Origin of the sequence: Cardinium endosymbiont of Dermatophagoides farinae, from assembly GCF_007559345.1 — a bacterium.
Classification (GTDB): Bacteria; Bacteroidota; Bacteroidia; order Cytophagales; family Amoebophilaceae; genus Cardinium.
Genome location: NZ_VMBH01000003.1, coordinates 1 through 54,705 on the forward strand (window position 1 = coordinate 1; position 54,705 = coordinate 54,705).

Below are 54,705 nucleotides of genomic sequence, written 5' to 3' on the forward strand. Positions count from 1 at the left end.
ATCTTATGTTTAAAAAAGGAATATTTACGTTTTATTATTCATATGCGTAACACATTTAGGATGTACATCATACTATCGTAATCAAATGAATAAGGGAATGGGAGACGAGCTAAGTTGTCAGTCTACGTCTAAAGAGGAGAATATATGTAGTGTACCTGAAGATGACAGTGATATCTATCTTATTCGTGAAAAGGTGAAAGAGTTCTTGAACTTAGGAAGGCTTGTGCAAGGATCTTGTATATCTAGTGAGGAATTAAATTTAGTATTTAATGAACTAGAATGGGATAGCAAGTTTTGATCTAGATGAACTAAAAGGGTATAAAAACTTTTTAAAACGAATATGGGTCTATATATGGTAGAAGCTTATTTATATTCGGGCCTACCAAGGCAGCTGATGATAAACAGAAAAAAGTTAAGTGTATGATATCAATGCAACGTTCATTTAATAATAGAATGAATGAAACTGTGAAAGAACTGGAAGGAAAAAAAATATGTTAATAGCTGAAGATGAAGATAACCAGTATTATATAGATTTTTCAAATCATGGATATATATAGTTATTGGGATTGATGGTATACCTAAATATTTCTCTAAAAGTTTTTTAATATTTTTGGCTAGGTTGCTTGAAGATTATATGATGAAATCTGGAGAAGTTGATTCTTATAAAGAAAAAAGCCTTCTGAAGAAAGTCTTGATGACAGAGTAAATAAGTTTTTGAGCAAAAATAGACTTGAATTAGGGTTTGCTATAACTAATGATATATTTAGTTCGTCAATTAAAAAACTAGGCATGAATATCAATAGTTTTGATCAATATGAATTGAAAGGGTATAAGGAGTTTTTAAATAAATATGGATCTATATGTCGTACATCTTTCGATATATATAAATGTGAACTTAGTGAATATGAATATCTAGATGATAAGATTAAGGAAAGTAATATAGACAAGAAAGTTAATGTCATAACATCAACTCAAATTTTATTTCATCGTTCTATTAAGAAACTAGGAAGAAATGAGAAAAATTATTGGTTAATATCTAAAGATCAAGATATTCAATATTGTATAAATTTAGAAAAAAATTCTAATTTAGGCCATGTATTTTGTGTAGATAGTTCTGGTAATCTCGTACATTTTGCTAAAGATTTTTCAGAGTTTTTGGATAAATTTTTAATAAGTTTGAAAAATGTGTTCAAAAATAAACATTTCTGTTCATATTACACCAAATGTATGGGTGTACCTGGCCCTGTCCCATTAAGTGTGTAAATCAATTTTTGTATTTTTTGTGGAGGCACCTATCCTTTAATTTAAAGTATAGGAAATAAAAAATTAGATTCTCTATTAAAAAAAGGGATCTTGACTAGAAGAGCAATGTACTTATATTTGTTTTTCTAGTCAAGATCCCTTAAAATTTTTATTGAAATCAGCTCTTTAAATGTAGTAGTTAAGATTTAGTCTTACAATTGTTAAATTGTATGGATATAAATTATAACTATTATGAACTTACATCAAAAAATCATTAAACCGAAATTAGGCTTATTAGAACTAGCTAAAACGTTAGGTAACATATCCTCTGCGTGTAAAAATATGGGTTATAGCCGAGATAGCTATTACCGATTTAAATCCTTGTATGAGACAGTTGGTCAAGAAGCATTGTATGAAATAAGCCGTAAGAAACCTATTCTAGCTAATAGAGTAGACCCTAATATAGAAAAAGCAGTAGTAGATATGGCCATAGACTATCCGGCTTATGGTCAACTTAGGGTATCTAACGAATTAAAGCAACAAGGTATACTTGTCTCTCCTGGTGGCGTAAGATCTATCTGGTTACGTAATGACTTGAACAACATAAAGAAACGGTTTAAAGCTTTGGAAGCTAAGATGGCGCAAGATGGTTTTGTTTTAACTGACTCTCAGCTAGCAGCATTAGAAAAACGTAGAAACGAACAAGAGGCATGTGGAGAATAGATACCGAACATCCTGGTTACTTAGGCTGTCAAGACACCTATTATGTGGGTAACTTTAAAGGTATAGGTAAAGTTTATACGCAAGTCTTTATAGATAGCTATTCTAGAGTAGCTAATGCAAAACTCTATACTGATAAGACAGCTCTAACAGCAGCTGATATGTTAAATGATAGAGTATTACCTTGGTATCAAGAGCAAAGCGTACCAATCTTGCGCATTCTAACAGATCGTGGTACTGAGTATAAAGGTAAAATAGAACATCATGCTTTTGAGTTATTTTTAAGCATTGAAGGCATAGAACATACTGTCACTAAAGCTTATTCACCACAAACCAATGGATTTTGTGAACGTTTTAATAAAACAATGAAGCAGGAATTTTTTGATACAGCAATGCGTAAAAAAATCTATACTAATCTAGATGATTTGCAAGAGGATTTAGATAGATGGTTGCATTACTATAATCATGAGCGACCCCATTCTGGAAAGTATTGTTACGGTAAAACACCTATACAAACTTGGGAAGACAGTAAAAAATTAGTCTTTGAAAAAATAATCAAATCGCCTATATTGAAGAAATGTCTGACAAACTAGACTTAACTGACAAGTTTAAACTATAATTTTTTACTGCCTGTAAGATTAAATCTTAACTACACTTTAGATATATGTTTTAACAAAATCTTTTTCAAAATTTTCCCAAATATGCGTGCATCCCATTTTATCTCTTTTATCGTACAATCTTTCATTTACACTTTTAATATATTTATTTACTTTACCGGACCATAACTGTAATGTATTGCACTTAGAACGCAGATCACTATTAACCTTGCTTAACTCGTTCATCAACGAGTTTAATCTAGAAATACTACATCATGGGTTCTTATTTTAGACTCTAGTTCATCCCTACTGTTACATAGCTCTTCTATCTCTCTTCCTAAACGTTGTCTTCAGATTTTAAAATACTAACTTCAGCCTCTCTAGTTTCTCTCTCATTTTTTATATCACTCCTGGTTGTTCTTTGGAAATTTTTGTATTCTGATTCTTTCTCATATTTTTTTAGTATTACTTCTGTTTCTACTTTTAATCCTAATTTTTTCAAGCATATCATCTAAAGATTGTACTACATCTTCCATACCTAGAGTATCTCTACATGATCGAAATATATCAGAAAAAGCACTAACTCTTTTTCTAGTATTTCTGTATGTATTTTACGACCATCTGGTTCTTGATTAACGTTAATATGATTCATTTCTTTATGCCAATCATTTAATAACCTTGTGGTCAATACCCTAGTCTTTACTTTATCTTTAGTATCACTTTTAGTGTCTGTAGGCTAGCAAGTGCATCTGTAGCTTGAGGGGAATAGCGTATCATGCTGCATATAAACCAGTATATTATGTAGGTTAGATTGCCTATTATACCAATCTGGTTCTATAGCTTGTAAATTTTGAAAGGCTGATTCTGGATTTAAACTATAATCCTGAACAATAGGTTTATAAAGCGATTTACTATCTTCAGATAATGACTCTACTTAGAGGCCAATGTTTCAAATAAGAAAATAGAAAGATCTACAGCTTCTGTTTCATGATGTGTGCCATCTGGATAGGTAATCAAAATAAATCTTGGGCACCATCAATCTTATCTATAACTGATCTAGTTCACCTAACCTAAATTTAAATGCACTATCGCCTACTGAAAGCATACCACCTGGTTCAACAGTTCTCCTGTTATTTTTAGCAAATCACCTTCTATACCGCCTGATAGACGATAATCTGACAAAATAAATTTGTCACTTGTAGTATTAAAAGGCGCAATAACTTTAAGTTGATATGTCTGTTATCCATACCATTCTCAACACTACCTTCTAAACTACCCACTACTTTAAAAGATGGATCTTTAACAATAAATGATGTTTAAGCGTTACTTCACGTTCATCTCCCTTATCATTTACTATGGTGATAGAGGCGTTAAATCACCAACATAACCACATGGATTTAACATTAGTGTATTGACCCCTACTGTTAGGGGTGTTCCTTCTTTTATGGAATCCTTACTTAAAATGAACTTACCTCCATTCAGCTTAATGGCCTTAATATGGTATTGAAGCACTTTACCTGCATCGCTTAATGGCCTGATCTTAAGTTTACATACCCTATCTTTAAACGGTAACAAAGGTATTTCTCCTGAGACTATAGAAAGTTCTGCTGTAAAGTTTTCAATTCTATGATCTTGAACTTTAACAGAAAAAGAATAGTCTTGTGTGGTATCACTTTAGTATTGCCTACTGTTAAATGAATGAATGGTATGGGTGCCATCACTACCAGGTTTTGGAGCGTAAAGAGTGTATTGCTACCAAATTAAGTGGTTCATTGCTACATATTGGTTTTTTGCATGTCCTGTATCTACATACATGGATCCTCCATCTGTTACACACATTTAACCAATCGTATTTTTGACACGATGCTAATACGTTGGATGAACTGATATTAATGTTAATAGGTGTACCTCTTTGTCTTCTACATAAATAACCTTAACATTGGCACTTGCTTTTAAATCATAGGTAGGCTCATCTAGCCTTAACGAACAGGTTATAGGATCTCCTCCCTCCCTATTAAAGTCACAAGTCAATATGATGGCATCAATACTGACCTTATGTGTATGACAAGTGTCTTTCTCATTAGGAACATAGTATAGGGTATCGCCATGTTGGACTATACTACCTACTTTAAATGGCTCACCTATAGAATATTTTCCATCTATTTCAACACGCTTGAACAGTTTTCCTTCGCCACCTTCAACCCTAATACCCTTAATACGAAACTGAATAACCTCTGGATTAACATCCCATTTTTCATATATGTGGAGCTTTGGGTTGTTAGACCTATCGTTATTCCATGTGTCGTCAAACTTAATACTCAAGATTACAGGAACTTTTCAGCTAAAACAGGTGCTACACCTTTTTCTGGCAACAAGGCATATTCATGCTTGGGTATCCAAGTAATATCGTCTGCAAATTGCTGTCTAAAGGCCACTGTACAAGACCAAAAAAATAAAGAAGCAGCAATAAATATGGAGATGCTATTTTTCTCATTTTAGTTCTCATTTTCATTAATTAACCATATATTCATTATATTGGGTTAATAGTACATAGTAAAAACTATTTGCTACATTATTGCTTCGACTAGATCAATAGCTATCTTTAAAAGGTAATACGTAATCCTGCCGAAAATCGATAATTAAAACATCATTTTTATCCAAAAGGAAATAGGCGTTTCTGCTAGTAATATCAACAGCAAGTAATCCGTGATATATTTTTCCACTCTAAACCTAATTGGGCGCCTATATTGAAACGTTTAGCACAATGCTCCCAACAAGCATGATGAATTATAGCTACCTTGACATCCTACTAAAAATTCAGAAAGATAGATTCGTAATGATTAAACAAATTATAGTGGTAAGTATTGTATACGGTAATAGGTTTTTGTTAGAAAAACCACCAGATAATTTCATATGCCATATTTCATTAATGTGATATGCATAGCCTGCAGAAACCCCATGCATTTATGCGAAACCCCATAATTGACTTCTATTCCAGGTGTATGAATAGGTCTTTGCAAGATATAAACCCTATTCGGTTTACCAAATACACTAAAAGTCAAACTAAAAAAATGAAAGCTTGTTATTATTTTTTGATTAACATAATTATAGTTTTGCATGATAGTGTCCTGTTTTGGATCTCGTCCAAACAAAATTTTGTATATATTTTATCACCTGACAAGCCAAAGGCAGGTTGAATATCAGTAAATAACCTGAACGAATTCGCCAGCTTCTGTTAAAACAAATAGAGGATCATCATACGTACACACACAATCTCTAGGTGTTTCACGGTTTTTCACATTCGTTGCATATTTACTATAGCACCATGTTTATAAGGGCTATGAATATCTTGTTAGATACATCTGACTAGTTCTTTCAAAAAACATATTATCTGCTGCATAATGCAAAGGCGTATTATTTGTCCTAGGGTCTTGGTATGTAGGATCAGCACCATAGTCCAATAACAAGAGACCATCTCATAATTAGACTGACGAACTGCTTCTTCTAAAGCCGAAAAGTAACGGTTGACTCATTGGATTGCCACCTTTTGCTAATAAAATTCAACTTTTTCATATCTTTTTGTCTAACTGCATTTAACGTACTAAATGCACTCATGGTTGGGTTAGTAGCACTAGAAACTATTTTTTGAATCATATCTGCTGATAGATTACCACGGCAAAGGACAGTTAATGGTTTGATCATTGTCACGCTGGTTCAACACATGCATAGTAATACACCTGAAGTGGAACTTATGACCACAATCTAACGGGATAAAGGAAATATTTTATCTAGAATCTTGTACGCCTTCTATACAATACTACACTGCCAATCTTTGTCTACCAATTTTGAATGCTTGAAAAACCATCTGGAGAAAGGATACATTTAAAGCTTCATGCTTATTAGCTATAGCCAACATCAAAGATGTAAAGCCACTCTTGCTTTTAGCAGTTTTACTGACACCTTAGCAATAAGCAGTTCAACGATTTCTTTAAACCCTCTTCTGGCAGCCCAATGAAGTGGCGTGAATTTGTAAGGATTATCTGTATTGTGAACCAGAAAAGGTGATTTATCTAAAATATGTTTTACTACATTTAGGTGTCCATCCCTACAAGCCCAATGAATAGGAGTTAAACCCACTGAATCTTTCTTACCGATATCAGCAAAATGACAAAGAACTACATCAAGGATTTCTTGATTGTTATTACCTCTAAAGAATTAAAAACGCTTGAAATCACCATCTTTATCAAATCTTACCTCCGCTCCATAAGAGAGTAATAAGAAACCATTTCTTTATTCTTATTACGTACAGCTACTCAAGGGTTACTATGCACGTTAGTATATTTGGATTAGCGCCTAAGCTTAGAAGTTCTTTCACCTTAGGTAAATCATTATCTATAACAGCCCATAATAGAGGCGTACTTTCATTTTAACCTCATTTATATCTTGTTCTTTTTTTCTTGAACATTCAGTCTAGCAACTTCCTCAGGAGAAAGTTTAGAGACCAAAAGATTATATATCCTTTTAGATGCATCATTTTTTTTATATCGTACAGCGTCTAAAATATTTGATTTGCCATCTCCTTGAAAGATAACTTTAGCACCATGAGAGAGTAATAAGGCAACCGTATCTTCGTTTTCATTACATACAGCACTATAAAGAGGACAGTTGTCTTTATAGATAGCATTATCTTCATTACTGACCTTTGTAACATCTGGTAAATCTTCTAATAACTCATTTTTAAAGTTTTTGTCATAGACGATACTTCTTTGAACTGTTCCTGAAAAAATACATTATCACTTTCTACTACTTTCCCCGCAAAAAATCCCACACCAAAACTTGAAAACTCATTAGGTTTGATCAACTCTTGTTCATGTATAGTGATATTTTCACCATGCGTAGTGTGATGACCTTGAGTATTACTGTGACAGGTTTCTGAGGAACTTGTAGATTGATCGTATGTTCTTCCTTTCCAAATATGGAACTGGCATATTAGAAGACTCCACACCACAGTTGCCCATAAATTGATTGCTTAGGGTACCTTGTATCTTTTTAGCACTATATTTCCATAGGTATCTTCTAGTTGGGCATTCGATTGTATGCAAGAAATGGTACTAATACCGTACTTTCTTGCCGTAGCTGGGACTTCTGAAAGACCTGGGATGTATAAGGTAGGTAGTTCATCTATGGCCACAAAACTCTTCGTTCTATTGTGGCCATACATAGATTTAAAACATATGGTAATTAGTAAGGATATAACTGGACTGAAAGCTGATTTGGCAGGTGGAAAATTGCCTATACAGAGTATGGTTGGAGTAATATTATCGTTGATAGTTAAATCTATTTCATTTTTACCAATACCCAAAATAAGTTCTTATCAATTAAAGGTTGTAAGCTTGTTTTAAAACTTGCTATGATACCTACTAACTGACCTGATGATTTATCACCTTTATAAGCATCAAATATGGAACTAGCATAGGAATAGGCTTCTGAGTCTTGTTCTATTAAATTAATATTTTATCAAAAGGCTTAGTAATAATGTTACACATGCGGCAGCGTACAACAACTTTTTGCCTGATTGGATAAGTAAGCATAATGCCTTTTAGAAGGGATTTAGTACTTAAATACCAAAAATCATCTTTCCCCCAGATTAAGATTTTTTAATAATACGGTTACATATTCTTCTAAATAGGCTCTATTTGATATGTATATAGGGATCAATAGGATTGATGCGACTACTTTTATTCAGATCCGTAAAATTAATCGTCTTAAAAAAATATTTTCCCTATTTTTTCTGGTAATTTTAAATAGCAATTATATACAAATTTAGATAGCAATAGCTGCTTTTTGGATCTATTGGTACCTTCAAAATCATAATCATATACAAGTCCACAATAACCTTTTTGGATCATTGCATATAATATGGGTTCTAAAATATATCTAGTTTTACCACTTCCAGGACCCCTAGTATATAAATTCCTCTCTGAGGATTATTGATGGGTAATAGACCATTTTTAGTAGGTAAAGCAATGCTAAAAGGTGACTTTTTATCGTAAAATTTAGGACTAATAATTGAACTTTTATCTTTTTTTATGGAAGGTTTTATACCTATATAAAAAAAATGGAAGTGCAAAAGCAGTAAAAAACAGTATAAAGATAAGGTGTTAACCATTCACGTGATTTTATAAAATCATACCTGGATAAATAAATACATATCCTTTGAAAGGATATAAAACAACAGGTAAATATTAACCATAAAAAGAGTAATGCTGTAGACGTAAACCCATTTTTTTTACCGAAAGATTTTAATAAAATAGCTTTAATCTATCCATGCTAGAAAACAAATAGACCCTACTAAAACCAGTCGGGTATAGCACCCAAACCCTGAATAGAATACTAAATCAACTGCCCATTTCAAGTATCGGTCATTTATACAAAATCTACTTATTTTCATCCAGTAAAGTAACTGAAATAGAAATAAGGCTAGAAAAAAATAAAAAGTTAACATGGGTAATGTCCATTAGTATTTTGCCATTTTTCTTTTATGCTTTGGTTTTTTTACTCGATCAGTATATAATTGACTTATCTCTGCTATTTTTTCCTGTATAGACGACCAGATGCTTTTAGAAAGGTATTCATATCCACCTGCTTTAATCAGTTTTTCGACTATTATTTTAATTTTATCTGCCATAATTAGCAATAATTTAAGCGACGACTCATGGTGTAAATATAGGATAATATTCCAGGATCATACGCTTGAATGGAGCAACTTTTCCCCCATTAGCTTGCTGTGTTCAAGGCCTTATGATAGTAAGGTTAGCTATTAATCCTTGCTTTGCAAGGACCATTCGTTTCTAGATTATCGTTATATTACGCTTGGTATTTTAGGTCAAGCAAATGGGAAAGAAGATTGGTTGTTTAGCATGGTGATTTATAGTTATGGCATTCGCAACATTTAACATCAAGGGCTACAAAAGGTTTAATAGGAATTGGTAAACATATAGATCGTCTTGTCAGGAAGCTAAAAAAACAGGTGTATTTGAAGATGAAAGAAGAAAGATTTTTCAGAACTAGGCTTACATATAGATCCCTCTAGAACATATTAAACGAAGAGTGGGTCGATACAGGTGGTAAATCATTATCTGAACTTGTTGAACAAAGGATATCAGAGGTTATAAATATCTAAATCTATTCGATCAGATGCTGTTAAAGCTTTGGTTTGTTATGACTGGTAGTCGTGACGAATGAAAGAAATAGAGGCTAATGAAAAATTATTTGAGGGTTGGAAAAAGCTAATTGGGATTTCGCTTGTAAGGATTTTTGGTGGAGAAAAAAATATTGTTCGATTTTCTATACATAGGATGAAAGGACACCACATATTCATTGTGTAGTAGTTCCAATTACTCCAGATGGAAGGTTAAGTGCTAAGCATTATCGACATGGTACGATTAAGTTGCAAGGCTATCAAAATAGATATGCAGAAGCTATGTCCTTTTGGCTTAGCGTGGATAGAAGTTTCATTAACTGGGAGAAAACACATACATCAAAGGAATACTACAAAAGTATCAATAAAATTGAAAGGAGTATAGCAGAAACTAAGTATATAAACACTTTAAATCCTTTCACGTGAACAAGCCAAAGAGGAGTTAGAAAAAGTACAGGATAAGCTCGTTCCTTAGAAGAAGAAAATAGAGGCTTAAACAAGAAGTTATCTATTCTAGAAATACGCATAAAACGCTTATAGAGAATCGAATTAAAATGATCTAGAAAAAGTCAAAGAGAAGTTAATGATCAACATGCTGCTTCTATGGGTTATGTTTTAGATAAAGAAAAAAGTTCCAAAAACTGGGCCGTTATGGAAAAAGAAAGTGATAAAATTTTGATTAAAAATGGACCTAATCAAATGGTCACTGGATGTATAAATCTTTGTAGACGAACAAGAAAAAGGAACTATTGTGGATTTTATGCAAAAACGTGGGTTTAGTTATCAGAGTATTTGTGGGTTGTCTAGGCATTTAGATGATCGGATTGTTAAGGATCAAAAATCTTTATCTGTAGAAATAGGGATGTTTTTTCAAGTCATATCGCTCGAGAGGTGTTTGACAGGGTTGTTGAGCATCAAAAAGGTAATTATCTGTCTTGTAGAGGTATTGATCAGGTTACTTATGGGTGTTATACAGGTGTTAAAGTAGGTAACAAGCTGTATTTGCTTTATACAGGGAATATAGATAGCAGCGGAAAGGTACTATATGCAGCACTATTAGCTACAGTTTGATGCTAAAGGTACCATGTCAGATGATGGATGTTTTAATAGCACTAAATACTTCCAAAAAGGGCTGCCTCGTGGGTTGTCTGTCTTGGTTGAGTCTGGTCTACCCGTAAAGCATATTGTGGTCTCAGAAAGTCCTATAGATGCTTTAAGTTATAAGCAGATGAGTAGTTCTTTGAAGGGCACTATGTATGTGTCTACTTGTGGTAGTTTATCTGAAGGGGTTAAAAGAGAGCTCTCAAATGTGTTGTCTAATGCTAGGGAGAATGGGTGGTCTGTAACGTTGGCTTTTGATAGTGATAAAGCGGGTAGGAAGATGGATGAAGAGGTCCGTAGGTTGGCTGATGCGTGTCTGGTAGACTGTAGATCGTCTATACCCTATCAGTTTAAAGATTGGAATGAAGAATTGGTATCTGGTTTAGGAAGGCAAGAAATGCTTAGAAAACTCCAAAAGGAGTTGGTAACTAGGGGCAGGAGCACGAGTTGCGTAAGAAACGCGAAAGGGGGCCGACCGTGATGGGTATGGAAATTACTTGCGATTAAGAGAGAGGGTATTCCTGGTATGTGTCTATATGTGTTTATTTTATAAAAAAACAGAATAATATACTTGTTTTATATTTATAAGTCTGAATATCATGTATTTATATTTTTATGAAGTGTTTTTTTGTGTAAAATGGCACTTCGTATACATATAAAAAATTGATAACCAATAATATAAAGTATGTTTTTACATATATTTTAGTTGGAGTAGTAAAATGATACTTTATAGCGAATATTATTCTATCATAATGAATAATATAACTGTTTATTATGTATTTAGTGAAGTATTATTGATATAGAAAGACACTTCATATATATATAAACTAATATTCTGTTCCATAAAATATTTAATTATTTTATATTGATTTGTAGTGTTTTATAAAAATATGATTCCATTATAAAGATGATGAAATTCCTTATTATGAGTTATAATAGAATTTTTGTATTGAAAATCAATTATAAATTTATAAATTTTTATATTATTCTCATAACCAATGTTAAACTTGTTGTAGAATTTTAGTATAAAGTATTTATAACTGATTTGACATGATATTTCAAATCTATTCTTTACCTGTTTTTTCTGAAGTAGATTTTCTGAGCATAAAAATATTTAAATATCTGATTACCAATTAATATTTTTATACCTATATAGAAGGATAGTAAGATATTATATAAATGTTACTATAGATGTTACTATATCACTTATAGTATTTATAATATTGATAATCAATATTATATATATTTGTATTACACTAACATAGTAAGATAGTAAGATACTAGTATTATTTTATTTATGTAATATATAATAATAACATACATACATATGTGTATATATTTTATTATATATACACAATAATCTTACTATCTTACTATTATTATTATAAAAATCTGTATTTCAGCGTAATATGATTTTTTGTAATCTTACTAAGATCTTACTAAGATCTTACTAATAGTTACTATTTCCATATTAAAATGTTCGGTTTTTAGCCTAAAACATTGGTTAGTTAGACTATGTTAAGTTTATGTAAATCATCTAAATACGTATTAATCGTATGTTACGCATTGCAAAACGTATGATATTTTAGTTTTTTATTGATCTATAGCACTTTATACAAATAACAGTTGGTATAGATACTTGGTTATCTATACTATACTATATGATAATTACATCTGTAAACTGTGTGGCTCGTTTTCTTATTAATAATGCATATTTATAGGCTAAATATGTTGAAACGACATATTATGAGTTCTGAGTTTTTCTCCAAAAGTTGAACGATAAGCAGCTTAAAAGAAAAATTAGTAATTTAGCTTCCGCATAATAATTTAAATCCTCAATAAGAAAATATGATTTTATATAAGAATGTATTATATTGGAACCATGTATAATAAAGGCATAAAAACATTCGAGGAATTTTTAGAAAATCCTTTTTTAGGTGAGAATATTGGAAATGCTATAGATATAGAATTTATGCTAAGTCTTTCTAAACCAGCTCAAAATATTATAAGATATATGGTGAAAAAAAAAACGTGTTTAGAAGATAAATTTTTATTTGACGTAGATGATTTTAATAAATTTTCAGGGTATAAATCTAGAGCGGTTTATCTTAAGGGTGTTATTGATCTAATCATGAAAAACGTTTTAGCAAAAACGAAATTGCCTCATTTATATTGGGTCAATAAAGGTATCCTAGATAAGTCATCTTTGATAAGTGTAATGTAACAAGAATCATCAAAGTATAAAAAACCCTCCGAAGAAGGCTTTTTCTTACTTTAATTTTGGTAGGGAACCGAAATGAGTGTAAGAACCAGTTTCCAAACGGATTAAAATTCCAGCTTATGATAACAAAAGAACAAATCCTGGAAAAGGTAGGGGGAGAGGAATATCTCATCCGCTACTTGTTCCTACATTTAATTCAAATGTAAGAAAAAAAAATTACAAATCTATATTTTCTGAGAAAGATGATAGACCAAGTATGTCTATTTATAAGGAAAAAAGGACAGGTACGTTAAAATTTAAATCTTTTAATACGGGTCATCAGGGAGATGCCTTTAGGATGTGGGCGGATTATTATGGATTAGACTGTAAAACACAGTTTAAGGAACTTTTAGAACTCATTAACCAAGAGATGTGCTTGGTTTGAATACTGAAAAGAAATCAAGAGTTGTTCCAAAATCAATTTTTCCTAATTTACCAACTGTTAAAGACATTGGAGTATCTTCACCTTCTCAAACACTTCGTATTGAATACATGTCTGATTCAGAATCTTTTATTTCTAGATTATATCTAAAATACTGGCTACAGTATGGTATTGACCAATCTGTTTTAGGAAAGTTTGATGTTAAACAAGTAAGTTTTTTATCTTATACCGCTAACTCAGGTCGTTATTTGTCTTTTAAATACTTTGAAAAGCATCAGGTTGTATCGGCCTATCATGTATCAGGTAGAGTTAAAGTATATATTCCAGAGATATCACCTTCATTTTCTAGTGATCCTTTTTTTAAAGGTCAGAAAAAATCATTTTCGTATAAGAATCAAAATAAAGATGATGTTTTTGGTTGGTTCAGTTACCTGAAGGAAATTTAGACTATGTACTGTTTACAGCAGGGGAAAAAGATTGCATGAGTGCTTATGCACATGGGTTTAGCAATGTTATTTCTTTACAGTCTGAGCACCAGATGCCTAGTGATGATCTGTTGAGAATTTTACGTAGTAAGACTTCCGTACTATTATGTTGTTATGATAATGATGAGGCAGGAAAGAATGCTTCTAAGAAGTTACAAGATTCTTTGGTATTGTATCGTTGAATTACCAGGAGATGTAAAGGATATAGCAGAATACTTTAAAAAGCATACTACTGCTGATTTCCAGTTACTTATAGATTATGGTATACAACAGGTAAAATCTATTTCTGTAAATTCTATTGATATCCATAGGGTTAGGAAGTTAAGTAATACTAAACGCAGTAAAGTGAAAGCCTATTTAAGTAATAAGTTCAATTTTCGATTGAATGTAGTTACTCAAGAGCGTGAAATGAGTACTAAGCGTAATCCTGATTTATGGGAAAAAGTTAACGTAAATGAACTAAGAGATAATTTAGATAGACATGGTTTTGAGTGTAATTTGGACTTAATTAATGTATATTAAATCGTTTTTTGTAGGCGTTTAATCCTATAGAGTCATATTTTTTAGCTTTCGAAGGAAATGAATCTTCTGGTAATGAAGACTATATTCATAAATTAGCAGTTATGTTAATTTAAAGGATTCTACGTTTAATAATAATCAATATTGGTATACGCATCTTAAGAAATGGATGATTAGGGCGGTACGTACGGTTTTTGAGGATGGAGAAATCAATAAACATGCTTTAATCTATGCTCATCTAAAGAAAATATAGGTAAAAGTTATTTTTGTAGATTTTGTGTCCTCCTACTCTTAGGAGATATTACAATGGTAATCCGATTATAAGCAATGAAAAAGATGCTCAAAGGCTCTTATAAGAAACTTTATTATAGACTTGGATGAGCTACATCAGCTCCGTTCTAACTCAGAGTAATTAAGACTTGGCTGTCTCAGCCTTATATTAATGTACGTTTGCCTTATCAGGAAGATGAAATAACAGCATCACGTATAGCTTCTTTTTGTAGGTAGTACCAATAATATTGAATTTTTAAGGTCAGGTTTGGGTAATAGTAGATGGATTAGTTTTGAAATAGATTCCATTAACTATTTAGATGATGAGGCTATATATATATTAGAGAAAGCCTGGGAACAAGCCTATAGTTTGTATAAATTAGATCACGGTAGTGGGGAACTACGTGAAGAAGAATTTTTAGAGTTAAAAACTCGTTCTAATCAATTTAATACTAAGTCTACAGAGTCTGAATTGATAGTCCAGTATCTTTATCCCTCTACTAAGGAAGAAGGTGAGTTTATGACTACTACTGATATATTGAGATATATACAGAATATTGTTGGTACTACTATTAGATTGAATACTAGATTGGTAGGCAGTGCTCTAAGAGAATCAGGGTTTATTAGGGTTATGTATGGTAATTTAGATAGGGGACCTTTGTATGGCTATTTTGTTCAAAAGTTAAATGTTTAGTTTTTGTAGAGTGGTATATGTCTGTAATTATTTGCGGATTTTGTGTTTTTTTTGTAAAATTAGGCTTTAATATTGCTTGAATGATAAAGCCGTAGTAATAACAGTTAGTTTTGATTTAAACTAAAATAAACCAACATGAATACAAATAAATTTAAAATTATATTGTTCTTATGCGTAATAGGAGTAGTTGGGTGTAACAAAATAGAGAATCCAAGTTATATGGATGGCGGAGGTGATAAACCTAAAGAAGTACCAGCGTTGAAATCTTCTATATCCGTTGCGCAAGGTAGTTCTACTACAGCTATTGTTAAGGGATTCAGTAAAAGTTATGATGAGGCACTGCAATCTTCCCTCAGTTCTATGAAATGTGTAGCTGATACTGCAAAGCAGGTTTCTATTAATAAGCAAGAGGCTGCTGAACGTGCGATTAAGGCTGCTTCGATGCTAAAATTGCAGCAGAGATGACACGTAAGGCTGCTGATGATGCAGAAAGAAACACACCAGAATTAGGTGGAGATAATACTTTGTATAATAAGGCGTTTCAGGATACTCTTAGTTCTATGAAATGTGTAGCTGATACTGCAAAGCAGGTTTCTATTAATAAGCAAGAGGCTGCTGAACGTGCGATTAAGGCTGCTTCCGATGCTAAAATTGCAGCAGAGATGACACGTAAGGCTGCCGATGATGCAGAAAGAAACACACCAGAATTAGGTGGAGTGATGCTTCTACCTCAACAGGGAGTAAGACGTAAAACTGAATATGGTAGAGAGAAGAGACATAGTGGAATATGCCCTTGTAAGTTTTAACTCATTAAAGTTTATAACTATGGCTTTATATAATGTTATGTTATTTTAAAAATAAAACCACTAATCACTAATCGATTAACTTTAATTGCAATGTCTAGAAGTATTAATATAAAGAGGTTAACATCGCTATTACCAACGTATTTATTTTACGTTATTGTACCAATTTCTTTGATGGGAATGATGCCAGGTGGTGGTCCTCCAGGTGATCCGTATATTCAAACATATAATACTCTCACAGCACGTTATGCTGCTACTAATCAAAACACTAATCAATTATTAAATAATTACAATGATCAGTTGAGAAATTCCATGATTGCCATGAGGGATAGTGCTCAAGATGCCCTTTTGTGGGCTCAACACCAGTTTGCACTTGCTCAAATTGATTTTAATACGGTGGAAATTATACGTCGGAGAATTGCTATTATGTTTAGTCATATCGGTCAGCATGCTACAGATGCTCAAGGTAGAGAAGCAGCTGTTCTAAATAATGTTCCTGGTGTTGCGCTTTTACAAGGTGATCAGGATATTTTAGATGCCTTTGAAGAAGCTAGGGCTATTGATGAACGGGCTCAACTTTCTCTTAATGAAGCCCAAATTGCTGTTGATGAAATACAAAATAATGTTATAAATGGTAATAATGGCATTAATAATAGATTGAATATAATTCAGCAAAGAATAATGAATTTACCAATTCTTGGTATTAATTATACTAATGCTGATGTTTTAGCCTATAATCAGGCTCTTACAGCCATTAAGAACGCTTCTAATCATATTAATCAACGTACTTTCCCTGCTACATTATCTGCTTTGACGGCCCATAATTCACTTAATGATATTAGGCAGAGTATGAACGATATCGTCCTATTGGGCAATAATCTTGGTATTCAATTACCTCCATATTAATCGCTATACTCGATCTAAAAATATCTTATAAAATCAGGTTTTTGACTATTTATTAAAGTAATTGTAAAGTTATTACTTTAATAGTCAAGAACCTGAAAAATTACTTTTTTGTTTAAATTTTAGTTCGTAAAGGAATTTTTGGTGTCTCTCGTGATCAGTTTTTTTTCCTCGATATCTACCCTGTTCATGCGCTTTTTTGATTCCCTGCTTCTGTCGTATCTATTCACCGCAGTGGTTTTTAAGCGACTATATTTTTTAATTGTGTGAAAGGATTTAGTTTTTGTTGCTTAGCGGTTAGATATAAAGTGATAAGACGTTCTAAGAATCTATCACCCCTTTCTGATTGGGTAAAGTAAGCGTTTTTACGATAGACCACGTAATGTTTGATTTGTCTTTCAGCTAAGTTATTGGTCAAAGGAATGTTTACTGGATCTTCATAAAATCTCCATAGCATAGGTTCTGCTCGCATTATATTTCTGGCCACGAGACTAGCTTGTTCAGCAAGTGGCAGCCTAGTAATAGCTTTTAAGCCATACCAGGTTTCGCAGTTTTCTAATATGCCTTAAAAAGACAATTAGCTCAATAGAACGATTCAAAAAAGATTGATGCAAGACAAAAAGCTCACTAGCTATCTCTTTTAAATAATAGCCTAATGCTTTAACACCACTGTTCCAACTATGTGCAAACTGAGGCCGTTGTCATAGGTATATAGTATAGTTTTGGTATAGTTTTTGGTGTTATTTTTTCTATTAAGGAGCCATGTATTTTATTTTTTATTGATTTTCAATGTTATTTTTTATATTTTTGTTCATTTTAGATAGACCATCCCCCTAAAGACCTCTTAATATGATATTTGGGGCTCTATATAAGTTATAGGCTATTGCTTCCATAACATGTTTCGTATGCGTTTTATCAAGTCTTATATAACGGGCTTTTCCGCTTCTGAACCAGCTTTGTTAGGTAGGAGGAGGGTATTACTATCCTCCTCCCCTTAGAAACGCAGCTTGCGAGTTTCCCGCACTACGCTTGGGCCCTTATCTAAGTCCTGTTGTTCTAGAACCGGCTTGTCCGTCATGGTTTAACTTCTTTTGTGGTGACACTAGCAGTAGTGAATTTTCTTTTGAGAATGAGCTCCTCAATATCTTTGTACGAGTTGCTCTTTCTTCAAAATACTTTTTCCATCTTATATCTAGCGGATTTGCATCTGCTCTGATTTTAACATGTCGTCTTATAGGTATATCGCTTAGTTTTAATAAGCGCATTTCCTTTGATTGGTTTCCTGCTATAGATGAGGCAAAGACCCATTGGCGCGAACCTCTTATCTTAAAATAACGGTTCTTTATCCAACGTAATCCTTTGCATGGATGTCTTCTCTTTGCCCATCTCCATAGTGACTGCATAACTTCATGGTCTATTTTACTAAAAGCTTGCTTAGCGCATACATGGCGATAATAGTTTCCCCAACCTCTTAATATTGGATTGAGTAATTTAATGATTATTGCCTGTGTATTTGCTCTGTTTGCTTTTATTAATGTACGCGCTTTCTTAAGAATGTTCTTGATACCTTCTTTTGAAGGTTTTATGATCAGTTTCTTATTGTATTTGCGTACATTACAACCAAGAAAATCAAACCCTGCATTAACGTGGGTAATTTTTGTCTTTTCTTCTGATAAGGTAAGCCCTCTTTCAGAGAGAAAGGAAGATATTAATGGCTTAACTTCATCTTCCAGTATTTCACGCGTGTTTCCTGAAATAATGAAGTCGTCCGCATAACGGATTATGATTACTCCACTTCTGAGTCTTGCTCTTTTTGTACTGCCAATTTTTCCAAAGCGTTCTTCTAATAATCTTTCGAGCCCATCTAAGGTCAAGTTAGCTAGTACCGGAGAGATAATACCGCCTTGCGGGGTGCCTACCGTTGTCTGGTACAGTGTTTTCGATTCTAGGAAACCGGCTTTTAACCAGTTATTAAGTATCCGTTTTTCTATAGGGATGTGTTTAATAAGCCATTCGTGGTTAATATTATCAAAACAGCCTTTGATGTCGCCCTCTAGTATCCATTTTGGACGCTTGTCCGCTGCAAGTAGTATATGACTCGCTTGGATAGCGTCTGCGCAGGATCTTTTCGGTCTAAAGCCATAGGAATTTCGATCACTGGTTGTTTCAGCTATCGGTTCCAGTGCAAACAAATATAATGCTTGCATAGCTCTGTCACGCATCGTGGGTATTCCAAGAGGTCTTCTTTTGCCATTGGATTTACTAATGTAGATCCGTTTTAGCGGAGAAGCTTTGTATCCTCTCTGTTTTAATTGTTTTATGCCTTGAAATTTAGTCTTGTCAGTCGACCATAATTGACGATCTATGCCTGATGTCCTTTTGCCTTGATTTTCCGTCACTCTCTTAACGGCCAAAGCTTTGCCACTAAAAGACCGTGTTAAAAGATGTTGTAAGGCTTTTACCTTACCCCATCTTCCTTTTTGGACCGCCTTAACAATACGTCTTTGTAGCCGCATAACAACTTTTTGGCATTTTTTCCAGGGTAGCTGGTGCCATGCTTGGGAGTTATCGGTAGGTGCACTTACGCTATATAAACATGTAATCATTTGCTTTCCTTCCTTAAGTGGTTAACAAAGTTTCTTGTCACGAGGGACCTAGTGGAAGTCTGCTTGCTTTCGCATGGGTTGATCTTGCAAACCCTATCCATGCCGTTACAGAATGGCGTTCGCTTTCTCCACTTTCCTTTACCTGCATGCTCAACAGCTTTCCTTACGGATTACCTGCCTTTGATAAAGGCGAGCATACAGGCTTACCCTGTTCCTTCTACCATACTTCGGTGATTTAGGTGGCTTCAATATACCGGTGGACTTATTGTTTGCGTACATCCAGTATTAAAAAAATGTATCCTTTCCACGTACCATTTTGGTTTGAGCTTGTCAGCATCTTTAGCTCATTTTTGGTAACGATACTTGTTAAAACTTCACTTACGTTCACCATATCACTAGCCTAGACCTCCAACCGCATGATGCTTGCAGTTTATGCACATCTCGCGATGCTGCATTTTCTCTTTTTTTTTTCAAGAAGAGGTTCATTGTCCGTGTCGCTTAGCACCAATCGGTTGCCCAATTCGCACCGATACGTAGGCTCAGATGGCAAAACATCTGGTTTAATAAGGCTCTAATGTGTTACCTCTTGCGAGGTTCATTTCATCTCCTTTTAAACAATACAGTAGAAGACTTTCAGGTCGCACTAATACTACCAAATACACGTTCTACTTTGTAGCGTGTTTCACCACCAATTTATTAAACCGCTTAGCAGTAGATGATAAGGGATGGTTTCTAGTAGCTTTCTTTTGAATAGCTGATTTAGGGTATTAAGGGTATTAGGCAAAATCGTCCGTAAATACACGCTAAGCGCTTACCACTTATTTTCATATTCTTCCATAACATGTGCGTCTGTAAAATTGAGATAGATTGCGGTGGTCATTAACCTATCATGACCAAGTATTTTTTGAACGGATGCCAAAGATATTCCTTTTTGTAGTGCTAAAGTGGCGAATGTATGACGCAGGACATGCGGGGTAACTTCTTGTGTTATTTTTGCTTTGTTAGCAATCTGTTTAATAATTTTTTGCACTTGCCTTACGCCAATAGGCCAGGAATTATTAATTGCGAAATAATGCTCAAGTAATGTTTGAACCCGCTTAGACATGGGTACCACACGTTTTTTAGATTTTTTCCCATAAGGCCCACCTTTACCAGCAATACGCATCACCTTTTGTTGCCATAGGATTTGCTGTGGAGTAAGCCCACATAATTCGGATACTCTTAACCCTGTATCTAATAAAGTCCAGACGATTAATTTTTCTTTCACATTTTCACAAGCCTGACATAGTCGATCCGCTTCCTCAAATCGTAAAGGTTCTCTTACATATTGATAGGCCATTTTATGATTTTGGTTTTAAGTTCGTAAAGAATTAAAATTTACGAACTTAATTCGTTATTTATAAAAAAAGGTAATACTTTATATTAAGTAAAATGTAACAGATAATGAGCTGTAAGTAACTTATTTTTTTTAAGAGCATTTTTCTTTAGAGTTCGTCTTATCAATCGGATCACGAACTAGCGAAGTTATTGTTTTTTTGCCCAATTTTTTCGGGCTACTATATTCTTAGCGTGCTTTGTTTTCTGTTTCATGAGATCACCTCTAAATACAATATTTTGAGAAAAATTCTTTTAATGCTTTAGAAATAATGAATGAATTACTGATTCCTAATTCTTCTGCATATTTAGATAGTTTAGTATGTAATCCTTTATCCATTTTTATAAGGTATTTACCCATGTTAGGTCTAATTGGTCTTCCTATTTTTTTCCGTACTATGGCTTGTTCACAATGCTCTTGCAATGAGATAGAAGCCTGTTTTTGATTTATATTTTGAAATGGATTATTTGAGCTCATACATAAAAATAGATAGATTACATTTAATGTAATGGTTAATTTTTAATTAAATATATCTTTAGTATATACTTAATTCACTAATTAAGGATTTAACCTGTTCTAATGCCTTACCAGTAACCGGTTCAGATAGTACTCTACTAAAGCTAATTAAATTAGAAAGCTCTGTTTTAGCTTTTTTTATTTCTGAATAGTTAGATTCATAAAGCGCTTTAACTTCTTTATAAGTATTATTATGTGGTTTACGAATTTCATTAAAAACAATTACAGCTTTTTGTGTCATGTTAAGTTTTTTTAGTTCATCCGAAAGCGCTCTTAATGCAAGTAAATCTGGGTACATAAGTTTACATGGAATCAATATTAAATCTACCTCTTGTATTAAGCTCTTCAAGTTACCTGTATTATAAGGTGGCGTATCGTGAAGAACAATCTTTTTTGTTATTTTTTCATAGGTTACTGGTACACGTAAACCAGTAAAGGACGAACTTACACGTATTGTTCCTTGGTTATCGTGATCAATAATATCAGCGTCTAATAAATCTGCTAGTGCAGACACTAATGTACTTTTCCCACACCCACCTTTTATATTTGCTACTAAAATTTGCATACAATAATATATAATATATCTTTTGTATATACAAAAGATATACGTAAACTCTAGTTTCTTACTACTAAAACTTATAATCTTTTATAGATATTCAACCCTTCAATAAATACCTAATATCAAACTAATTACTAATATAATATATCTTTTGTATATATAAAAGATATATTAATTATATTAATTCTATAAGAGTCCTAATATCATTTATTGTGCTTTCTATTTTTAATCTTACAGATAGATCATTATAAAATCAAATAACAACGGTTTACCATTAGGATTGATTATACGTAATATTGTATTATATGAATCTGATATATAGAAGTTTTATTAGATGAAGCATTATGCTTTATTTTTTCTATTATTACAGGATGGTTCACGTTTTTAATGCCATTTATTTGTCGTAATGTATTAATCGGATGAGTAAGAAAATAAATAAGAAAAAGGATAAAAAAGAAGTAGCGGATAAGCCTCATGACACCGTATTTAAAAACACATTCTGTAACAAGGAAGCGATGCTAGATTTTCTAGCTGCTAATTTACCTTCCGATCTACTTGTGAAAATAGATAAAGAAAATTTAGAATTAACCAATAAAAGCTTTGTTGATCCAGTTGGGAGAAGAGGAGAGTCTGATTTAGTATTCAAAACCAATATAAATGGAAAGGAAGGATACCTGTACATTCTTTGCGAGCATCAATCTATTGAGGATGCGTATATGCCTCTGCGCTTCATGGAGTATAACGTTCAGTTACTTCGGCAACATCTAAAAGAAAAAGGAAATGGGCCTCTACCAGTGATATTAAATATCTGTATATATAATGGAAATAAGCCATATAAAGGGTCCAATAGTTTATTGTCAATGTTTGCTGATCCTGAGTTAGCCAGATCGTGCATGTTTGACAAGTTTCATCTGGTTGATCTTTATAGTACGTCTGAAGATGAGCTGCTTAGTTATAAAAAGGCCGCTTTTGCAGCTATGGTGCTCAAACAAGGCATTTATCGTTCATTTAATCAATGGTTTGCTAATCATATAGACTTAATTGTAGATCTCTTAGAAAAAGATTATATTAGCTATGCTGATCAAGTTTTTTTGTATATCTTACAGGTGGATAATCATCCAGATTTGTTAGAAACGATTAAACAATCTAACCCAAAATTAAAGGAAATCGCCATGTCAGTAGCTGAAAGATTAAGACAAGAAGGAGAACAAAAGGGGAGGCAAGAAGGTATCCGAATAGGTCAAGAAAAAGGGAAACTAGAAGGCAAGCTAGAAGGAGAAACAGAGAAAGCCATTTCTATTGCGAAGTCCATGCTTAATAAGGGCTATCCTATAGAGGATATTATTGCTCTTACTGGTTTGTCTCCATCTCGTATCCAGGAACTTGTCTAGGCATCTTTACTTACAACCATCATCTTCTATGTATTTTGGTTGAAAGATTTCAGTTCTAAAGAAATCATTATTCACCCAATATAGATCTGGATTTTTGGTTTTGGCTAATACCTTTTTGGAGCATAGTTCTGCTATCCCATCGCATGGATATTCCATATTGATGTATATCATAAACCTATTAAATTCGTTTAGCTTAAATAAGAATTTTTCTTCTTTAAATGAATGTTTGAACATTAAATACTTGATGATATTCTTAGCTTTATTTGACAGTTCATCTATGAAAAATCCGTCGAATTCTACCTCTGATCTGTAGTTTACGAAAGGATTTTCTTCAAATTCCTTGATTGCTTCTAGATTGTATTTGTTGATCATATCAAAATTTACTATTTCTTTTTATTTTACTTTTGACGATATGCTGTATTAGATCATTGTTCAACTTTTCACTATATAAATCTGCAATAGCTTCTTTATCTTTTTTAGACACTTCTTCCGATTGAACTTGCAACCTATTGATTCGTTCTACTAGTTCTCCCATATCTAAGATATTTTTATTTTTAATGCTTTCTAGTTGAAAGTATTTTACTGGATCATTTTTGTAAAAATTAGGATTGGATAGCGTTTTATCTATCTTTTTATTTTGAATTTCTAGATTTTTGATCTGTTCTTTGTAGACTGGAATTAATCTATTATTGGCCTCTTTAGAGGCAATCTTTATCTGATCTGATCTACGCAACTCTCTTTGAATATCTGAGCAAATGGAATTTAATCTTTTTGGTGGCTTTGTGCTTAGGAAATTACTACTTCTACCCGTAAAAGAATCTACCTTACCTAATAGAGATTTTTCTCTGTAACAGGAAAAAGAACAATCTCTTTTAACTTTTCTAGTACAATCTAAACTAGGAATATAGTCACTTGGGTTGAGACTAATGCCACTTATTTTTTCTGATATACCCAGCACTACTTTACCATATTTCGCATCAGATAGATCTTTGAATAATGATTTACCTTGGTTTTTAATAGAATTGGCATCTTCCACACTCTTTTTTAGTTTTCTCATGCTATCAGCCGCATCCTTCATTTGCACTAGAACGTTGTTAGAGGCACCTACTTGTTCTTCCATCAATTGGGCAGTCTTCTCTTCTGGAGATAGACCAGGTATCCACTTCTTTAATCCATTAGGTAATATTTTGTTTAATCCTGATTTGATAGAAGATCCTATACTTGCTGAAGAGGTGATAGGTAATAATAAACATACTGCTATTATTCCATATTTTTTAAATTTATTCATTTTTCTATTGGTTGAAGGAATACTTTTCTTCTATTTTCTATTGTGATTTTTTGTTCATTTTTAACTGATTTAATGCCATCTACTACTGCGCTGCTGATCTCTCTTACCCACGAATTATTGCTACTACTAGCTGCTCTACTGAGCAATTTGTTTTGGGCTTGATCAATGAAAGGATGTAAATTTTCTACTAATAGTCCAATCATATAATCTGAATCATACAAACCAATAGCCACTGGAACTACATTTTTACCAAATTCAGCTGTTTCTAATTTAGATAGAATTCTCTCCTTTCCAAAAGCAACGATGCCGTATAAAAACGCACCTTTGGGGATTTCTTGACCTTTGTAAGCAAAAGCTTCTTTGACACGTATTTTAATACTTCTACCATGTTTGAGTTCCTGTGTGCCATAGACATAGCCTGCGGCAAATCTGTTTTTTACCTTAATATTCCTTTTTCTGCCTTTTCTTTCAAAGGCTACTGGAAAGTAGTTTTCTTCTTGTTTTGGAGAAAGGACCATTTTCTTAGTTTTTTGAACTACTTTTTTAGGCTTAACCGTAACTGGTTCAGGTTTTTTAACCGGTTCTGGTTCAACCTTTGTTACATCTTCTTCTCGATTGATATTTTTGGCCATATCTTCAAACAAAGAGCAACCTACCTGTTCCGATTGCACGCGACCAACACCTTTAATTCTTTGATTGGTTTCTTTGGTAATCGATAATGGTTCTGCTTTTTCGAGTAGCTTACAAGGTTTGGGAGGAGGGGCTGAAAAAAAATCATGCCAACTCTTTGTTTTTCTTACATCCCTGAGCACCACCCAAATAAAAACCAACAGTCCAGCGAGTCCAAAACCTAATTGCTTCTTATCCATAGGCACTACACTTCTTTAGATTCTTTAACAAAACAGGGTATACTCAGCAACAATCTATTAGGTAAGGTTAAGTTTAAATCTCTACGCCCTTTTTTCTCTTCAAAACGAACGACGATACCTGACTTTTCTACCTTATGTTTAATAACGAAAATCATCGGTACGATCTCTCCTGGGGCTACTACCATACGCTTAGGCTTGAGTTTAATAGGAATAGCGGTTTTGTCTTTGTTATTGCCTACAAAATATACGCCTCCTACTTTATAGTTATATGGAGAGTTATTTTTCAGTACAAATTTTAAAACAACTTCTTCTCCTGTACTAATGGCATTACTCAAAAAACAACTTACTTTTTGTTTAGTCTGATGAAAGCGCTTAATATTTGGTTGTTCTTGAGTGACATATTCTATAGCTTCTGTTAAGCTTTCAGTTAAAGGTTCATCGGTATCCCACTTTTCTGCTTCTTCTATCTCTTGAACCTTATGATTGGTAAGATTATACATGGGTTGTATGCCTGCATCATAACTAACGGTTCCATAAAAAACATCCACCTTTTCATTTTTTTTGCCTTCGTTGGATAAATAAAAGACCGTAATAGTGGTTTTACTAGTTCCAGGATATTTAGCCTTAACTTCTAAAAACCTACCTTCTTCTTTGGAGACATATTCTTGGTCTCCATTGCCAAAAGAAATCTTTTCAATCGTACCACTGAGTTCCAATAAAGTAGGATATTGATCTGAAACTTTGATATCCAATGCAAAAGCAGGAAAATAAGAGATCAAAAATGCTAAAAGGCTACTTTTCTTCATGGTTTAAAAAGGTTAAATCAGTGATCATTAAACCATATGGATTTTTACTGCATCTAGCTGTTGGTTGCATTTCTAATACAATGCCTTGATGGTAGCTATGGGTTTTTACTTTTCCTTGACCAGTTAAAAATTTTAAATCTGTTTGAAAGTAGATCTGTGAACTATATGGATAATCTTGTATATCAGTACGTATGCTTTTAATAGTAACTGTGGTGACACCATTAGATTCTTTATATACTTGAAACAAACTATCATCAGAAAAGAGTTTTTTTAGGGTGACTCTAGAGGCATTATTCATAACGGTCAAGGCTCTTTCAATGTTTTCTTGGTAGTTATTTTCACTATGCGCAAAGCCATCCTGGATAAAACGCATAGCAAAATTTTCTACTTCAAAAGCTTCTCTGCTGTTATGATTGGGATTCTCTTTTCTTATACCCACATGGGTCCCTTCAAGGGTAGCAAAATAGACCAAATCACTCCTATTTTGTTTAAATACCATATAGCCTAGAAAACAAGATAACCCACCTAAGGATACCAAAAGAAAAACAACTAAAAATCGTAATAGGTTAATGATATTACCGTAATGATAGCTGTTTAGCTTATGAATCGATTGAACAGTTGATGACTTATGATCTTTATTATCTAACATATTGTATTGTGTTTATAGTATTCTTTCCCATTAGCTTGCCAAACCAAGTCCTTACGAAGTAAGGATTACTGTATTGTCTAGTCACTATTCACTTTGTTTTCTCAACTTTTGTAAACTACTAACTCCATAAGCCATAAACTGACTCGTCTTTGCCTCTCCTATCGCAAAAAGACTATTGCCTACCGTATTGCCTATATATAAGGAGGTAAGCGGCCCTACCATAGCATACATCAAGCATGTAGCTATGGCAGCACCGATACCATCTGCATTATTAAACTCTAAAGAAATCAGTGAATAGTCTAGCAAATCAATTGTTACTCCCCACATTAAAAAGGAAATCAGCATATTGAGCCAATAATTAACTATCCCACTAAAATTTCCTGGTAAGAGGCTAGCAGCAATGGATAAAGGACCTACTTGTAAGGTAAATAGGATCGCCTGATGACGAAATATAGTAGTGGTTAAACCCATTATGCGAGATATCGATTTTAAAGCTTTAGTAGTTAAATTCGAAAAACCATTTTTAATTAGCTGCCAGATACTTATTTCAGGATCTTTTATACTTTCGAAACTATCAGGTTTAACCAGATCATGCCAATCAAACCCCTTCATAATCAAGGCGGTTAATTTGTCTAGCATATGAAAAATATCCAAGTAGAACTGTAAAAGCAGAAAGGTAACAGTTAGTGTTAATAGACTGGTATAACAGGATTTTAATAACTCGGCAGTGCTTAAATGATACTGAAAATAATAGACCATTAAACGTACCAACAAGAAAGGCAATAGTAATAACTTAGCTATCCCAACCATCTTGCCAATGGTGGTATCCACCATTAGGTTTTGTGCTTCCAGGTTTAGATGAACTGAAGAAGATAGAATACCTTGAAAATGACTAGACATAATATTTTTTTTTAATATGGTACACCCATTCTGCAATGCCATCTTCTATATTTCCATGTTTTTTAGCCAATGCAGCGATTTGGTTTCTTTCTGATGGGTGAGAGGTAAACATAGCATGTTCCCACAGAGAGGGTTCTAGTAGCCACACATGGCTTTGTCCCATCTCTTTAATAAATATTTTTCTAAAACCGCCTGGGCCATTTTGTCTGCGAAGACTGGCATATTTTTGCATGTCTAACTCATTCATACCTAGAAATTCACCTATTTCTTCCCTACTAGATGCTTTTTCATTATATAACAGGATAAAGGCAGCTGCATTGTTTTTAATAGCACTGGCGATCTTAGATGATTTGATCTCCCCGATGTCTTGGGTGATGATGCGAATAGAGGTTTTTGTTTTTCTGCCTTTTCGGTAAAAAGCTTCTATATGCTCTCTAGAGGCATCATCTAAGGTGGTCCAACCTTCTTCGATATCTATAAACTTGATGGCATCTGGATGTTTAGATACCATCTCAAAAGCAAAGTCAAATAGAATCTGTACTACCAATGGATAGAGTTTGCTATTGCCTTTAATCGCTTCTAGTTCAAAACAGACTAATCTATGGTCAACTAGATAGTCCTGCGCTAATGCATTAAAATGATCTTTGTAGATGCCATGGGCAAATGGCTGTAAAACAATAAAAAATTCTTGAAAATGGAATAACTGATCTTTTTTTAGATCAAGAATAGCTTGTCCATTAGCTGCTACCAATGCTTGTAGATAGTTATAAAATCCCGTTAAAGTAGGGATTACCAATTCTGGTAAATCTCTATAATAATCACTAATCCACTGAGAGAGTAAAGATTTTTCTACTTCACTCATGGGATTTTCATTCAAATCTCCCTTCCACATTTTGCCAATCAATTGAACTAGAAATATGACTTTACTACTATCTGGCAGGTAGCTACCTGATTCATCAGCTGGGAATAAAAAAGGATTTAGGTCTAAACATTTTTCTGCACTGAGTTCAATATATTTCCCTCCTAAAGCTTCAAATAAATGGCGATAGGTTCCACCACTGTCAATGACAATCACTATATGGCCAGCTTCAAATCGATCTTTAATCATTTTGCCGTTAAAAAAGGATTTTCCAGATCCAGAAGGACCGAAAATAAATGCATTTTGATTGTCTAAAGTGGTGTTAAATGGGTTGAAATAGATCGGTTCTCTGTATCTATTGGCTAGTAACACACCTTCTTTATAGCCTGTGAATGGTGTGGTACTATTCATATGGGCAACTGCTGTAAGTAATGGAATAGGTATACGCCTATACACCTGATTGCCATTACCTGGTAAAGCAGCACAAAATAAATTAGCGGTATCGATGGTTTCTAAATAACCCCTCATGCCTATCCCAGCAAAAGCAGCTAATACTTGAGCACTATAGTTATTAAGAGTTTCCAAATCAGTTATACCAAAGGGTATCACTAAAAAAGATAAATAGACAATGGGTTCGTTACGCTGGAGAAGGGTTTGTTCGAATTCAGCCATCTCGCTGCGTATATGTCTGATGTTTTGCAGCTTTCGTTCATCGAGTTTAGTAGCCTCACTCCAGGCAAATGCATTAAAATGTTTTTTTAAGAATGATTCAGAGTCGATCATACGAATGACTTTGGAAATGATATGTGGAAAGTCTAGGCTACGCCCAAGGCCCTCTGTTAAAGGGCCACAAACGCCTCCATTGTGGCCAAATTTATCAAGAACTGTATAGCTAGGTTCAGTAGCACTTTCCATTAAAGAAATCACTTGGGCTTTTTTGTTAGCCACCTGTGCATATTCTTTATTTTTAACCAAACCACCATATAAGCTACCTTCTGGGTCTTCAAAATTTAAGGACAAACATCTATGGACCAGGTGGGAAAATTCAGTAGCATGCAGATGGGTTAAGGGCAGATAGGTAGATACACTTTGACGAAATTGGGCGGCATCCTTTTTAGCCATTGTGAGTCGCTTTTCTAAATGAGCAAATGGATTTTTGCTAAAACTTTTTGTCTCATCTCTAGAATAAAAAGTAGATAATGGCGTATATTCCTTATATAATCCAGGAAAGGAAAGTATGATATAGGATTCATGGCGGAGTATAGGACGACTTTCTGTATGACTGAATTGTTTTTGTTTAAAGAAATCAAGCTCGTTACTATCTACAGATGGATTATTCCATTCGTCTGGGTAGTATATGTCTACTTGTTGTAAAAGGCTGTTACAAGGCAATTCTTTCATACTACTAGAGAGCATATGCGTCCAGTCTATATACTGTTGCTCGGTATATTGTTCCTGAAAGGCTAAAGAGGCTTTAAATGGAACAGAGATAGTCCCATCTGCAGAAATAGCTATATCGTCATGAAAATCTACAAATGGTAGAACTCTATGTAAGTCTTCTTTCTTATCTTTTTTTGAGAAAAGCATTGATCTTAAATTTTTTCCTAAAATTATCTACGGTCATATGCAAAAAATAATAAGTAAAAAGACTTGATAACCAGGTAGGATTACTATTTTTCAGCAATATTTTTACTAAAAAAGAAATAATAACCATTAGGCTTGTTAAAGAGATGGTCCACATGCGGTTGTAGTGCAACCAATCTTCACAATAACAAGATATGATATAGGTCAGACAGCAAATGCCTAACGCCACTAAGGCTTCTGGTAATGAAAAAGGACCTAAAAAGCCTTTTTCTTTTAAGTAGGGGCTATTGACTAATTTTTGCATGGGAAACCTATAATTTATCCGATTCTAAAAAAATTGGCAACCATATCATACAAAGGGCCAATCGATGAAAAAAATACAATAGCAGTTACCCAGTGTAGTAATTCATGAAAGATCATGCCTCTGTCCCTGCCAGTATTATACAAATAGGCCAATCTAAAGGCGCCTACTACACCTAGTAGTTTGGCTACCAAGGTCAACAACTGGTAGCCGCTTGTGATCCAACCTTCAAGGGCGCCTGTTATGTCCAGTAATATCATTTTTCTTCTATTTTAATATTGTATCCTTACTACGTAAGGAGTATTATAAACAAGCTAATGGGCAAGAAGATATTTTATCTAGTTTTATAAACTTATAGTGAGATATTTATGGTAAAAATGATAAAATTAATCTATAAAACCCTTGTCTCTAAGGTTATGGTAATTCACATCATATCTATGCTCCTCTTCCCATTCTAGATTATGTATCCTTCCGTACAAATCATTCGCCTCTTTTTTACTTTCTTTTAATTCTGCTTCTAATTTATTACACTTAGAACGCAACTCACTATTAACTCTACTTAACTCTTGCATTAAGCTATTTAACCTTGAAATACTACCATCATGGTTTCTTATTTTAGACTCTAGTTCATCCCTACTGTCACATAGCTCTTCTATCTCTCTCCCTAAACGTTTGTCTTCAGATTTTAAAATACTAACTTCAGCCTCTCTAGTTTCTCGCTCATTTTTTATAGACCTAGTAGTACGATCTTTAAAATCTTCTTCTCTTGCTTTATCTCTGTCTTTATTAGCCTGTTTTACTTCTGTTTCTCTTTTTAAATCTGTAATTTTTTCAAGTACATCGTCTAAAGATTGTACTACATCTTCCATACCTAGAGTATCTCTACATGATCGAAATATATCAGAAAAAGCACTAACCTCTTTTTCTAGTATTCCTGTATGTATTCTACGACCATCTGGTTCTTGATTAACGTTAATATGATTCATTTCTTTATGCCAATCATTTAATAACCTTGTGGTCAATACCCTAGTCTTTACTTTATCTTTAGTATCACTTTTTAGTGTCTGTAGGCTAGCAAGTGCATCTGTAGCTTGAGGGGAAATAGCTGTATCATGCTGCATATAGACCAGTATATTATGTAGGTTAGATTGCCTATTATACCAATCTGGTTCTATAGCTTGTAAATTTTGAAAGGCTGATTCTGGGTTTAAACTATAATCCTGAACAATAGGTTTATAAAGCGATTTACTATCTTCAGATAATGACTCTACCTTAGAGGCCAATGCTTCAAATAAGAAAATAGAAAGATCTACAGCTTCTGTTTCATGATGTGTGCCATCTGGATAGGTAATATCAAAATAAATCCTTGGGACACCATCAATCTTATCTATAAACTGATCTAGTTCACCTAACCTAAATTTAAATGCACTATCGCCTACTGAAAGCATACCACCAAGTTCAACAGGCTCTCCTGTTATTTTTAGCAAATCACCTTCTATACCGCCTGATAGACGATAATCTGACAAAATAAATTTGTCACTTGTAGTATTAAAAGGCGCAATAACCTTTAAGTTGATATGTCTGTTATCCATACCATTCTCAACACTACCTTCTAAACTACCCACTACTTTAAAAGATGGATCTTTAACAATAAATGGATGTTTAAGCGTTACTTCACGTTCATCTCCCTTATCATTTACTATGGTGATAGAGGGCGTTAAATCACCAACATAACCACATGGATTTAACATTAGTGTATTGACCCCTACTGTTAGGGGTGTTCCTTCTTTTATGGAATCCTTACTTAAAATGAACTTACCTCCATTCAGCTTAATGGCCTTAATATGGTATTGAAGCACTTTACCTGCATCGCTTAATGGCCTGATCTTAAGTTTACATACCCTATCTTTAAACGGTAACAAAGGTATTTCTCCTGAGACTATAGAAAGTTCTGCTGTAAAGTTTTCAATTCTATGATCTTGAACTTTAACAGAAAAAGAATAGTCTTGTGTGGTATCACCTTTAGTATTGCCTACTGTTAAATGAATGGTATGGGTGCCATCACTACCAGGTTTTGGAGCGTAAAAGAGTGTATTGCTACCAAATTTAAGTGGTTCATTGCTACATATTGGTTTTTTGCATGTGCCTGTATCTACATACATGGATCCTTTTCCATCTGTTACACACCATTTAACCAATCGGTATTTTTGACACGATGCTAATACGTTGGATGAACTGATGTTAATGTTAATAGGTGTACCTTCTTTGTCTTCTACATAAATAACCTTAACATTGGCACTTGCTTTTAAATCATAGGTAGGCTCATCTAGCCTTAACGAACAGGTTATAGGATCTCCTCCCTCCCTATTAAAGTCACAAGTCAATATGATCGCATCAATACTGACCTTATGTGTATGACAAGTGTCTTTCTCATTAGGAACATAGTATAGAGGCGTATCACCATGTTGGACTATACTACCTACTTTAAATGGCTCACCTATAGAATATTTTCCATCTATTTCAACACGCTTGAACAGTTTTCCTTCGCCACCTTCAACCCTAATACCCTTAATACGAAACTGAATAACCTCTGGATTAACATCCCATTTTTCATACCTATGTGGAGCTTTGGGCTTGTTAGACCTATCGTTATTCCATGTGTCGTCAAACTTAATACTCAATATTACAGGAACTTTTTCTGCTAAAACAGGTGCTACACCTTTTTCTGGCAACAAGGCATATTCATGCTTGGGTATCCAAGTGATATCGTCTGCAAATTGCTGTCTAAAGGCCACTGTACAAGACCAAAAAAATAAAGAAGCAGCAATAAATAATGGAGATGCTATTTTTCTCATTTTAGTTCTCATTTTCATTAATTAACCATATATTCATTATATTGGGTTAATAGTACATAGTAAAACTATTTGCCACATTATTGCTTCGACTAGATCAATAGCTATTCTTTAAAAGGTAATACGTAATCCTGCCGAAAATCGATAATTAAAAACATCATTTTTATCCAAAAAGGAAATAGGCGTTTCTGCTAGTAATATCAACAGCAAGTAATCCGTGATATATTTTTCCACCTCTAAACCTAATTGGGCGCCTATATTGAAACGTTTAGCACAATGCTCCCAACAAGCATGGTGGAATTTATAGCTACCTTGACATCCTACTAAAAAATTCAGAAAGGTAGATTCGTAATGATTGAACAAATTATAGTGGTAAGTATTGTATACGGTCAATAGGTTTTTGTTAGAAAAACCACCAGATAATTTCATATGCCATATTTCATTAATGTGATATGCATAGCCTGCAGAAACCCCATGCATTTTATGCGAAACCCCATAATTGACTTCTATTCCATGACAACCATGTGTATGAATAGGTCTTTGCAAGACATAAACCCTATTCGGTTTACCAAATACACTAAAAGTCAAACCTAAAAAAATTATCAAGCTTGTTATTATTTTATTCTTAAACATGGTTATAATTTTGCGTGATAGTCTATATGTTCTAGTTCCTTTCCAAACAAAATCTTTTGCTTAATCTTACTTCCTGACAAGCCAAATACAGGTTGAATATCATCGAAATAGCCTGAGCGAATACTGCCAGCTTCTGTTAAAACAAATAGAGGATCATCAAAACTGCACACAAGATCCCTAGGTGTTTTACATTTCACATTTTTACTATTTACCATAGCACCATGCTTAATAAGGGATATGAATATCTTATCAGATACATCTTGACTAGTTCTTTCAAAAAGCATATTATCTGCTGCATAATGCAAAGGCGTATTATTTGTCCTAGGGTCTTGGTATGTAGGATCAGCACCATAGTCTAATAACAAGGAGACCATCTCATAGTTAGACTGACGAACAGCCTCTTCTAAAGCAGCACCCGAAATAGTTGACTCATTGGGGTTACCACCTTTTGCTAATAGCAACTTTAATCTCGACATATCTTTTTGCCTAACTGCATTTAACGTACTAAATGCACTCATGGTTGTGTTAGTAGCACTAGAAACTATTTTTTGAATCATATCTACTGATAGATTACCACGGCAAAGAGGACAGTTAATGGTTTGATTATTGTCACGCTGGTTCAACACATGCATAGTAATACACCTGAAGTGGAACTTATGACTACAATCTAATGGGATAAAAGGAAATATTTTATCTTTAGAATCCTGTACGCCTTCTATACAGATACTACACTGCCAATCTTTGTCTACCCATTTTGAATGCCTTGAAAAACCATCTGGGGAAAGGATACCTTCTAAAGCTTTATGCTTATTAGCTATAGCCAACATCAAAGGTGTAAAGCCACTCTTGCTTTTAGCAGCTTTACTAGCACCTTTAGCAATAAGCAGTTCAACGATCTCTTTAAATCCTCTTCTGGCAGCCCAATGAAGTGGCGTGAATTTATAAGGATTGTCTGTATTGTGAACCAGAAAAGGTGATTTATCTAAAATATGTTTTACTACATTTAGGTGACCATCCCTACAAGCCCAATGAATAGGAGTTAAACCTACTGAATCTTTCTTACCGATATCAGCAAAATGACAAAGAACTACATCAAGGATTTCTTGATTATTATTAACCTCTAAAGAATTAAAAACGCTTGAAATTCCATTTTTATCAAATCTTACCTCCGCTCCATAAGAGAGTAATAAAGAAACCATTTCTTTATTCTTATTACGTACAGCTATCTCAAGAGGGTTACTATGCACGTTAGTTATATTTGGATTAGCGCCTAAGCTTAGAAGTTCTTTCACCTTAGGTAAATCATTATCTATAACAGCCCACAATAGAGGTGTACTTTCATTTTTAACCTCATTTATATCTTGTTCTTTTTTCTCTTGCACATTCAGTCTAACAACTTCCTCAGAAGAAAGTTTAGATACCAAAAGATTATATATTCTTTTAGATGCATCATTTTTTTTATATCGTACAGCGTCTAAAATATTTGATTTGCCATCTCCTTGAGAGATAACTTTAGCACCATAAGAGAGTAATAAGGCAACCATATCTTCGTTTTCATTGCATACAGCACTATAAAGAGGACAGTCATCTTTATAGACAAAATTTGGATCAGCACCCAGATCTAACAGGCGTTTTGTTTCTTTTAAATCGTTTAAACCAACTGATTTATACAAAGGTGGCATACTTCGATTATACATTTCATTAATAGATTCTTGGCCATTTTTATCAGAATCTTTCTTTTGATTCAGCTGATTATGTTCAACTTTTGGTTTGACTTTTGTTTCCCAACAAGTAGTAGCCAAACAGTTATACGCTAAAAAATATAAATAACATAATGATAATTTCATATATTTTTGCTATATTTATTAAATATAGCAAAAATATATGAAATTATTTTAAAACATACAAAAATTTTTAACTAAAAAATAAAATATTTACATATACTCCAAAAGTAGATCTATATCTTCTTCTATTTTCCTTTGATTGGCTGCAATATCTTCATTACTAACCTTTGTAATATCTGGTAAATCTTTTAACAACTCATTTTTAAAGTTTTTGTCATAAGACGATACTTCTTTAAACTGTTCCTGAAAAAATACATTATCACTTTCTACTACTTTCCCCGCAAAAAATCCCACATTAAAACTTGAAAACTCATTAGGTTTGATCAACTCTTGTTCATGTATAGTGATATTTTCACCATGCGTAGTATGATGACCTTGAGTATTGCTGTGACAGGTTTCTGAGGAACTTGTAGATTTGATCGTATGTTCCTCCTTGCCAAAGATGGAACTGGCATATTTAGAAGACTCCACACCACAGTTGCCCATAAATTGATTGCTTAGGATACCTTGTATCTTTTTAGCACCTATATTTCCATAGGTATCTTCTAGTTGGGCATTCGATTGTATGCAAGAAATGGTACTAATACCGTATTTTCTTGCCGTAGCTGGGACTTCTGATAAGCCTGGGATGTATAAGGTAGGTAGCTCATCTATGGACACAAAACTCTTCGTTCTATTGTGGCCATACATAGATTTAAAACATATGGTAATTAGCAAGGATATCACTGGACTGAAAGCTGATTTGGTAGGTGGAAAGTTGCCTATACAGAGTATGGTTGGAGTAATACTATCGTTGATAGTTAAATCTATTTCATTTTTACCCAATACCCAAAATAAGTTCTTATCAATTAAAGGTTGTAAGCTTGTTTTAAAACTTGCTATGATACCTACTAACTGACCTGATGATTTATCTCCACCTTTATAAGCATCAAATATGGAACTAGCATAGGAATAGGCTTCTGAGTCTTGTTCTATGAGATTTAATATTTTATCAATAGGCTTAGTAACTAACGTTACTACATGCGGCAACGTACAACAACTCTTTGCCTGATTGGATAAGTAAGCAATAATGCCCTTTAGAAGGGATTTAGTACTTAAATACCAAAAATCATCTTTCCCTCCAGAATTAAGATTTTTTAATAATACGGTTACATATTCTTCTAAATAGGATCTATTTGATATGTATATAGGATCAATAGGATTGATGCGACTACTTTTATTCAGATCCGTAAAATTAATCGTCTTAAAAAAAATATTTTTTCTGTCCTTTTCTGGTAATTTTAAATAGCAATTATATACAAATTTAGATAAGCAATAGCTGCTTTTTCGATCTATTGGCGTACCTTCAAAATCATAATCATATACAAGTCCACAATAACCTTTTTGGATCATTGCATATAATATGGGCTCTAAAATATATCTAGTTTTACCACTTCCAGGACCCCCTAGTATATAAATTCCTCTCTGAGGATTATTGATGGGTAATAGACCATTTTTAGTAGGTAAAGCAATGCTAAAAGGTGACTTTTTATCGTAAAATTTAGGACTAATAATTGAACTTTTATCTTTTTTTATGGAAGGTTTTATACCTATATAAAACCAAAATGGAAGTGCAAAAGCAGTAAAAAACAGTATAAACAGATAAGGTATTAACCATTCTCGTGATTTTATAAAATCATACCTGGATAAATAAATACATATCCTTTGAAAGGATATAAAACAACAGGTAAATATTAACCATAAAAAGAGTAATGCTGTAGACGTAAAACCATTATTTTTACCGAAAGATTTTGATAAAAATAGCTTTAATCTATCCCATGCTAGAAAACAAATAGACCCTACTAAAATCAGTCGGGTATAGCACCCAAACCCTGAATAGAATACTAAATCAACTGCCCATTTCAAGTATCGGTCATTTATACAAAATCTACTTATTTTCATCCAGTAAAGTAACTGAAATAGAAATAAGGCTAGAAAAAAATAAAAAGTTAACATGGGTAATGGTCCATTAGTATTTTGCCATTTTTCTTTTATGCTTTGGTTTTTTTACTCGATCAGTATATAATTGACTTATCTCTGCTATTTTTTCCTGTATAGACGACCCAGATGCTTTTAGAAAGGTATTCATATCCACGCCTGCTTTAATCAGTTTTTCGACTATTATTTTAATTTTATCTGCCATAATTAGCAATAATTTAAGCGACGACTCATGGTGTAAATATAGGATAATATTCCAGGGATCATACGCTTGAATGGAGCAACTTTTTCCCCATTAGCTTGCTGTGTTCAAGGCCTTATGATAGTAAGGCTTAGCTCATTAATCCTTGCTTTGCAAGGACCATTCGTTTATCGTGATTTATCGTTATATTACGCTTGGTATTTTAGGTCTAGCAAATGGGAAAGAAGATTGGTTTTTTTAGCATGGTGAATTTATAGTTATGGCATTCGCAACATTTAACATCAAGGGCTACCAAAAAGGTTTAATAGGAATTGGTAAACACATAGATCGTTCTTGTCAGGAAGCTAAAAAAACAGGTGTATTTGAAGATTCAGAAGAGAAAGATTTGGTTTCAGAACTAGGCTTACATATAGATCCCTCTAGAACATATTTAAATGAAGAGTGGGTCGATACAGGTGGTAAATCATTATCTGAACTTGTTGAACAAAGGATATCAGAGGGCTATAAATTATCTAAATCTATTCGATCAGATGCTGTTAAAGCTTTGGGTTTAGTTATGACTGGTAGTCATGACCGAATGAAAGAAATAGAGGCTAATGAAAAATTATTTGAGGGTTGGAAAAAAGCTAATTGGGATTTCGCTTGTAAGGAGTTTGGTGGAGAAAAAAATATTGTTCGATTTTCTATACATAGGGATGAAAGGACACCACATATTCATTGTGTAGTAGTTCCAATTACTCCAGATGGAAGGTTAAGTGCTAAGCACTATCGACATGGTACGATTAAGTTGCAAGGCTATCAAAATAGATATGCAGAAGCTATGTCTCCTTTTGGATTGGAGCGTGGAATAGAAGTTTCATTAACTGGGAGAAAACATACGACATCAAAGGAATACTACAAAAGTATTAATAAAATTGAAAGGGAAGTATCAATAGAAACTAAACATATAAACACTTTAAATCCCTTTCACCGTGAACAAGCCAAAGAGGAGTTAGAAAAAGTACAGGATAAGCTCCGTTCCTTAGAAGAAGAAAATAGAGGCCTTAAACAAGAAGTTATCTATTCTAGAAATACGCATAAAACGCTTATAGAGAATCGAATTAAAGATGATCTAGAAAAAGTGAAAAGAGAAGTTAATTTGATCCAACATGCTGCTTCTATGGGTTATGTTTTAGATAAAGAAAAAAGTTCCAAAAACTGGGCCGTTATGGAAAAAGAAAGTGATAAAATTTTGATTAAAAATGGGCCTAATCAAAATGGTCACTGGATGTATAAATCTTTGGTAGACGAACAAGAGAAAGGAACTATTGTGGATTTTATGCAAAAACGTGGGTTTAGTTATCAGAGTATTTGTGGGTTGTCTAGTAGGCATTTAGATGATCGGATTGTTAAAGATCAAAAATCTTTATCTGTAGAAATAGGGGATGTTTTTTCACAGTGTCATATCGCTCGAGAGGTGTTTGACAGGGTTGTTGAGCATCAGAAAGGTAATTACTTGACTTGTAGAGGTATTGATCAAACTACCTATGAGTGTTATACAGGTGTTAAAGTAGGTAATCAAGCTGTATTTGCTTTATACAGGAATATAGATAGCAACGGGAAAGGTACTATATGCAGCACTATTAGCTACCAGTTTGATGCTAAAGGTACCATGTCAGATGATGGATGTTTTAATAGCACTAAATACTTCCAAAAAGGGCTGCCTCGCGGGTTGTCTGTTTTGGTTGAGTCTGGTCTACCCGTAAAGCATATTGTGGTCTCAGAAAGTCCTATAGATGCTTTAAGTTATAAGCAGATGAGTAGTTCTTTGAAGGGCACTATGTATGTGTCTACTTGTGGTAGTTTATCTGAAGGGGTTAAAAGAGAGCTCTCAAATGTGTTGTCTAATGCTAGGGAGAATGGGTGGTCTGTAACGTTGGCTTTTGATAGTGATAAAGCGGGTAGGAAGATGGATGAAGAGGTCCGTAGGTTGGCTGATGCGTGTCTGGTAGACTGTAGATCGTCTATACCCTATCAGTTTAAAGATTGGAATGAAGAATTGGTATCTGGTTTAGGAAGGCAAGAAATGCTTAGAAAACTCCAAAAGGAGTTGGTAACTAGTGGGCAGGAGCACGAGTTGCGTAAGAAACGCGAAAGGGGGCCGACCGTGATGGGTATGGAAATTACTTGCGATTAAGAGAGAGGGTATTCCTGGTATGTGTCTATATGTGTTTATTTTATAAAAAAACAGAATAATATACTTGTTTTATATTTATAAGTCTGAATATCATGTATTTATATTTTTATGAAGTGTTTTTTTGTGTAAAATGGCACTTCGTATACATATAAAAAATTGATAACCAATAATATAAAGTATGTTTTTACATATATTTTAGTTGGAGTAGTAAAATGATACTTTATAGCGAATATTATTCTATCATAATGAATAATATAACTGTTTATTATGTATTTAGTGAAGTATTATTGATATAGAAAGACACTTCATATATATATAAACTAATATTCTGTTCCATAAAATATTTAATTATTTTATATTGATTTGTAGTGTTTTATAAAAATATGATTCCATTATAAAGATGATGAAATTCCTTATTATGAGTTATAATAGAATTTTTTGTATTGAAAATCAATTATAAATTTATAAATTTTTATATTATTCTCATAACCAATGTTAAACTTGTTGTAGAATTTTAGTATAAAGTATTTATAACTGATTTGACATGATATTTCAAATCTATTCTTTACCTGTTTTTTCTGAAGTAGATTTTCTGAGCATAAAAATATTTAAATATCTGATTACCAATTAATATTTTTATACCTATATAGAAGGATAGTAAGATATTATATAAATGTTACTATAGATGTTACTATATCACTTATAGTATTTATAATATTGATAATCAATATTATATATATTTGTATTACACTAACATAGTAAGATAGTAAGATACTAGTATTATTTTATTTATGTAATATATAATAATAACATATACATACATATGTGTATATATATTTTATTATATATACACAATAATCTTACTATCTTACTATTATTATTATAAAAATCTGTATTTCAGCGTAATATGATTTTTTGTAATCTTACTAAGATCTTACTAAGATCTTACTAATAGTTACTATTTCCATATTAAAATGTTCGGTTTTTAGCCTAAAACATTGGTTAGTTAGACTATGTTAAGTTTATGTAAATCATCTAAATACGTATTAATCGTATGTTACGCATTGCAAAACGTATGATATTTTAGTTTTTTATTGATCTATAGCACTTTATACAAATAACAGTTGGTATAGATACTTGGTTATCTATACTATACTATATGATAATTACATCTGTAAACTGTGTGGCTCGTTTTCTTATTAATAATGCATATTTATAGGCTAAATATGTTGAAACGACATATTATGAGTTCTGAGTTTTTCTCCAAAAGTTGAACGATAAGCAGCTTAAAAGAAAAATTAGTAATTTAGCTTCCGCATAATAATTTAAATCCTCAATAAGAAAATATGATTTTATATAAGAATGTATTATATTGGAACCATGTATAATAAAGGCATAAAAACATTCGAGGAATTTTTAGAAAATCCTTTTTTAGGTGAGAATATTGGAAATGCTATAGATATAGAATTTATGCTAAGTCTTTCTAAACCAGCTCAAAATATTATAAGATATATGGTGAAAAAAAAAACGTGTTTAGAAGATAAATTTTTATTTGACGTAGATGATTTTAATAAATTTTCAGGGTATAAATCTAGAGCGGTTTATCTTAAGGGTGTTATTGATCTAATCATGAAAAACGTTTTAGCAAAAACGAAATTGCCTCATTTATATTGGGTCAATAAAGGTATCCTAGATAAGTCATCTTTGATAAGTGTAATGTAACAAGAATCATCAAAGTATAAAAAACCCTCCGAAGAAGGCTTTTTCTTACTTTAATTTTGGTAGGGAACCGAAATGAGTGTAAGAACCAGTTTCCAAACGGATTAAAATTCCAGCTTATGATAACAAAAGAACAAATCCTGGAAAAGGTAGGGGGAGAGGAATATCTCATCCGCTACTTGGTTCCTACATTTAATTCAAATGTAAGAAAAAAAAATTACAAATCTATATTTTCTGAGAAAGATGATAGACCAAGTATGTCTATTTATAAGGAAAAAAGGACAGGTACGTTAAAATTTAAATCTTTTAATACGGGTCATCAGGGAGATGCCTTTAGGATGTGGGCGGATTATTATGGATTAGACTGTAAAACACAGTTTAAGGAACTTTTAGAACTCATTAACCAAGAGATGTGCTTGGGTTTGAATACTGAAAAGAAATCAAGAGTTGTTCCAAAATCAATTTTTCCTAATTTACCAACTGTTAAAGACATTGGAGTATCTTCACCTTCTCAAACACTTCGTATTGAATACATGTCTGATTCAGAATCTTTTATTTCTAGATTATATCTAAAATACTGGCTACAGTATGGTATTGACCAATCTGTTTTAGGAAAGTTTGATGTTAAACAAGTAAGTTTTTTATCTTATACCGCTAACTCAGGTCGTTATTTGTCTTTTAAATACTTTGAAAAGCATCAGGTTGTATCGGCCTATCATGTATCAGGTAGAGTTAAAGTATATATTCCAGAGATATCACCTTCATTTTCTAGTGATCCTTTTTTTAAAGGTCAGAAAAAATCATTTTCGTATAAGAATCAAAATAAAGATGATGTTTTTGGGTTGGTTCAGTTACCTGAAGGAAATTTAGACTATGTACTGTTTACAGCAGGGGAAAAAGATTGCATGAGTGCTTATGCACATGGGTTTAGCAATGTTATTTCTTTACAGTCTGAGCACCAGATGCCTAGTGATGATCTGTTGAGAATTTTACGTAGTAAGACTTCCGTACTATTATGTTGTTATGATAATGATGAGGCAGGAAAGAATGCTTCTAAGAAGTTACAAGATTCTTTTGGTATTGTATCCGTTGAATTACCAGGAGATGTAAAGGATATAGCAGAATACTTTAAAAAGCATACTACTGCTGATTTCCAGTTACTTATAGATTATGGTATACAACAGGTAAAATCTATTTCTGTAAATTCTATTGATATCCATAGGGTTAGGAAGTTAAGTAATACTAAACGCAGTAAAGTGAAAGCCTATTTAAGTAATAAGTTCAATTTTCGATTGAATGTAGTTACTCAAGAGCGTGAAATGAGTACTAAGCGTAATCCTGATTTATGGGAAAAAGTTAACGTAAATGAACTAAGAGATAATTTAGATAGACATGGTTTTGAGTGTAATTTGGACTTAATTAATTGTATATTAAAATCGTTTTTTGTAGGGCGTTTTAATCCTATAGAGTCATATTTTTTAGCTTTCGAAGGAAATGAATCTTCTGGTAATGAAGACTATATTCATAAATTAGCCAGTTATGTTAATTTAAAGGATTCTACGTTTAATAATAATCAATATTGGTATACGCATCTTAAGAAATGGATGATTAGGGCGGTACGTACGGTTTTTGAGGATGGAGAAATCAATAAACATGCTTTAATCTTATGCTCATCTAAAGAAAATATAGGTAAAAGTTATTTTTGTAGATTTTTGTGTCCTCCTACTCTTAGGAGATATTACAATGGTAATCCGATTATAAGCAATGAAAAAGATGCTCAAAAGGCTCTTATAAGAAACTTTATTATAGACTTGGATGAGCTACATCAGCTCCGTTCTAACTCAGAGGTAATTAAGACTTGGCTGTCTCAGCCTTATATTAATGTACGTTTGCCTTATCAGGAAGATGAAATAACAGCATCACGTATAGCTTCTTTTGTAGGTAGTACCAATAATATTGAATTTTTAAGGTCAGGTTTGGGTAATAGTAGATGGATTAGTTTTGAAATAGATTCCATTAACTATTTAGATGATGAGGCTATATATATATTAGAGAAAGCCTGGGAACAAGCCTATAGTTTGTATAAATTAGATCACGGTAGTGGGGAACTACGTGAAGAAGAATTTTTAGAGTTAAAAACTCGTTCTAATCAATTTAATACTAAGTCTACAGAGTCTGAATTGATAGTCCAGTATCTTTATCCCTCTACTAAGGAAGAAGGTGAGTTTATGACTACTACTGATATATTGAGATATATACAGAATATTGTTGGTACTACTATTAGATTGAATACTAGATTGGTAGGCAGTGCTCTAAGAGAATCAGGGTTTATTAGGGTTATGTATGGTAATTTAGATAGGGGACCTTTGTATGGCTATTTTGTTCAAAAGTTAAATGTTTAGTTTTTGTAGAGTGGTATATGTCTGTAATTATTTGCGGATTTTGTGTTTTTTTTGTAAAATTAGGCTTTAATATTGCTTGAATGATAAAGCCGTAGTAATAACAGTTAGTTTTGATTTAAACTAAAATAAACCAACATGAATACAAATAAATTTAAAATTATATTGTTCTTATGCGTAATAGGAGTAGTTGGGTGTAACAAAATAGAGAATCCAAGTTATATGGATGGCGGAGGTGATAAACCTAAAGAAGTACCAGCGTTGAAATCTTCTATATCCGTTGCGCAAGGTAGTTCTACTACAGCTATTGTTAAGGGATTCAGTAAAAGTTATGATGAGGCACTGCAATCTTCCCTCAGTTCTATGAAATGTGTAGCTGATACTGCAAAGCAGGTTTCTATTAATAAGCAAGAGGCTGCTGAACGTGCGATTAAGGCTGCTTCCGATGCTAAAATTGCAGCAGAGATGACACGTAAGGCTGCTGATGATGCAGAAAGAAACACACCAGAATTAGGTGGAGATAATACTTTGTATAATAAGGCGTTTCAGGATACTCTTAGTTCTATGAAATGTGTAGCTGATACTGCAAAGCAGGTTTCTATTAATAAGCAAGAGGCTGCTGAACGTGCGATTAAGGCTGCTTCCGATGCTAAAATTGCAGCAGAGATGACACGTAAGGCTGCCGATGATGCAGAAAGAAACACACCAGAATTAGGTGGAGGTGATGCTTCTACCTCAACAGGGAGTAAGACGTAAAACTGAATATGGTAGAGAGAAGAGACATAGTGGAATATGCCCTTGTAAGTTTTAACTCATTAAAGTTTATAACTATGGCTTTATATAATGTTATGTTATTTTAAAAATAAAACCACTAATCACTAATCGATTAACTTTAATTGCAATGTCTAGAAGTATTAATATAAAGAGGTTAACATCGCTATTACCAACGTATTTATTTTACGTTATTGTACCAATTTCTTTGATGGGAATGATGCCAGGTGGTGGTCCTCCAGGTGATCCGTATATTCAAACATATAATACTCTCACAGCACGTTATGCTGCTACTAATCAAAACACTAATCAATTATTAAATAATTACAATGATCAGTTGAGAAATTCCATGATTGCCATGAGGGATAGTGCTCAAGATGCCCTTTTGTGGGCTCAACACCAGTTTGCACTTGCTCAAATTGATTTTAATACGGTGGAAATTATACGTCGGAGAATTGCTATTATGTTTAGTCATATCGGTCAGCATGCTACAGATGCTCAAGGTAGAGAAGCAGCTGTTCTAAATAATGTTCCTGGTGTTGCGCTTTTACAAGGTGATCAGGATATTTTAGATGCCTTTGAAGAAGCTAGGGCTATTGATGAACGGGCTCAACTTTCTCTTAATGAAGCCCAAATTGCTGTTGATGAAATACAAAATAATGTTATAAATGGTAATAATGGCATTAATAATAGATTGAATATAATTCAGCAAAGAATAATGAATTTACCAATTCTTGGTATTAATTATACTAATGCTGATGTTTTAGCCTATAATCAGGCTCTTACAGCCATTAAGAACGCTTCTAATCATATTAATCAACGTACTTTCCCTGCTACATTATCTGCTTTGACGGCCCATAATTCACTTAATGATATTAGGCAGAGTATGAACGATATCGTCCTATTGGGCAATAATCTTGGTATTCAATTACCTCCATATTAATCGCTATACTCGATCTAAAAATATCTTATAAAATCAGGTTTTTGACTATTTATTAAAGTAATTGTAAAGTTATTACTTTAATAGTCAAGAACCTGAAAAATTACTTTTTTGTTTAAATTTTAGTTCGTAAAGGAATTTTTGGTGTCTCTCGTGATCAGTTTTTTTTCCTCGATATCTACCCTGTTCATGCGCTTTTTTGATTCCCTGCTTCTGTCGTATCTATTCACCGCAGTGGTTTTTAAGCGACTATATTTTTTAATTGTGTGAAAGGATTTAGTTTTTGTTGCTTAGCGGTTAGATATAAAGTGATAAGACGTTCTAAGAATCTATCACCCCTTTCTGATTGGGTAAAGTAAGCGTTTTTACGATAGACCACGTAATGTTTGATTTGTCTTTCAGCTAAGTTATTGGTCAAAGGAATGTTTACTGGATCTTCATAAAATCTCCATAGCATAGGTTCTGCTCGCATTATATTTCTGGCCACGAGACTAGCTTGTTCAGCAAGTGGCAGCCTAGTAATAGCTTTTAAGCCATACCAGGTTTCGCAGTTTTCTAATATGCCTTAAAAAGACAATTAGCTCAATAGAACGATTCAAAAAAGATTGATGCAAGACAAAAAGCTCACTAGCTATCTCTTTTAAATAATAGCCTAATGCTTTAACACCACTGTTCCAACTATGTGCAAACTGAGGCCGTTGTCATAGGTATATAGTATAGTTTTGGTATAGTTTTTGGTGTTATTTTTTCTATTAAGGAGCCATGTATTTTATTTTTTATTGATTTTCAATGTTATTTTTTATATTTTTGTTCATTTTAGATAGACCATCCCCTAAAGACCTCTTAATATGATATTTGGGGCTCTATATAAGTTATAGGCTATTGCTTCCATAACATGTTTCGTATGCGTTTTATCAAGTCTTATATAACGGGCTTTTCCGCTTCTGAACCAGCTTTGTTAGGTAGGAGGAGGGTATTACTATCCTCCTCCCCCTTAGAAACGCAGCTTGCGAGTTTCCCCGCACTACGCTTGGGCCCCTTATCTAAGTCCTGTTGTTCTAGAACCGGCTTGTCCGTCATGGTTTAACTTCTTTTGTGGTGACACTAGCAGTAGTGAATTTTCTTTTGAGAATGAGCTCCTCAATATCTTTGTACGAGTTGCTCTTTCTTCAAAATACTTTTTCCATCTTATATCTAGCGGATTTGCATCTGCTCTGATTTTAACATGTCGTCTTATAGGTATATCGCTTAGTTTTAATAAGCGCATTTCCTTTGATTGGTTTCCTGCTATAGATGAGGCAAAGACCCATTGGCGCGAACCTCTTATCTTAAAATAACGGTTCTTTATCCAACGTAATCCTTTGCATGGATGTCTTCTCTTTGCCCATCTCCATAGTGACTGCATAACTTCATGGTCTATTTTACTAAAAGCTTGCTTAGCGCATACATGGCGATAATAGTTTCCCCAACCTCTTAATATTGGATTGAGTAATTTAATGATTATTGCCTGTGTATTTGCTCTGTTTGCTTTTATTAATGTACGCGCTTTCTTAAGAATGTTCTTGATACCTTCTTTTGAAGGTTTTATGATCAGTTTCTTATTGTATTTGCGTACATTACAACCAAGAAAATCAAACCCTGCATTAACGTGGGTAATTTTTGTCTTTTCTTCTGATAAGGTAAGCCCTCTTTCAGAGAGAAAGGAAGATATTAATGGCTTAACTTCATCTTCCAGTATTTCACGCGTGTTTCCTGAAATAATGAAGTCGTCCGCATAACGGATTATGATTACTCCACTTCTGAGTCTTGCTCTTTTTGTACTGCCAATTTTTCCAAAGCGTTCTTCTAATAATCTTTCGAGCCCATCTAAGGTCAAGTTAGCTAGTACCGGAGAGATAATACCGCCTTGCGGGGTGCCTACCGTTGTCTGGTACAGTGTTTTCGATTCTAGGAAACCGGCTTTTAACCAGTTATTAAGTATCCGTTTTTCTATAGGGATGTGTTTAATAAGCCATTCGTGGTTAATATTATCAAAACAGCCTTTGATGTCGCCCTCTAGTATCCATTTTGGACGCTTGTCCGCTGCAAGTAGTATATGACTCGCTTGGATAGCGTCTGCGCAGGATCTTTTCGGTCTAAAGCCATAGGAATTTCGATCACTGGTTGTTTCAGCTATCGGTTCCAGTGCAAACAAATATAATGCTTGCATAGCTCTGTCACGCATCGTGGGTATTCCAAGAGGTCTTCTTTTGCCATTGGATTTACTAATGTAGATCCGTTTTAGCGGAGAAGCTTTGTATCCTCTCTGTTTTAATTGTTTTATGCCTTGAAATTTAGTCTTGTCAGTCGACCATAATTGACGATCTATGCCTGATGTCCTTTTGCCTTGATTTTCCGTCACTCTCTTAACGGCCAAAGCTTTGCCACTAAAAGACCGTGTTAAAAGATGTTGTAAGGCTTTTACCTTACCCCATCTTCCTTTTTGGACCGCCTTAACAATACGTCTTTGTAGCCGCATAACAACTTTTTGGCATTTTTTCCAGGGTAGCTGGTGCCATGCTTGGGAGTTATCGGTAGGTGCACTTACGCTATATAAACATGTAATCATTTGCTTTCCTTCCTTAAGTGGTTAACAAAGTTTCTTGTCACGAGGGACCTAGTGGAAGTCTGCTTGCTTTCGCATGGGTTGATCTTGCAAACCCTATCCATGCCGTTACAGAATGGCGTTCGCTTTCTCCACTTTCCTTTACCTGCATGCTCAACAGCTTTCCTTACGGATTACCTGCCTTTGATAAAGGCGAGCATACAGGCTTACCCTGTTCCTTCTACCATACTTCGGTGATTTAGGTGGCTTCAATATACCGGTGGACTTATTGTTTGCGTACATCCAGTATTAAAAAAATGTATCCTTTCCACGTACCATTTTGGTTTGAGCTTGTCAGCATCTTTAGCTCATTTTTGGTAACGATACTTGTTAAAACTTCACTTACGTTCACCATATCACTAGCCTAGACCTCCAACCGCATGATGCTTGCAGTTTATGCACATCTCGCGATGCTGCATTTTCTCTTTTTTTTTTCAAGAAGAGGTTCATTGTCCGTGTCGCTTAGCACCAATCGGTTGCCCAATTCGCACCGATACGTAGGCTCAGATGGCAAAACATCTGGTTTAATAAGGCTCTAATGTGTTACCTCTTGCGAGGTTCATTTCATCTCCTTTTAAACAATACAGTAGAAGACTTTCAGGTCGCACTAATACTACCAAATACACGTTCTACTTTGTAGCGTGTTTCACCACCAATTTATTAAACCGCTTAGCAGTAGATGATAAGGGATGGTTTCTAGTAGCTTTCTTTTGAATAGCTGATTTAGGGTATTAAGGGTATTAGGCAAAATCGTCCGTAAATACACGCTAAGCGCTTACCACTTATTTTCATATTCTTCCATAACATGTGCGTCTGTAAAATTGAGATAGATTGCGGTGGTCATTAACCTATCATGACCAAGTATTTTTTGAACGGATGCCAAAGATATTCCTTTTTGTAGTGCTAAAGTGGCGAATGTATGACGCAGGACATGCGGGGTAACTTCTTGTGTTATTTTTGCTTTGTTAGCAATCTGTTTAATAATTTTTTGCACTTGCCTTACGCCAATAGGCCAGGAATTATTAATTGCGAAATAATGCTCAAGTAATGTTTGAACCCGCTTAGACATGGGTACCACACGTTTTTTAGATTTTTTCCCATAAGGCCCACCTTTACCAGCAATACGCATCACCTTTTGTTGCCATAGGATTTGCTGTGGAGTAAGCCCACATAATTCGGATACTCTTAACCCTGTATCTAATAAAGTCCAGACGATTAATTTTTCTTTCACATTTTCACAAGCCTGACATAGTCGATCCGCTTCCTCAAATCGTAAAGGTTCTCTTACATATTGATAGGCCATTTTATGATTTTGGTTTTAAGTTCGTAAAGAATTAAAATTTACGAACTTAATTCGTTATTTATAAAAAAAGGTAATACTTTATATTAAGTAAAATGTAACAGATAATGAGCTGTAAGTAACTTATTTTTTTTAAGAGCATTTTTCTTTAGAGTTCGTCTTATCAATCGGATCACGAACTAGCGAAGTTATTGTTTTTTTGCCCAATTTTTTCGGGCTACTATATTCTTAGCGTGCTTTGTTTTCTGTTTCATGAGATCACCTCTAAATACAATATTTTGAGAAAAATTCTTTTAATGCTTTAGAAATAATGAATGAATTACTGATTCCTAATTCTTCTGCATATTTAGATAGTTTAGTATGTAATCCTTTATCCATTTTTATAAGGTATTTACCCATGTTAGGTCTAATTGGTCTTCCTATTTTTTTCCGTACTATGGCTTGTTCACAATGCTCTTGCAATGAGATAGAAGCCTGTTTTTGATTTATATTTTGAAATGGATTATTTGAGCTCATACATAAAAATAGATAGATTACATTTAATGTAATGGTTAATTTTTAATTAAATATATCTTTAGTATATACTTAATTCACTAATTAAGGATTTAACCTGTTCTAATGCCTTACCAGTAACCGGTTCAGATAGTACTCTACTAAAGCTAATTAAATTAGAAAGCTCTGTTTTAGCTTTTTTTATTTCTGAATAGTTAGATTCATAAAGCGCTTTAACTTCTTTATAAGTATTATTATGTGGTTTACGAATTTCATTAAAAACAATTACAGCTTTTTGTGTCATGTTAAGTTTTTTTAGTTCATCCGAAAGCGCTCTTAATGCAAGTAAATCTGGGTACATAAGTTTACATGGAATCAATATTAAATCTACCTCTTGTATTAAGCTCTTCAAGTTACCTGTATTATAAGGTGGCGTATCGTGAAGAACAATCTTTTTTGTTATTTTTTCATAGGTTACTGGTACACGTAAACCAGTAAAGGACGAACTTACACGTATTGTTCCTTGGTTATCGTGATCAATAATATCAGCGTCTAATAAATCTGCTAGTGCAGACACTAATGTACTTTTCCACACCCACCTTTTATATTTGCTACTAAAATTTGCATACAATAATATATAATATATCTTTTGTATATACAAAAGATATACGTAAACTCTAGTTTCTTACTACTAAAACTTATAATCTTTTATAGATATTCAACCCTTCAATAAATACCTAATATCAAACTAATTACTAATATAATATATCTTTTGTATATATAAAAGATATATTAATTATATTAATTCTATAAGAGTCCTAATATCATTTATTGTGCTTTCTATTTTTAATCTTACAGATAGATCATTATAAAATCAAATAACAACGGTTTACCATTAGGATTGATTATACGTAATATTGTATTATATGAATCTGATATATAGAAGTTTTATTAGATGAAGCATTATGCTTTATTTTTTCTATTATTACAGGATGGTTCACGTTTTTAATGCCATTTATTTGTCGTAATGTATTAATCGGATGAGTAAGAAAATAAATAAGAAAAAGGATAAAAAAGAAGTAGCGGATAAGCCTCATGACACCGTATTTAAAAACACATTCTGTAACAAGGAAGCGATGCTAGATTTTCTAGCTGCTAATTTACCTTCCGATCTACTTGTGAAAATAGATAAAGAAAATTTAGAATTAACCAATAAAAGCTTTGTTGATCCAGTTGGGAGAAGAGGAGAGTCTGATTTAGTATTCAAAACCAATATAAATGGAAAGGAAGGATACCTGTACATTCTTTGCGAGCATCAATCTATTGAGGATGCGTATATGCCTCTGCGCTTCATGGAGTATAACGTTCAGTTACTTCGGCAACATCTAAAAGAAAAAGGAAATGGGCCTCTACCAGTGATATTAAATATCTGTATATATAATGGAAATAAGCCATATAAAGGGTCCAATAGTTTATTGTCAATGTTTGCTGATCCTGAGTTAGCCAGATCGTGCATGTTTGACAAGTTTCATCTGGTTGATCTTTATAGTACGTCTGAAGATGAGCTGCTTAGTTATAAAAAGGCCGCTTTTGCAGCTATGGTGCTCAAACAAGGCATTTATCGTTCATTTAATCAATGGTTTGCTAATCATATAGACTTAATTGTAGATCTCTTAGAAAAAGATTATATTAGCTATGCTGATCAAGTTTTTTTGTATATCTTACAGGTGGATAATCATCCAGATTTGTTAGAAACGATTAAACAATCTAACCCAAAATTAAAGGAAATCGCCATGTCAGTAGCTGAAAGATTAAGACAAGAAGGAGAACAAAAGGGGAGGCAAGAAGGTATCCGAATAGGTCAAGAAAAAGGGAAACTAGAAGGCAAGCTAGAAGGAGAAACAGAGAAAGCCATTTCTATTGCGAAGTCCATGCTTAATAAGGGCTATCCTATAGAGGATATTATTGCTCTTACTGGTTTGTCTCCATCTCGTATCCAGGAACTTGTCTAGGCATCTTTACTTACAACCATCATCTTCTATGTATTTTGGTTGAAAGATTTCAGTTCTAAAGAAATCATTATTCACCCAATATAGATCTGGATTTTTGGTTTTGGCTAATACCTTTTTGGAGCATAGTTCTGCTATCCCATCGCATGGATATTCCATATTGATGTATATCATAAACCTATTAAATTCGTTTAGCTTAAATAAGAATTTTTCTTCTTTAAATGAATGTTTGAACATTAAATACTTGATGATATTCTTAGCTTTATTTGACAGTTCATCTATGAAAAATCCGTCGAATTCTACCTCTGATCTGTAGTTTACGAAAGGATTTTCTTCAAATTCCTTGATTGCTTCTAGATTGTATTTGTTGATCATATCAAAATTTACTATTTCTTTTTATTTTACTTTTGACGATATGCTGTATTAGATCATTGTTCAACTTTTCACTATATAAATCTGCAATAGCTTCTTTATCTTTTTTAGACACTTCTTCCGATTGAACTTGCAACCTATTGATTCGTTCTACTAGTTCTCCCATATCTAAGATATTTTTATTTTTAATGCTTTCTAGTTGAAAGTATTTTACTGGATCATTTTTGTAAAAATTAGGATTGGATAGCGTTTTATCTATCTTTTTATTTTGAATTTCTAGATTTTTGATCTGTTCTTTGTAGACTGGAATTAATCTATTATTGGCCTCTTTAGAGGCAATCTTTATCTGATCTGATCTACGCAACTCTCTTTGAATATCTGAGCAAATGGAATTTAATCTTTTTTGGTGGCTTTGTGCTTAGGAAATTACTACTTCTACCCGTAAAAGAATCTACCTTACCTAATAGAGATTTTTCTCTGTAACAGGAAAAAGAACAATCTCTTTTAACTTTTCTAGTACAATCTAAACTAGGAATATAGTCACTTGGGTTGAGACTAATGCCACTTATTTTTTCTGATATACCCAGCACTACTTTACCATATTTCGCATCAGATAGATCTTTGAATAATGATTTACCTTGGTTTTTAATAGAATTGGCATCTTCCACACTCTTTTTTAGTTTTCTCATGCTATCAGCCGCATCCTTCATTTGCACTAGAACGTTGTTAGAGGCACCTACTTGTTCTTCCATCAATTGGGCAGTCTTCTCTTCTGGAGATAGACCAGGTATCCACTTCTTTAATCCATTAGGTAATATTTTTGTTTAATCCTGATTGATAGAAGATCCTATACTTGCTGAAGAGGTGATAGTAATAATAAACATACTGCTATTATTCCATATTTTTTAAATTTATTCATTTTTTCTATTGGTTGAAGGAATACTTTTCTTCTATTTTCTATTGTGATTTTTTGTTCATTTTAAACTGATTTAATGCCATCTACTACTGCGCTGCTGATCTCTCTTACCCACGAATTATTGTACTACTAGCTGCTCTACTGAGCAATTTGTTTTGGGCTTGATCAATGAAAGGATGTAAATTTTCTACTAATAGTCCAATCATATAATCTGAATCATACAAACCAATAGCCACTGGAACTACATTTTTACCAAATTCAGCTGTTTCTAATTTAGATAGAATTCTCTCCTTTCCAAAAGCAACGATGCCGTATAAAAACGCACCTTTGGGGATTTCTTGACCTTTGTAAGCAAAAGCTTCTTTGACACGTATTTTAATACTTCTACCATGTTTGAGTTCCTGTGTGCCATAGACATAGCCTGCGGCAAATCTGTTTTTTACCTTTAATATTCCTTTTTCTGCCTTTTCTTTCAAAGGCTACTGGAAAGTAGTTTTCTTCTTGTTTTGGAGAAAGGACCATTTTCTTAGTTTTTTGAACTACTTTTTTAGGCTTAACCGTAACTGGTTCAGGTTTTTTA

Annotated in this window: 59 protein-coding genes and 9 pseudogenes; 24 read left to right on the plus strand and 44 right to left on the minus strand. The window is 33.4% G+C overall.

What is annotated here, in order from left to right:
- Positions 1–85: 85 nt before the first annotated feature.
- The 3 genes and pseudogenes from FPG78_RS06320 (at position 86) to FPG78_RS06330 (ending at position 2,555) form a co-directional block, all read left to right on the plus strand.
- The gene (locus FPG78_RS06320; RefSeq protein ID WP_144087150.1) at positions 86–298 is read left to right on the plus strand and encodes a hypothetical protein; all 213 of its coding nucleotides are present in this window, start codon (positions 86–88) and stop codon (positions 296–298) included.
- A gap of 416 nt (positions 299–714) precedes the next feature.
- Positions 715–1,263, plus strand: coding sequence for an SMI1/KNR4 family protein (locus FPG78_RS06325; protein ID WP_144087151.1), 549 nt, complete (start codon positions 715–717; stop codon positions 1,261–1,263).
- Positions 1,264–1,494: 231 nt separating this feature from the next.
- A pseudogene (locus FPG78_RS06330) lies at positions 1,495–2,555 on the plus strand (IS481 family transposase).
- Between the two features lie 340 nt (positions 2,556–2,895).
- Here FPG78_RS06330 and FPG78_RS07290 read toward each other — a convergent pair.
- The 12 genes and pseudogenes from FPG78_RS07290 to FPG78_RS07295 form a co-directional block, all read right to left on the minus strand.
- On the minus strand, positions 2,896–3,060 hold the full coding sequence (locus FPG78_RS07290) for a hypothetical protein (RefSeq protein ID WP_186292516.1): 165 nt from the start codon (positions 3,058–3,060) through the stop codon (positions 2,896–2,898).
- 36 nt (positions 3,061–3,096) lie between these two features.
- Complete coding sequence (locus FPG78_RS07845; RefSeq protein WP_223262082.1) at positions 3,097–3,246, minus strand: hypothetical protein; 150 nt, start codon at positions 3,244–3,246, stop codon at positions 3,097–3,099.
- 665 nt (positions 3,247–3,911) lie between these two features.
- Entirely contained in the window at positions 3,912–4,133 is a 222-nt protein-coding gene (locus FPG78_RS06335) for a hypothetical protein (RefSeq protein ID WP_144087152.1), read from the minus strand.
- Positions 4,134–4,424: 291 nt separating this feature from the next.
- On the minus strand, positions 4,425–4,880 hold the full coding sequence (locus FPG78_RS06340) for a hypothetical protein (RefSeq protein ID WP_144087153.1): 456 nt from the start codon (positions 4,878–4,880) through the stop codon (positions 4,425–4,427).
- A 1,016-nt stretch (positions 4,881–5,896) separates the two neighbouring features.
- Positions 5,897–6,025: an ankyrin repeat domain-containing protein gene (locus FPG78_RS08505; RefSeq protein ID WP_144087154.1), complete on the minus strand. Its 129-nt coding sequence runs from the start codon at positions 6,023–6,025 to the stop codon at positions 5,897–5,899.
- A gap of 37 nt (positions 6,026–6,062) precedes the next feature.
- Positions 6,063–6,260, minus strand: coding sequence for a hypothetical protein (locus tag FPG78_RS06350; protein ID WP_144087155.1), 198 nt, complete (start codon positions 6,258–6,260; stop codon positions 6,063–6,065).
- A 213-nt stretch (positions 6,261–6,473) separates the two neighbouring features.
- A pseudogene (locus tag FPG78_RS06360) lies at positions 6,474–6,749 on the minus strand (ankyrin repeat domain-containing protein); the annotation flags it as partial.
- 118 nt (positions 6,750–6,867) lie between these two features.
- A pseudogene (locus FPG78_RS08510) lies at positions 6,868–6,969 on the minus strand (hypothetical protein); the annotation flags it as partial.
- Positions 6,970–7,281: 312 nt separating this feature from the next.
- Complete coding sequence (locus FPG78_RS06365) at positions 7,282–7,566, minus strand: hypothetical protein (RefSeq protein WP_144087157.1); 285 nt, start codon at positions 7,564–7,566, stop codon at positions 7,282–7,284.
- Between the two features lie 21 nt (positions 7,567–7,587).
- Positions 7,588–7,920 carry a TraM recognition domain-containing protein gene (locus tag FPG78_RS06370; protein ID WP_186292517.1) on the minus strand — a complete coding sequence of 111 codons (333 nt, stop codon included), beginning with the start codon at positions 7,918–7,920 and terminating at the stop codon, positions 7,588–7,590.
- A gap of 954 nt (positions 7,921–8,874) precedes the next feature.
- The gene (locus FPG78_RS08205) at positions 8,875–9,009 is read right to left on the minus strand and encodes a hypothetical protein (protein ID WP_255431795.1); all 135 of its coding nucleotides are present in this window, start codon (positions 9,007–9,009) and stop codon (positions 8,875–8,877) included.
- 66 nt (positions 9,010–9,075) lie between these two features.
- Complete coding sequence (locus FPG78_RS07295) at positions 9,076–9,246, minus strand: hypothetical protein (RefSeq protein ID WP_186292518.1); 171 nt, start codon at positions 9,244–9,246, stop codon at positions 9,076–9,078.
- Between the two features lie 708 nt (positions 9,247–9,954).
- On the opposite strand from FPG78_RS07295, the gene FPG78_RS06375 reads away from it, so the two are divergent.
- The 12 genes from FPG78_RS06375 (at position 9,955) to FPG78_RS06410 (ending at position 17,179) form a co-directional block, all read left to right on the plus strand.
- Positions 9,955–10,185, plus strand: a complete 231-nt coding sequence (locus FPG78_RS06375) for a plasmid recombination protein (protein WP_255431797.1) — start codon at positions 9,955–9,957, stop codon at positions 10,183–10,185.
- Positions 10,186–10,650: 465 nt separating this feature from the next.
- Positions 10,651–10,830 carry a hypothetical protein gene (locus FPG78_RS07850; protein WP_223262083.1) on the plus strand — a complete coding sequence of 60 codons (180 nt, stop codon included), beginning with the start codon at positions 10,651–10,653 and terminating at the stop codon, positions 10,828–10,830.
- Between the two features lie 13 nt (positions 10,831–10,843).
- Positions 10,844–11,341: a toprim domain-containing protein gene (locus tag FPG78_RS06380; protein ID WP_223262084.1), complete on the plus strand. Its 498-nt coding sequence runs from the start codon at positions 10,844–10,846 to the stop codon at positions 11,339–11,341.
- Between the two features lie 1,401 nt (positions 11,342–12,742).
- Positions 12,743–13,084: a hypothetical protein gene (locus tag FPG78_RS06385; RefSeq protein WP_144087159.1), complete on the plus strand. Its 342-nt coding sequence runs from the start codon at positions 12,743–12,745 to the stop codon at positions 13,082–13,084.
- A gap of 253 nt (positions 13,085–13,337) precedes the next feature.
- Positions 13,338–13,505, plus strand: coding sequence for a hypothetical protein (locus FPG78_RS07300; RefSeq protein ID WP_186292519.1), 168 nt, complete (start codon positions 13,338–13,340; stop codon positions 13,503–13,505).
- Positions 13,493–13,948: a hypothetical protein gene (locus tag FPG78_RS07305; RefSeq protein WP_186292520.1), complete on the plus strand. Its 456-nt coding sequence runs from the start codon at positions 13,493–13,495 to the stop codon at positions 13,946–13,948. Before FPG78_RS07300 ends, FPG78_RS07305 begins: the two co-directional genes overlap by 13 nt.
- The gene (locus FPG78_RS07855; RefSeq protein ID WP_223262085.1) at positions 13,921–14,169 is read left to right on the plus strand and encodes a toprim domain-containing protein; all 249 of its coding nucleotides are present in this window, start codon (positions 13,921–13,923) and stop codon (positions 14,167–14,169) included. Before FPG78_RS07305 ends, FPG78_RS07855 begins: the two co-directional genes overlap by 28 nt.
- A complete protein-coding gene (locus tag FPG78_RS07860; protein ID WP_223262086.1) occupies positions 14,126–14,509 on the plus strand; it encodes a hypothetical protein in 384 nt (127 codons plus the stop codon). The genes FPG78_RS07855 and FPG78_RS07860 overlap by 44 nt, the downstream gene beginning before the upstream one ends.
- A 535-nt stretch (positions 14,510–15,044) precedes the next feature.
- Positions 15,045–15,470, plus strand: a complete 426-nt coding sequence (locus tag FPG78_RS07865; protein WP_255431796.1) for a hypothetical protein — start codon at positions 15,045–15,047, stop codon at positions 15,468–15,470.
- Between the two features lie 135 nt (positions 15,471–15,605).
- Positions 15,606–15,935 carry a hypothetical protein gene (locus FPG78_RS06400; protein WP_144087160.1) on the plus strand — a complete coding sequence of 110 codons (330 nt, stop codon included), beginning with the start codon at positions 15,606–15,608 and terminating at the stop codon, positions 15,933–15,935.
- The gene (locus FPG78_RS06405; protein WP_144087161.1) at positions 15,932–16,276 is read left to right on the plus strand and encodes a hypothetical protein; all 345 of its coding nucleotides are present in this window, start codon (positions 15,932–15,934) and stop codon (positions 16,274–16,276) included. The genes FPG78_RS06400 and FPG78_RS06405 overlap by 4 nt, the downstream gene beginning before the upstream one ends.
- Positions 16,277–16,366: 90 nt before the next feature.
- Positions 16,367–17,179: a hypothetical protein gene (locus FPG78_RS06410; protein ID WP_144087162.1), complete on the plus strand. Its 813-nt coding sequence runs from the start codon at positions 16,367–16,369 to the stop codon at positions 17,177–17,179.
- A gap of 238 nt (positions 17,180–17,417) precedes the next feature.
- On the opposite strand, the pseudogene FPG78_RS07870 reads toward FPG78_RS06410, so the two are convergent.
- The 3 genes and pseudogenes from FPG78_RS07870 to ltrA (FPG78_RS06430) form a co-directional block, all read right to left on the minus strand.
- Positions 17,418–17,868 (minus strand): annotated as a pseudogene (locus FPG78_RS07870) (IS66 family transposase); the annotation flags it as partial.
- A gap of 141 nt (positions 17,869–18,009) precedes the next feature.
- A pseudogene (locus tag FPG78_RS06425) lies at positions 18,010–18,129 on the minus strand (IS5-like element ISCca3 family transposase); the annotation flags it as partial.
- 84 nt (positions 18,130–18,213) lie between these two features.
- The gene (ltrA, locus tag FPG78_RS06430) at positions 18,214–19,782 is read right to left on the minus strand and encodes a group II intron reverse transcriptase/maturase (protein WP_144087164.1); all 1,569 of its coding nucleotides are present in this window, start codon (positions 19,780–19,782) and stop codon (positions 18,214–18,216) included.
- A 17-nt stretch (positions 19,783–19,799) separates the two neighbouring features.
- Between ltrA (FPG78_RS06430) and FPG78_RS07310 the strand changes: the two genes are divergently transcribed.
- Positions 19,800–20,021 (plus strand): hypothetical protein, encoded by a 222-nt coding sequence (locus tag FPG78_RS07310; protein ID WP_186292522.1) that lies wholly within the window; start codon positions 19,800–19,802, stop codon positions 20,019–20,021.
- Between the two features lie 406 nt (positions 20,022–20,427).
- Here FPG78_RS07310 and FPG78_RS06440 read toward each other — a convergent pair.
- From FPG78_RS06440 to FPG78_RS06455, 4 genes and pseudogenes are all read right to left on the minus strand, one after another.
- Positions 20,428–20,543: pseudogene (locus tag FPG78_RS06440) on the minus strand (IS5-like element ISCca3 family transposase); the annotation flags it as partial.
- 50 nt (positions 20,544–20,593) lie between these two features.
- Positions 20,594–21,121 (minus strand): tyrosine-type recombinase/integrase, encoded by a 528-nt coding sequence (locus FPG78_RS06445; protein ID WP_144087165.1) that lies wholly within the window; start codon positions 21,119–21,121, stop codon positions 20,594–20,596.
- 261 nt (positions 21,122–21,382) lie between these two features.
- Positions 21,383–21,634, minus strand: a complete 252-nt coding sequence (locus FPG78_RS06450; RefSeq protein WP_144087166.1) for a hypothetical protein — start codon at positions 21,632–21,634, stop codon at positions 21,383–21,385.
- Positions 21,635–21,692: 58 nt separating this feature from the next.
- On the minus strand, positions 21,693–22,238 hold the full coding sequence (locus FPG78_RS06455; protein WP_144087167.1) for a ParA family protein: 546 nt from the start codon (positions 22,236–22,238) through the stop codon (positions 21,693–21,695).
- Positions 22,239–22,651: 413 nt separating this feature from the next.
- On the opposite strand from FPG78_RS06455, the gene FPG78_RS06460 reads away from it, so the two are divergent.
- Complete coding sequence (locus FPG78_RS06460) at positions 22,652–23,623, plus strand: Rpn family recombination-promoting nuclease/putative transposase (protein ID WP_144087168.1); 972 nt, start codon at positions 22,652–22,654, stop codon at positions 23,621–23,623.
- 6 nt (positions 23,624–23,629) lie between these two features.
- Here the strand turns inward: FPG78_RS06460 and FPG78_RS06465 are convergent, their stop codons facing one another.
- The 14 genes from FPG78_RS06465 to FPG78_RS07315 all read right to left on the minus strand — a co-directional run bounded on the left by FPG78_RS06465 (position 23,630) and on the right by FPG78_RS07315 (position 38,390).
- Complete coding sequence (locus FPG78_RS06465) at positions 23,630–23,995, minus strand: hypothetical protein (protein WP_144087169.1); 366 nt, start codon at positions 23,993–23,995, stop codon at positions 23,630–23,632.
- 1 nt (position 23,996) lies between these two features.
- Positions 23,997–24,911, minus strand: coding sequence for a hypothetical protein (locus FPG78_RS06470; RefSeq protein ID WP_144087170.1), 915 nt, complete (start codon positions 24,909–24,911; stop codon positions 23,997–23,999).
- The gene (gene traM / locus FPG78_RS06475; RefSeq protein WP_144087171.1) at positions 24,908–25,780 is read right to left on the minus strand and encodes a conjugative transposon protein TraM; all 873 of its coding nucleotides are present in this window, start codon (positions 25,778–25,780) and stop codon (positions 24,908–24,910) included. Before traM (FPG78_RS06475) ends, FPG78_RS06470 begins: the two co-directional genes overlap by 4 nt.
- Positions 25,781–25,785: 5 nt before the next feature.
- A complete protein-coding gene (locus tag FPG78_RS06480; RefSeq protein ID WP_144087172.1) occupies positions 25,786–26,586 on the minus strand; it encodes a hypothetical protein in 801 nt (266 codons plus the stop codon).
- Complete coding sequence (locus FPG78_RS06485; protein WP_144087173.1) at positions 26,573–27,235, minus strand: VirB8/TrbF family protein; 663 nt, start codon at positions 27,233–27,235, stop codon at positions 26,573–26,575. The genes FPG78_RS06480 and FPG78_RS06485 overlap by 14 nt, the downstream gene beginning before the upstream one ends.
- 84 nt (positions 27,236–27,319) lie before the next feature.
- Positions 27,320–28,135: a hypothetical protein gene (locus FPG78_RS06490; protein ID WP_144087174.1), complete on the minus strand. Its 816-nt coding sequence runs from the start codon at positions 28,133–28,135 to the stop codon at positions 27,320–27,322.
- Positions 28,128–30,581, minus strand: coding sequence for a VirB4 family type IV secretion system protein (locus tag FPG78_RS06495; protein WP_144087175.1), 2,454 nt, complete (start codon positions 30,579–30,581; stop codon positions 28,128–28,130). The genes FPG78_RS06490 and FPG78_RS06495 overlap by 8 nt, the downstream gene beginning before the upstream one ends.
- On the minus strand, positions 30,559–30,882 hold the full coding sequence (locus FPG78_RS06500) for a hypothetical protein (RefSeq protein WP_144087176.1): 324 nt from the start codon (positions 30,880–30,882) through the stop codon (positions 30,559–30,561). The genes FPG78_RS06495 and FPG78_RS06500 overlap by 23 nt, the downstream gene beginning before the upstream one ends.
- Before the next feature lie 14 nt (positions 30,883–30,896).
- Positions 30,897–31,139 carry a hypothetical protein gene (locus FPG78_RS06505; protein ID WP_114909658.1) on the minus strand — a complete coding sequence of 81 codons (243 nt, stop codon included), beginning with the start codon at positions 31,137–31,139 and terminating at the stop codon, positions 30,897–30,899.
- Between the two features lie 126 nt (positions 31,140–31,265).
- Positions 31,266–33,734 carry a hypothetical protein gene (locus tag FPG78_RS06510; protein WP_144087177.1) on the minus strand — a complete coding sequence of 823 codons (2,469 nt, stop codon included), beginning with the start codon at positions 33,732–33,734 and terminating at the stop codon, positions 31,266–31,268.
- Between the two features lie 108 nt (positions 33,735–33,842).
- Entirely contained in the window at positions 33,843–34,337 is a 495-nt protein-coding gene (locus tag FPG78_RS06515; RefSeq protein WP_144087178.1) for a hypothetical protein, read from the minus strand.
- A gap of 29 nt (positions 34,338–34,366) precedes the next feature.
- Positions 34,367–36,211, minus strand: a complete 1,845-nt coding sequence (locus FPG78_RS06520) for an ankyrin repeat domain-containing protein (protein WP_144087179.1) — start codon at positions 36,209–36,211, stop codon at positions 34,367–34,369.
- Positions 36,212–36,298: 87 nt separating this feature from the next.
- A complete protein-coding gene (locus tag FPG78_RS06525) occupies positions 36,299–38,149 on the minus strand; it encodes a type IV secretory system conjugative DNA transfer family protein (protein ID WP_223262087.1) in 1,851 nt (616 codons plus the stop codon).
- 67 nt (positions 38,150–38,216) lie between these two features.
- Positions 38,217–38,390, minus strand: a complete 174-nt coding sequence (locus FPG78_RS07315) for a hypothetical protein (protein WP_186292523.1) — start codon at positions 38,388–38,390, stop codon at positions 38,217–38,219.
- Between the two features lie 256 nt (positions 38,391–38,646).
- On the opposite strand from FPG78_RS07315, the gene mobV reads away from it, so the two are divergent.
- From mobV to FPG78_RS06550, 5 genes are all read left to right on the plus strand, one after another.
- Positions 38,647–40,563, plus strand: a complete 1,917-nt coding sequence (mobV, locus tag FPG78_RS06530; RefSeq protein WP_144087181.1) for a MobV family relaxase — start codon at positions 38,647–38,649, stop codon at positions 40,561–40,563.
- Positions 40,564–41,943: 1,380 nt separating this feature from the next.
- Complete coding sequence (locus tag FPG78_RS06535; RefSeq protein WP_144087159.1) at positions 41,944–42,285, plus strand: hypothetical protein; 342 nt, start codon at positions 41,944–41,946, stop codon at positions 42,283–42,285.
- A 116-nt stretch (positions 42,286–42,401) separates the two neighbouring features.
- A complete protein-coding gene (locus FPG78_RS06540; RefSeq protein ID WP_144087182.1) occupies positions 42,402–44,684 on the plus strand; it encodes a VapE domain-containing protein in 2,283 nt (760 codons plus the stop codon).
- Between the two features lie 135 nt (positions 44,685–44,819).
- Positions 44,820–45,437 carry a hypothetical protein gene (locus FPG78_RS06545; protein WP_144087183.1) on the plus strand — a complete coding sequence of 206 codons (618 nt, stop codon included), beginning with the start codon at positions 44,820–44,822 and terminating at the stop codon, positions 45,435–45,437.
- 145 nt (positions 45,438–45,582) lie between these two features.
- Complete coding sequence (locus FPG78_RS06550; RefSeq protein ID WP_144087162.1) at positions 45,583–46,395, plus strand: hypothetical protein; 813 nt, start codon at positions 45,583–45,585, stop codon at positions 46,393–46,395.
- Between the two features lie 238 nt (positions 46,396–46,633).
- Here the strand turns inward: FPG78_RS06550 and FPG78_RS07875 are convergent.
- The 3 genes and pseudogenes from FPG78_RS07875 to ltrA (FPG78_RS06570) all read right to left on the minus strand — a co-directional run.
- Positions 46,634–47,084 (minus strand): annotated as a pseudogene (locus FPG78_RS07875) (IS66 family transposase); the annotation flags it as partial.
- Positions 47,085–47,224: 140 nt separating this feature from the next.
- A pseudogene (locus FPG78_RS06565) lies at positions 47,225–47,344 on the minus strand (IS5-like element ISCca3 family transposase); the annotation flags it as partial.
- 87 nt (positions 47,345–47,431) lie between these two features.
- On the minus strand, positions 47,432–49,000 hold the full coding sequence (ltrA, locus tag FPG78_RS06570; protein ID WP_144087164.1) for a group II intron reverse transcriptase/maturase: 1,569 nt from the start codon (positions 48,998–49,000) through the stop codon (positions 47,432–47,434).
- A gap of 17 nt (positions 49,001–49,017) precedes the next feature.
- Here ltrA (FPG78_RS06570) and FPG78_RS07320 point away from each other — a divergent pair, with 17 nt between their 5' ends.
- Positions 49,018–49,239: a hypothetical protein gene (locus tag FPG78_RS07320; RefSeq protein WP_186292522.1), complete on the plus strand. Its 222-nt coding sequence runs from the start codon at positions 49,018–49,020 to the stop codon at positions 49,237–49,239.
- 406 nt (positions 49,240–49,645) lie between these two features.
- Here FPG78_RS07320 and FPG78_RS06580 read toward each other — a convergent pair.
- From FPG78_RS06580 to FPG78_RS06595, 4 genes and pseudogenes are all read right to left on the minus strand, one after another.
- A pseudogene (locus FPG78_RS06580) lies at positions 49,646–49,761 on the minus strand (IS5-like element ISCca3 family transposase); the annotation flags it as partial.
- 50 nt (positions 49,762–49,811) lie between these two features.
- Positions 49,812–50,339 carry a tyrosine-type recombinase/integrase gene (locus tag FPG78_RS06585; protein ID WP_144087165.1) on the minus strand — a complete coding sequence of 176 codons (528 nt, stop codon included), beginning with the start codon at positions 50,337–50,339 and terminating at the stop codon, positions 49,812–49,814.
- A gap of 261 nt (positions 50,340–50,600) precedes the next feature.
- Positions 50,601–50,852, minus strand: coding sequence for a hypothetical protein (locus tag FPG78_RS06590; protein WP_144087166.1), 252 nt, complete (start codon positions 50,850–50,852; stop codon positions 50,601–50,603).
- Positions 50,853–50,910: 58 nt separating this feature from the next.
- Complete coding sequence (locus FPG78_RS06595) at positions 50,911–51,405, minus strand: hypothetical protein (RefSeq protein ID WP_186292524.1); 495 nt, start codon at positions 51,403–51,405, stop codon at positions 50,911–50,913.
- Between the two features lie 463 nt (positions 51,406–51,868).
- Here FPG78_RS06595 and FPG78_RS06600 point away from each other — a divergent pair, with 463 nt between their 5' ends.
- Positions 51,869–52,840, plus strand: a complete 972-nt coding sequence (locus tag FPG78_RS06600; protein ID WP_144087168.1) for an Rpn family recombination-promoting nuclease/putative transposase — start codon at positions 51,869–51,871, stop codon at positions 52,838–52,840.
- 6 nt (positions 52,841–52,846) lie between these two features.
- On the opposite strand, the gene FPG78_RS06605 is transcribed toward FPG78_RS06600, so the two are convergent.
- The 4 genes from FPG78_RS06605 to traM (FPG78_RS06620) all read right to left on the minus strand — a co-directional run bounded on the left by FPG78_RS06605 (position 52,847) and on the right by traM (FPG78_RS06620) (position 54,601).
- The gene (locus tag FPG78_RS06605) at positions 52,847–53,212 is read right to left on the minus strand and encodes a hypothetical protein (RefSeq protein WP_144087169.1); all 366 of its coding nucleotides are present in this window, start codon (positions 53,210–53,212) and stop codon (positions 52,847–52,849) included.
- A gap of 1 nt (position 53,213) precedes the next feature.
- Positions 53,214–53,573, minus strand: coding sequence for a hypothetical protein (locus FPG78_RS06610; RefSeq protein ID WP_144087185.1), 360 nt, complete (start codon positions 53,571–53,573; stop codon positions 53,214–53,216).
- Positions 53,566–53,964, minus strand: a complete 399-nt coding sequence (locus tag FPG78_RS06615) for a hypothetical protein (protein WP_223262088.1) — start codon at positions 53,962–53,964, stop codon at positions 53,566–53,568. Before FPG78_RS06615 ends, FPG78_RS06610 begins: the two co-directional genes overlap by 8 nt.
- A gap of 268 nt (positions 53,965–54,232) precedes the next feature.
- Positions 54,233–54,601, minus strand: coding sequence for a conjugative transposon protein TraM (gene traM / locus FPG78_RS06620; RefSeq protein WP_144087187.1), 369 nt, complete (start codon positions 54,599–54,601; stop codon positions 54,233–54,235).
- Between the last annotated feature and the right edge of the window lie 104 nt (positions 54,602–54,705).

What these genes read in the sequence shown, in the direction of transcription:
- FPG78_RS06320 (WP_144087150.1), top strand. Translation starts at nt 86, where the DNA reads ATGAATAAGGGAATGGGAGACGAGCTAAGTTGTCAGTCTACGTCTAAA.
- FPG78_RS06350 (WP_144087155.1), bottom strand. Translation starts at nt 6,260, where the DNA reads ATGATCAAACCATTAACTGTCCTTTGCCGTGGTAATCTATCAGCAGAT.
- FPG78_RS08205 (WP_255431795.1), bottom strand. Translation starts at nt 9,009, where the DNA reads ATGAAAATAAGTAGATTTTGTATAAATGACCGATACTTGAAATGGGCA.
- FPG78_RS07295 (WP_186292518.1), bottom strand. Translation starts at nt 9,246, where the DNA reads ATGGCAGATAAAATTAAAATAATAGTCGAAAAACTGATTAAAGCAGGT.
- FPG78_RS06380 (WP_223262084.1), top strand. Translation starts at nt 10,844, where the DNA reads ATGTCAGATGATGGATGTTTTAATAGCACTAAATACTTCCAAAAAGGG.
- FPG78_RS06385 (WP_144087159.1), top strand. Translation starts at nt 12,743, where the DNA reads ATGTATAATAAAGGCATAAAAACATTCGAGGAATTTTTAGAAAATCCT.
- FPG78_RS07300 (WP_186292519.1), top strand. Translation starts at nt 13,338, where the DNA reads ATGTCTATTTATAAGGAAAAAAGGACAGGTACGTTAAAATTTAAATCT.
- FPG78_RS07860 (WP_223262086.1), top strand. Translation starts at nt 14,126, where the DNA reads ATGCTTCTAAGAAGTTACAAGATTCTTTGGTATTGTATCGTTGAATTA.
- FPG78_RS06400 (WP_144087160.1), top strand. Translation starts at nt 15,606, where the DNA reads ATGAATACAAATAAATTTAAAATTATATTGTTCTTATGCGTAATAGGA.
- FPG78_RS06405 (WP_144087161.1), top strand. Translation starts at nt 15,932, where the DNA reads ATGACACGTAAGGCTGCTGATGATGCAGAAAGAAACACACCAGAATTA.
- FPG78_RS06410 (WP_144087162.1), top strand. Translation starts at nt 16,367, where the DNA reads ATGTCTAGAAGTATTAATATAAAGAGGTTAACATCGCTATTACCAACG.
- ltrA (WP_144087164.1), bottom strand. Translation starts at nt 19,782, where the DNA reads ATGATTACATGTTTATATAGCGTAAGTGCACCTACCGATAACTCCCAA.
- FPG78_RS06445 (WP_144087165.1), bottom strand. Translation starts at nt 21,121, where the DNA reads ATGGCCTATCAATATGTAAGAGAACCTTTACGATTTGAGGAAGCGGAT.
- FPG78_RS06450 (WP_144087166.1), bottom strand. Translation starts at nt 21,634, where the DNA reads ATGAGCTCAAATAATCCATTTCAAAATATAAATCAAAAACAGGCTTCT.
- FPG78_RS06455 (WP_144087167.1), bottom strand. Translation starts at nt 22,238, where the DNA reads ATGCAAATTTTAGTAGCAAATATAAAAGGTGGGTGTGGGAAAAGTACA.
- FPG78_RS06460 (WP_144087168.1), top strand. Translation starts at nt 22,652, where the DNA reads ATGAGTAAGAAAATAAATAAGAAAAAGGATAAAAAAGAAGTAGCGGAT.
- FPG78_RS06465 (WP_144087169.1), bottom strand. Translation starts at nt 23,995, where the DNA reads ATGATCAACAAATACAATCTAGAAGCAATCAAGGAATTTGAAGAAAAT.
- FPG78_RS06470 (WP_144087170.1), bottom strand. Translation starts at nt 24,911, where the DNA reads ATGAATAAATTTAAAAAATATGGAATAATAGCAGTATGTTTATTATTA.
- traM (WP_144087171.1), bottom strand. Translation starts at nt 25,780, where the DNA reads ATGGATAAGAAGCAATTAGGTTTTGGACTCGCTGGACTGTTGGTTTTT.
- FPG78_RS06480 (WP_144087172.1), bottom strand. Translation starts at nt 26,586, where the DNA reads ATGAAGAAAAGTAGCCTTTTAGCATTTTTGATCTCTTATTTTCCTGCT.
- FPG78_RS06485 (WP_144087173.1), bottom strand. Translation starts at nt 27,235, where the DNA reads ATGTTAGATAATAAAGATCATAAGTCATCAACTGTTCAATCGATTCAT.
- FPG78_RS06490 (WP_144087174.1), bottom strand. Translation starts at nt 28,135, where the DNA reads ATGTCTAGTCATTTTCAAGGTATTCTATCTTCTTCAGTTCATCTAAAC.
- FPG78_RS06495 (WP_144087175.1), bottom strand. Translation starts at nt 30,581, where the DNA reads ATGCTTTTCTCAAAAAAAGATAAGAAAGAAGACTTACATAGAGTTCTA.
- FPG78_RS06500 (WP_144087176.1), bottom strand. Translation starts at nt 30,882, where the DNA reads ATGCAAAAATTAGTCAATAGCCCCTACTTAAAAGAAAAAGGCTTTTTA.
- FPG78_RS06505 (WP_114909658.1), bottom strand. Translation starts at nt 31,139, where the DNA reads ATGATATTACTGGACATAACAGGCGCCCTTGAAGGTTGGATCACAAGC.
- FPG78_RS06510 (WP_144087177.1), bottom strand. Translation starts at nt 33,734, where the DNA reads ATGAGAAAAATAGCATCTCCATTATTTATTGCTGCTTCTTTATTTTTT.
- FPG78_RS06520 (WP_144087179.1), bottom strand. Translation starts at nt 36,211, where the DNA reads ATGAAATTATCATTATGTTATTTATATTTTTTAGCGTATAACTGTTTG.
- FPG78_RS06525 (WP_223262087.1), bottom strand. Translation starts at nt 38,149, where the DNA reads ATGAAAATAAGTAGATTTTGTATAAATGACCGATACTTGAAATGGGCA.
- FPG78_RS07315 (WP_186292523.1), bottom strand. Translation starts at nt 38,390, where the DNA reads ATGGCAGATAAAATTAAAATAATAGTCGAAAAACTGATTAAAGCAGGC.
- mobV (WP_144087181.1), top strand. Translation starts at nt 38,647, where the DNA reads ATGGCATTCGCAACATTTAACATCAAGGGCTACCAAAAAGGTTTAATA.
- FPG78_RS06535 (WP_144087159.1), top strand. Translation starts at nt 41,944, where the DNA reads ATGTATAATAAAGGCATAAAAACATTCGAGGAATTTTTAGAAAATCCT.
- FPG78_RS06540 (WP_144087182.1), top strand. Translation starts at nt 42,402, where the DNA reads ATGATAACAAAAGAACAAATCCTGGAAAAGGTAGGGGGAGAGGAATAT.
- FPG78_RS06545 (WP_144087183.1), top strand. Translation starts at nt 44,820, where the DNA reads ATGAATACAAATAAATTTAAAATTATATTGTTCTTATGCGTAATAGGA.
- FPG78_RS06550 (WP_144087162.1), top strand. Translation starts at nt 45,583, where the DNA reads ATGTCTAGAAGTATTAATATAAAGAGGTTAACATCGCTATTACCAACG.
- ltrA (WP_144087164.1), bottom strand. Translation starts at nt 49,000, where the DNA reads ATGATTACATGTTTATATAGCGTAAGTGCACCTACCGATAACTCCCAA.
- FPG78_RS06585 (WP_144087165.1), bottom strand. Translation starts at nt 50,339, where the DNA reads ATGGCCTATCAATATGTAAGAGAACCTTTACGATTTGAGGAAGCGGAT.
- FPG78_RS06590 (WP_144087166.1), bottom strand. Translation starts at nt 50,852, where the DNA reads ATGAGCTCAAATAATCCATTTCAAAATATAAATCAAAAACAGGCTTCT.
- FPG78_RS06600 (WP_144087168.1), top strand. Translation starts at nt 51,869, where the DNA reads ATGAGTAAGAAAATAAATAAGAAAAAGGATAAAAAAGAAGTAGCGGAT.
- FPG78_RS06605 (WP_144087169.1), bottom strand. Translation starts at nt 53,212, where the DNA reads ATGATCAACAAATACAATCTAGAAGCAATCAAGGAATTTGAAGAAAAT.